At 66.1% G+C, this 53,445-nt stretch carries 39 protein-coding genes (1 of these 39 cut by a window edge); 21 read left to right on the top strand and 18 right to left on the bottom strand.

Translation table 11 applies throughout. The annotated features are described in order from the left end of the window. Nucleotides 1-667 precede the first annotated feature (667 nt). The 5 genes from HQ354_RS12265 to HQ354_RS12245 form a co-directional block, all read right to left on the bottom strand. The gene (locus HQ354_RS12265) at nt 668-1,081 is read right to left on the bottom strand and encodes a heat shock protein transcriptional repressor HspR (RefSeq protein ID WP_068425406.1); all 414 of its coding nucleotides are present in this window, start codon (nt 1,079-1,081) and stop codon (nt 668-670) included. Then, on the bottom strand, nt 1,081-2,259 hold the full coding sequence (dnaJ, locus tag HQ354_RS12260) for a molecular chaperone DnaJ (protein ID WP_068425409.1): 1,179 nt from the start codon (nt 2,257-2,259) through the stop codon (nt 1,081-1,083). Before dnaJ ends, HQ354_RS12265 begins: the two co-directional genes overlap by 1 nt. Before the next feature lie 31 nt (nt 2,260-2,290). Then, nucleotides 2,291-2,926, bottom strand: a complete 636-nt coding sequence (gene grpE, locus HQ354_RS12255) for a nucleotide exchange factor GrpE (protein WP_068425412.1) — start codon at nt 2,924-2,926, stop codon at nt 2,291-2,293. After that, nucleotides 2,923-4,767 carry a molecular chaperone DnaK gene (gene dnaK, locus HQ354_RS12250; protein WP_068425414.1) on the bottom strand — a complete coding sequence of 615 codons (1,845 nt, stop codon included), beginning with the start codon at nt 4,765-4,767 and terminating at the stop codon, nt 2,923-2,925. Before dnaK ends, grpE begins: the two co-directional genes overlap by 4 nt. 248 nt (nt 4,768-5,015) lie before the next feature. After that, nucleotides 5,016-5,513, bottom strand: a complete 498-nt coding sequence (locus HQ354_RS12245) for a hypothetical protein (RefSeq protein WP_068425416.1) — start codon at nt 5,511-5,513, stop codon at nt 5,016-5,018. 253 nt (nt 5,514-5,766) lie between these two features. Between HQ354_RS12245 and treS the strand changes: the two genes are divergently transcribed. Genes treS through HQ354_RS12230 form a run of 3 tightly spaced genes read left to right on the top strand, consistent with a single transcriptional unit; the run spans nt 5,767 to nt 9,515 of the window. Further along, nucleotides 5,767-7,947 (top strand): maltose alpha-D-glucosyltransferase, encoded by a 2,181-nt coding sequence (treS, locus tag HQ354_RS12240; RefSeq protein ID WP_068425418.1) that lies wholly within the window; start codon nt 5,767-5,769, stop codon nt 7,945-7,947. Nucleotides 7,948-7,964: 17 nt separating this feature from the next. Continuing rightward, nucleotides 7,965-8,501: a hypothetical protein gene (locus HQ354_RS12235; RefSeq protein ID WP_240930865.1), complete on the top strand. Its 537-nt coding sequence runs from the start codon at nt 7,965-7,967 to the stop codon at nt 8,499-8,501. 51 nt (nt 8,502-8,552) lie between these two features. After that, nucleotides 8,553-9,515 carry an ABC transporter substrate-binding protein gene (locus HQ354_RS12230; RefSeq protein ID WP_068425420.1) on the top strand — a complete coding sequence of 321 codons (963 nt, stop codon included), beginning with the start codon at nt 8,553-8,555 and terminating at the stop codon, nt 9,513-9,515. Between the two features lie 14 nt (nt 9,516-9,529). Here HQ354_RS12230 and HQ354_RS12225 read toward each other — a convergent pair whose 3' ends face one another. The 3 genes from HQ354_RS12225 to HQ354_RS12215 form a co-directional block, all read right to left on the bottom strand. Beyond that, nucleotides 9,530-10,978: a dynamin family protein gene (locus HQ354_RS12225; RefSeq protein ID WP_167675141.1), complete on the bottom strand. Its 1,449-nt coding sequence runs from the start codon at nt 10,976-10,978 to the stop codon at nt 9,530-9,532. Continuing rightward, nucleotides 10,975-12,789 carry a dynamin family protein gene (locus HQ354_RS12220; protein ID WP_167675143.1) on the bottom strand — a complete coding sequence of 605 codons (1,815 nt, stop codon included), beginning with the start codon at nt 12,787-12,789 and terminating at the stop codon, nt 10,975-10,977. Before HQ354_RS12220 ends, HQ354_RS12225 begins: the two co-directional genes overlap by 4 nt. 99 nt (nt 12,790-12,888) lie before the next feature. Beyond that, nucleotides 12,889-15,768 (bottom strand): IniB N-terminal domain-containing protein, encoded by a 2,880-nt coding sequence (locus HQ354_RS12215; protein WP_222634739.1) that lies wholly within the window; start codon nt 15,766-15,768, stop codon nt 12,889-12,891. 257 nt (nt 15,769-16,025) lie between these two features. On the opposite strand from HQ354_RS12215, the gene HQ354_RS12210 reads away from it, so the two are divergent. The 4 genes from HQ354_RS12210 (at nt 16,026) to HQ354_RS12195 (ending at nt 22,464) form a co-directional block, all read left to right on the top strand. Continuing rightward, complete coding sequence (locus tag HQ354_RS12210; protein WP_222634738.1) at nt 16,026-17,789, top strand: Hsp70 family protein; 1,764 nt, start codon at nt 16,026-16,028, stop codon at nt 17,787-17,789. Beyond that, nucleotides 17,789-19,876, top strand: a complete 2,088-nt coding sequence (locus HQ354_RS12205) for a LuxR C-terminal-related transcriptional regulator (RefSeq protein WP_222634737.1) — start codon at nt 17,789-17,791, stop codon at nt 19,874-19,876. Before HQ354_RS12210 ends, HQ354_RS12205 begins: the two co-directional genes overlap by 1 nt. 56 nt (nt 19,877-19,932) lie before the next feature. Next, complete coding sequence (locus tag HQ354_RS12200) at nt 19,933-21,057, top strand: hypothetical protein (protein WP_222634736.1); 1,125 nt, start codon at nt 19,933-19,935, stop codon at nt 21,055-21,057. Nucleotides 21,058-21,147: 90 nt separating this feature from the next. Next, entirely contained in the window at nt 21,148-22,464 is a 1,317-nt protein-coding gene (locus HQ354_RS12195; RefSeq protein ID WP_222634735.1) for a S1 family peptidase, read from the top strand. 474 nt (nt 22,465-22,938) lie between these two features. Here the strand turns inward: HQ354_RS12195 and HQ354_RS12190 are convergent, their stop codons facing one another. After that, nucleotides 22,939-23,607: an ammonium transporter gene (locus HQ354_RS12190; RefSeq protein ID WP_222634734.1), complete on the bottom strand. Its 669-nt coding sequence runs from the start codon at nt 23,605-23,607 to the stop codon at nt 22,939-22,941. Nucleotides 23,608-24,143: 536 nt separating this feature from the next. Between HQ354_RS12190 and HQ354_RS12185 the strand changes: the two genes are divergently transcribed. Further along, nucleotides 24,144-27,614 (top strand): (Fe-S)-binding protein, encoded by a 3,471-nt coding sequence (locus tag HQ354_RS12185; protein WP_222634733.1) that lies wholly within the window; start codon nt 24,144-24,146, stop codon nt 27,612-27,614. 171 nt (nt 27,615-27,785) lie between these two features. After that, nucleotides 27,786-28,727 carry a hypothetical protein gene (locus HQ354_RS12180; RefSeq protein ID WP_222634732.1) on the top strand — a complete coding sequence of 314 codons (942 nt, stop codon included), beginning with the start codon at nt 27,786-27,788 and terminating at the stop codon, nt 28,725-28,727. Between the two features lie 104 nt (nt 28,728-28,831). Here HQ354_RS12180 and HQ354_RS12175 read toward each other — a convergent pair whose 3' ends face one another. Further along, nucleotides 28,832-30,742, bottom strand: a complete 1,911-nt coding sequence (locus tag HQ354_RS12175) for a prolyl oligopeptidase family serine peptidase (protein ID WP_222634731.1) — start codon at nt 30,740-30,742, stop codon at nt 28,832-28,834. 11 nt (nt 30,743-30,753) lie between these two features. Next, on the bottom strand, nt 30,754-31,494 hold the full coding sequence (locus tag HQ354_RS12170; protein ID WP_222634730.1) for an SOS response-associated peptidase: 741 nt from the start codon (nt 31,492-31,494) through the stop codon (nt 30,754-30,756). Here HQ354_RS12170 and HQ354_RS12165 point away from each other — a divergent pair. Together HQ354_RS12165 and HQ354_RS12160 are read left to right on the top strand one after the other, a co-directional pair. Continuing rightward, nucleotides 31,493-32,830: a pyridoxal phosphate-dependent aminotransferase gene (locus HQ354_RS12165; protein ID WP_371828795.1), complete on the top strand. Its 1,338-nt coding sequence runs from the start codon at nt 31,493-31,495 to the stop codon at nt 32,828-32,830. The genes HQ354_RS12170 and HQ354_RS12165 overlap by 2 nt on opposite strands. A 257-nt stretch (nt 32,831-33,087) precedes the next feature. Beyond that, entirely contained in the window at nt 33,088-34,347 is a 1,260-nt protein-coding gene (locus HQ354_RS12160) for a YibE/F family protein (RefSeq protein ID WP_068425447.1), read from the top strand. A 43-nt stretch (nt 34,348-34,390) separates the two neighbouring features. Here HQ354_RS12160 and ald read toward each other — a convergent pair whose 3' ends face one another. Then, nucleotides 34,391-35,449: an alanine dehydrogenase gene (gene ald, locus HQ354_RS12155; protein ID WP_222634729.1), complete on the bottom strand. Its 1,059-nt coding sequence runs from the start codon at nt 35,447-35,449 to the stop codon at nt 34,391-34,393. A 98-nt stretch (nt 35,450-35,547) separates the two neighbouring features. Here ald and HQ354_RS12150 point away from each other — a divergent pair, with 98 nt between their 5' ends. Continuing rightward, nucleotides 35,548-36,078, top strand: a complete 531-nt coding sequence (locus tag HQ354_RS12150) for an Lrp/AsnC family transcriptional regulator (protein WP_068425454.1) — start codon at nt 35,548-35,550, stop codon at nt 36,076-36,078. A 2-nt stretch (nt 36,079-36,080) separates the two neighbouring features. Here HQ354_RS12150 and HQ354_RS12145 read toward each other — a convergent pair whose 3' ends face one another. Together HQ354_RS12145 and HQ354_RS12140 are read right to left on the bottom strand one after the other, a co-directional pair. Further along, nucleotides 36,081-37,739: an Hsp70 family protein gene (locus tag HQ354_RS12145; protein WP_222634728.1), complete on the bottom strand. Its 1,659-nt coding sequence runs from the start codon at nt 37,737-37,739 to the stop codon at nt 36,081-36,083. A gap of 109 nt (nt 37,740-37,848) precedes the next feature. Further along, a complete protein-coding gene (locus tag HQ354_RS12140) occupies nt 37,849-39,318 on the bottom strand; it encodes a sugar transferase (protein ID WP_261768693.1) in 1,470 nt (489 codons plus the stop codon). A gap of 454 nt (nt 39,319-39,772) precedes the next feature. On the opposite strand from HQ354_RS12140, the gene HQ354_RS12135 reads away from it, so the two are divergent. From HQ354_RS12135 to HQ354_RS12120, 4 genes are read left to right on the top strand one after another with little or no spacing between them, the layout of a single operon-like run. Then, nucleotides 39,773-41,074, top strand: a complete 1,302-nt coding sequence (locus HQ354_RS12135; protein WP_222634727.1) for a class I SAM-dependent methyltransferase — start codon at nt 39,773-39,775, stop codon at nt 41,072-41,074. A 1-nt stretch (nt 41,075) separates the two neighbouring features. Continuing rightward, entirely contained in the window at nt 41,076-41,894 is an 819-nt protein-coding gene (locus HQ354_RS12130) for a glucose-1-phosphate cytidylyltransferase (protein ID WP_068425469.1), read from the top strand. Then, entirely contained in the window at nt 41,891-42,541 is a 651-nt protein-coding gene (locus HQ354_RS12125) for a PIG-L deacetylase family protein (protein ID WP_068425472.1), read from the top strand. The genes HQ354_RS12130 and HQ354_RS12125 overlap by 4 nt, the downstream gene beginning before the upstream one ends. A gap of 3 nt (nt 42,542-42,544) precedes the next feature. Beyond that, nucleotides 42,545-43,576 (top strand): NAD(P)-dependent oxidoreductase, encoded by a 1,032-nt coding sequence (locus tag HQ354_RS12120; RefSeq protein ID WP_068425478.1) that lies wholly within the window; start codon nt 42,545-42,547, stop codon nt 43,574-43,576. A 24-nt stretch (nt 43,577-43,600) separates the two neighbouring features. Here HQ354_RS12120 and HQ354_RS12115 read toward each other — a convergent pair whose 3' ends face one another. Then, a complete protein-coding gene (locus HQ354_RS12115; protein WP_167675178.1) occupies nt 43,601-44,155 on the bottom strand; it encodes a dTDP-4-dehydrorhamnose 3,5-epimerase family protein in 555 nt (184 codons plus the stop codon). A gap of 53 nt (nt 44,156-44,208) precedes the next feature. Here HQ354_RS12115 and HQ354_RS12110 point away from each other — a divergent pair, with 53 nt between their 5' ends. Together HQ354_RS12110 and HQ354_RS12105 are read left to right on the top strand one after the other, a co-directional pair. Then, nucleotides 44,209-45,312 carry a class I SAM-dependent methyltransferase gene (locus tag HQ354_RS12110; RefSeq protein WP_167675180.1) on the top strand — a complete coding sequence of 368 codons (1,104 nt, stop codon included), beginning with the start codon at nt 44,209-44,211 and terminating at the stop codon, nt 45,310-45,312. Next, a complete protein-coding gene (locus HQ354_RS12105) occupies nt 45,309-46,673 on the top strand; it encodes a glutamate-1-semialdehyde 2,1-aminomutase (RefSeq protein WP_222634726.1) in 1,365 nt (454 codons plus the stop codon). Before HQ354_RS12110 ends, HQ354_RS12105 begins: the two co-directional genes overlap by 4 nt. Here the strand turns inward: HQ354_RS12105 and HQ354_RS25905 are convergent. Together HQ354_RS25905 and HQ354_RS12095 are read right to left on the bottom strand one after the other, a co-directional pair. Further along, nucleotides 46,612-48,027, bottom strand: a complete 1,416-nt coding sequence (locus HQ354_RS25905) for an O-antigen ligase (protein ID WP_222634725.1) — start codon at nt 48,025-48,027, stop codon at nt 46,612-46,614. The two genes, HQ354_RS12105 and HQ354_RS25905, sit on opposite strands and share 62 nt — an antisense overlap. Then, on the bottom strand, nt 48,024-49,331 hold the full coding sequence (locus HQ354_RS12095) for a hypothetical protein (protein ID WP_222634724.1): 1,308 nt from the start codon (nt 49,329-49,331) through the stop codon (nt 48,024-48,026). The genes HQ354_RS25905 and HQ354_RS12095 overlap by 4 nt, the downstream gene beginning before the upstream one ends. A gap of 116 nt (nt 49,332-49,447) precedes the next feature. On the opposite strand from HQ354_RS12095, the gene HQ354_RS12090 reads away from it, so the two are divergent. Together HQ354_RS12090 and HQ354_RS12085 are read left to right on the top strand one after the other, a co-directional pair. Continuing rightward, complete coding sequence (locus tag HQ354_RS12090; protein ID WP_157105287.1) at nt 49,448-50,155, top strand: hypothetical protein; 708 nt, start codon at nt 49,448-49,450, stop codon at nt 50,153-50,155. Continuing rightward, nucleotides 50,152-51,033 (top strand): WecB/TagA/CpsF family glycosyltransferase, encoded by an 882-nt coding sequence (locus tag HQ354_RS12085; RefSeq protein WP_068425499.1) that lies wholly within the window; start codon nt 50,152-50,154, stop codon nt 51,031-51,033. Before HQ354_RS12090 ends, HQ354_RS12085 begins: the two co-directional genes overlap by 4 nt. Here the strand turns inward: HQ354_RS12085 and HQ354_RS12080 are convergent. Beyond that, nucleotides 50,993-52,060 (bottom strand): glycosyltransferase family 4 protein, encoded by a 1,068-nt coding sequence (locus HQ354_RS12080; RefSeq protein ID WP_068426205.1) that lies wholly within the window; start codon nt 52,058-52,060, stop codon nt 50,993-50,995. The two genes, HQ354_RS12085 and HQ354_RS12080, sit on opposite strands and share 41 nt — an antisense overlap. A gap of 107 nt (nt 52,061-52,167) precedes the next feature. Here HQ354_RS12080 and HQ354_RS12075 point away from each other — a divergent pair, with 107 nt between their 5' ends. Continuing rightward, nucleotides 52,168-53,445: the 5' portion of a flippase gene (locus HQ354_RS12075; protein ID WP_240930866.1), read on the top strand. The gene runs 387 nt beyond the window's last position; 1,278 of the gene's 1,665 nt are visible here — the first part of the coding sequence; its start codon is at nt 52,168-52,170; its stop codon lies beyond the right edge, outside the window.

Raw genomic sequence — 53,445 nt, 5'->3', positions numbered from 1 at the left:
CCCGGCCAGACGGTCCCGATACATCCGAACCGCCCGCTCACGAGTCTCGGCATCGAACTTCCTTGGTGCACCCATACCTGCATTCTCCTGGTGAGATCACAGTCTCCACCAGTCCCAGGGCAGTTCAAGAGAACGAAACACCGCGCCCACCGCGCACCTTTCAGCGAACGCGCACGTTGCAACCTGCGCAGCAGCTGCAACGTGCGCAGCACGGGCAGAGAGAACGAAACACCGCGCCCACCGCGCACCTTTCAGCGAACGCGCACCTTGCAACCTGCGCAGCAGCTGCAACGTGCGCAGCACGGGCAGAGAGCGACACTCCGCGCCCACCGCGCAGGTTGCAGCGAACGCGCACCTTGCAACCTGCGCAGCGGCTGCAACGTGCGCAGCAAAGCAAAGAGAGCGAAACACCGCGCCTCACCGCGCACCTTGCAGCGAACGCGCACGTTGCAACCTGCGCAGCTGCTGCAACGTGCGCAGCACGGGCCGAGGGAGGGAAACCCCGCGCCCACCGCGCACCTTTCAGCAAACGCGCACGTTGCAACCTGCGCAGCAGCTGCAACGTGCGCAGCACGGGCCGAGAGAGCGAACCTCCGCGCCCACCGCGCACCTTTCAGCAAACGCGCACGTTGCAACCTGCGCAGCAGCTGCAACGTGCGCAGCAAAGTCAGCGCTGGTTGCGCGGCTTCCAGACGACGAGGGCGTTGCGCTGCACCGGGACGAGATCGCGTCGGTAGCCGGCGTGAACATCTGCCAACTCCTGCGCGAGCTCGGCTACCCGCGCCTGCAGTGCCTCGACCTGGTTGGTCAGCTCGATGATGCGCTTGATGCCCGCGAGGTTGACGCCTTCGTCCTGCGACAGCCGCTGAACTTCGCGAAGCAGCGCCACGTCTCGCGGCGAGTACCGTCGCCCACCGCCGTTGGTGCGGTGGGGTGTGACGAGCCCGAGCCGGTCGTAGGTACGCAACGTCTGCGCGTGCATGCCGGCGAGCTGTGCCGCGACGGAGATGACGAACACCTGCGCGTCGGGATCAGCGTGGCCGGGCCCCTGCGCGCCGGAGCCGGGAGGGGGAACCGTCATCATGCACCTGCCCACCCGGCCCGCGGGTCGAATCCGCTGGCCTTCTCTGCTTCCAGATAGGCATGCAAGGCTTCGGTGGCCGGATCGTCGAGCTTCTGCGGCACCGCGACCTTGACCGTGACCATCAGGTCACCGGGTGTTCCGGCCTTCTTCGGAACGCCGCGTCCACGCACACGCAGCACGCGGCCGTCGACCGTTCCCGGCGGAACCTTCACTCCGACGCGGCCGTCGAGCGTGGGGACGGACAGCGTCGTCCCGAGCACGAGCTCGCCGTAGCTGACCGGGACCGTGACCGTCAGGTCGTCGCCGGTGCGTCCGAAGACCTTGTCGGGCCGGACACGGACGGTGACGTACAAATCGCCCGACGGTGCTCCACGCAGCCCGGCTTCGCCCTGGCCTGCGAGGCGGATCTTCTGGCCGTCCGAAACTCCTGGTGGGACGCGCACGGTGATGGTGCGCGTGCGGTTCTGCACACCGGTTCCGCGGCAGTCGTCGCACGGGTCGTCGATGATCGAGCCGGTTCCGCGGCAGTCGTCGCACGGCTCGCTGAATCCGAACGCACCCTGGTTGCGGTTGACGACGCCGGCGCCGTTGCACCTCGGGCACACCCGCGGACTGGTTCCGGGCTTGGCCCCGCTGCCGTGACACGTGGTGCACGACGACGGGCTCGTGAGCCGCAGCGGAACGGTGACGCCCTGGGTGGCCTCGCGGAAACCGAGAGTCGTCTCGGTTTCGACGTCGCTGCCACGCCGCGGCCGATTGCTCGCGGTGCGTTGCTGGCCACCGCCGCGATTGAACAAACCACCGAACAGGTCGCCGATGCCGCCGTCACCGCCGCCTTGACCGAAGATGTCGCCGACGTCGAACGTCTGTCCGCCACCACCGAACCCGCCTGCGCCTGGATTGAACCCACCGCCACCGCCGCGACCGAAGCCGCCCGACGCGAACAGCCGTCGAGCTTCGTCGTATTCCTTGCGCTTGGCCGGGTCGGTCAGCACGGACTTGGCCTCGCTGACGGCCTTGAACCGCTGCTCGGCCTCGGCGTTGCCCGGGTTGGCGTCGGGATGGTTGTCCCTGGCCAACTTTCGGTACGCCTTGGTGATTTCTTCCGTGGTGGCGCTGGAGGAAACGCCCAGCTCCTTGTAGAAGTCCTTCTCGATCCACTCCCGCTGGCTCACCGGGCGTTTCCTCCTCTCGCTCTATTTCTTTTTACTTCTCCTCGGATGCATCGGCATCCGATTCCGCAGCTGTTGCCGGGACTTCGTCGACCACGCCCACCATCGCGGTACGCAGGACCTTGTCGCCGAGCTTGTAGCCCGGACGCATCAACGTCCCGATGACCGGATTGCTGCCGTCGCCCTCGTGGGAGACGGCCTCGTGGATCGCCGGGTCGAACGTGTCGCCGACGACACCGAACGTCGCGAGACCGATGTTGGTGAAGACACCGGCCAGCTTGTCGGCCACCGACTTCAGCGGACCCGTCTCCAGGTCGCCGTGCTGACGCGCGCGCTCGAGGTCGTCGAGAACGGGAAGCAGCTGCGATACGACGGACGCCTTGGCGTTGTCGATCACCGACTGCTTGTCCCGATCCGTACGACGGCGGTAGTTGGTGTACTCCGCCTGCAGACGCTGCAGATCCGCGGTGAGCTCTTCGACCTGCGTGTCACGCGGGTCCTGCTCGTCCTCCGCGATCGCTTCTTCCACCGAGCCGGGCTGCGGCGCAGCCGCGGTACCCGCCAAGGGTTCCGCTACTGCGTCGCCGTCCCGTGCTTCACCGGTCTCGCGATCCACCTTGCGCTTGTCGACATAGGTGACCGGTTCCTGCTCGGTGTTCTCCGAGCTCACTTCTTCTCCGAATCGTCGGCAGGCTCGTCCACGACCTCGGCGTCGACGACGCCGTCGTCGGCTGCCTGAGCGCCACCGTCGGCGCCGCCCTGCTCCTTGGCCTGAGCCTCGTAGATAGCGGTTCCGAGTGCCTGCGACTCGGTCGACAGCTTCTCGACGGCCGTCTTCACAGCCGCGATGTCACTACCGGCGAGAGCCGACTTGGCCTCTTCGATGGCCGTCTCGACGCGTCCCTTGAGCTCTGCGTCGACCTTGTCCTCGTTGTCCTTGACGAACTTCTCCGTCTGGTGGACGAGGGACTCGGCCTGGTTGCGGACCTCGGCCTCTTCGCGACGCGCCTTGTCCTCTTCTGCGTGCGCCTCGGCGTCCTTGACCATCCGGTCGATCTCTTCCTTGGACAAGCCGGAGCCGTCCTGGATCTTGATCGTGTTCTCCTTGCCGGTGCCCTTGTCCTTGGCCGTGACGTGCACGATGCCGTTGGCGTCGATGTCGAAGGTGACCTCGATCTGCGGCACCCCGCGCGGAGCCGGCGGCAGCTCGGTCAGCTCGAAGGAGCCGAGGAGCTTGTTGTGCGCGGCGATCTCACGCTCACCCTGGAAGACCTGGATCTGCACCGACGGCTGGTTGTCGTCAGCGGTGGTGAAGGTCTCGGATCGCTTCGTCGGGATGGTGGTGTTGCGCTCGATGAGCTTGGTCATCACGCCACCCTTGGTCTCGATGCCGAGGGACAGCGGCGTGACGTCGAGGAGCAGAACGTCCTTGACCTCACCCTTGAGTACGCCGGCCTGCAGAGCAGCTCCGACAGCCACGACCTCGTCCGGGTTGACGCCCTTGTTGGGCTCGCGTCCGCCGGAGAGTTCCTTGACGAGCTCGGAGACGGCGGGCATACGCGTCGAACCACCGACGAGCACGACGTGGTCGATGTCCTTGACGGCGATGCCGGAGTCCTTGACCACTGCCTGGAACGGCGCACGAGTGCGGTCGAGCAGGTCGGAGGTGATCTTCTGGAACTCGGAACGGCTGAGCTGCTCGTCGAGGAACAACGGGTTCTTGTCCGCGTCGACCGTGATGTACGGCAGGTTGATCGAGGTGCTCTGGCTGGAGGACAGTTCGATCTTGGCCTTCTCGGCAGCCTCACGCAGACGCTGCAGCGCCATCTTGTCCTTGGTCAGATCGATGCCGTTCTGAGCCTTGAACTTGTCGACGAGCCAGGTCACGATGCGCTCGTCCCAGTCGTCGCCACCGAGGTGGTTGTCGCCGGACGTCGCACGGACCTCGACGACACCGTCGCCGATTTCGAGCAGCGAGACGTCGAACGTGCCGCCACCGAGGTCGAAGACCAGAATGGTCTGCTCGCTGTCGCCCTTGTCCAGGCCGTATGCGAGAGCAGCCGCGGTGGGCTCGTTGACGATGCGCAGGACGTTGAGACCGGCGATCTGGCCGGCTTCCTTGGTTGCCTGACGCTGCGCGTCCTCGAAGTAGGCGGGCACGGTGATGACCGCGTCGGTGATCTCTTCGCCCAGGTAGGCCTCGGCGTCGCGCTTCAGCTTCTGCAGCGTGCGCGCGGAGATCTCCTGCGAGGTGTACTTCTTGTCGTCGATCGACGTCGTCCAGTCGGTGCCGATGTGGCGCTTGACGGAGCGAATCGTGCGGTCGACGTTGGTAACCGCCTGGTTCTTCGCGGGCTGGCCGACCAGCACTTCACCGTTCTTGGCGAAAGCGACGATCGACGGAGTGGTGCGTGACCCCTCGGAGTTGGCGACCACAACCGGCTCGCCGCCCTCGAGGACGGACACGACCGAGTTGGTGGTCCCGAGGTCGATACCGACCGCACGAGCCATAGTGTTTCCTCCTGTTTGTAGCTTGGTCTGATTCCTAGCTGAGCGAACCGCACTCAAGTCTGCCCCGACGGATTCGGATCCGTCAACTCGGACTTGAGCCTGGTCCACTCAAGGCTGTCGAAAGGCTCAACGGAGGGGTCGGCGCGTTTGTTCCCGCGGCTCACGAAAATTGTTCGACATGGCCCGACACAGCACTGCGCCGCGACGGGCATACCCGTCGCGGCGCAGATTCGGTGAAAGCTCGTAATCTAGGCGTCGGCCTCGTCGTCGACCTCGGGCGCGCAGTTGATGCTCAGCAGGCCGACGGCGATGTTGTTCGGGTACGCGGCGTCGAGCTGCGGGCTGAACGCTGCCGCACCGCCGGGACGCGAGACCCACTCGGTCAGCTCGCTCGGGACCGTGTAGGTCACCTTCTCGCCGGCCTCGATGACCTCCTCGTTGAAGACACCGGGCGCATCGGGGAACACGGCGAAGTTGGTGGCGACGTTCGCCGCGTCACCCTTGCCCACGTTCTCGACGTCGATCGTCAGAGCGGCGAACAGCCCCTCCTTGCCCTCGACAGGCACGCACTTGGTTCCGATGGCCACCGCGAGGTCGGGCGACTCCGGCATCGACGATCCGAACGGCGCGGGTGCGGGCGCCTCTTCTTCCTGAGCCGACGCAACGGGTGCCAGCGCGACCGCACCGACGGCGGCGGCGAAGACGGCCGTCGAGGCCATGACTGTGGTGCGGGCAAAGCGACGCATATGTGACTCCTGTGACTGAAGTGAAGGTTGTTGCGACTAACTATTACCTACATCAATCAGACATTCCACACCGAACGGTCTCGATTGGGTGACGCTTCAAGCACCGAACGTCACGGCTTACAACGATGTAATTCACCGCCGCAGAGCCTGTCTCGCAGTCAGGTTTCGCGGAATATCGGCGGGGGGATACGGAACACTGCGGCGCAGCCCGCGCGTACGTAGGGTCTAGAACAAAGCGAGGCTACGGAGGCACATGGATCCCGAAGTGCAGCACGAACCGAGCGAGATCACGTACGACGAGAAGTTCTATCCGGCACGACCCCGTCCGCTGCGCCCTTCCGTTCGCCGTGCCGACCGCAACGGCGCGCGGTCCCAGGACGGCGACCCGTCGGCGGACAATCCGCAGTACGTCGAATGGCTCACCGAGCAGTCGATGCTGCGCGACGCCACGCTGATCGCCGAGCAGCTGTCCGGCAAGGGCAGCATGTGGCAGAACCCGTACGCCGATCCGAACCCGCGCGGTGCCGTCGAACGTGCGCCCGTCTGGTTCACGGCCTACCCGATCTCGGTCATCAACGCCCCACGCACGAGCTTCCTCAGCACCCTCGGCGACGAGGCGCTGTGGCAGGCGTTCTCCGAAATCGGTATCACCGCAGTCCATACCGGGCCGGTGAAGGTCGCGGGCGGCATCCACGGCTGGCGTCCGACACCGTCCGTCGACGGTCACTTCGACCGCATCGGCATGCAGATCGACCCGGCCTTCGGCACCGAGGAAGAGTTCCGACGCCTGTGCGTCGTCGCAGCCGCGTACGACGGCATCGTCATCGACGACATCGTCCCCGGCCACACCGGTAAGGGTGCCGACTTCCGGCTCGCGGAGATGGCCGTCGCCGATTACCCGGGCATCTACCACATGGTGGAGATCGAACCGCAGGACTGGCATCTGCTCCCCCGCGTCCGCGCGGGCGCCGATTCACAGAACATCGACGCCGAAGCCGAGGCCAATCTCGCCCGCGCCGGCTACATCATCGGCCAGCTGCAGCGCGTCATCTTCTACGAGCTCGGCGTCAAGGAAACCAACTGGAGCGCAACAGCTCCCGTCGTCGGTGTCGATGGCGTCGAACGACGCTGGGTGTATCTGCACTACTTCAAGGCGGGGCAGCCGTCGATCAACTGGCTGGACCCGTCGTTCGCCGGAATGCGTCTGGTGATCGGCGACGCGTGCCACTCCATCGCCGATCTCGGAGCGGGCGCCCTGCGTCTCGACGCGAACGGGTTCCTGGGCGTCGAGCGTCGCGCCGAAGGACCGGGGTGGTCCGAGGGACATCCGTTGTCCGAGGCCGCGAATCATCTGATCGCGAGTGTCGTACGCAAGATGGGCGGGTTCACGTTCCAGGAGTTGAACCTGACGATCGACGACATCAAGGCGATGGGCGCCAACGGCGCCGACCTGTCGTACGACTTCATCAACCGGCCCGCGTACCACCACGCACTCGTCATGGGAAACACCGAATTCCTGCGGCTGACAATGTCGTTGGCCCGCGACCACGGCGTCGACCCGGCATCTCTGGTGCACGCGCTGCAGAACCACGACGAGCTCACCTTCGAGCTGATTCACTTCGCGACGCTGCATGCCGAGGACGAGTTCCACTATTGCGGCGAGGTCGTCAAGGGTTCCGACCTGGGCGACCAGATCCGCGCGGAGCTCACCGACCGTCTGACCGGCCGATGGGCGCCGTACAACCGAACGTTCACGACCAACGGAATCGCTTGCACCACAGCTAGTGTCATCACGGCGTCGCTCGGGATCAGAGACCTCGACCGGATGGACGAATCCGACATCGAGACCGTCAAGACGGCACATCTGATGCTCGCGATGTACAACGCGCTGCAGCCCGGCGTGTTCGCACTGTCCGGTTGGGACCTGCTCGGAATTCTGCCGGTCGACGCGGACGACGTGGCCGAGCTCATCCGTGAGGGCGACACCCGCTGGCTGAACCGCGGGGCGCACGACCTGATGGGCAGCTATCCCGAAGCCGAACGATCGGAATCCGGAATGCCGCGCGGCAGAAGCCTGTACGGCACGCTTCCCGAGCAGTTGAAGGACCACAACTCGTTCGCCCGTCGTCTGGCCCGAATCATCGAGCTACGCAACAGGTACGGCATCGCCACTGCGCAACAGCTCGACGTGCCGACGGTGTCTCACAAGGGCCTGCTCGTGCTGGTCCACTGCCTGAATCAAGGCGTCATCCAGGCGACCGTCATCAACTTCTCGTCGGACGAGGTCGTCGCCACCATTCAGTCCAAACATCTGACGGCAGGTGCGACGGTCTACGACATGTTCGACGACTCCGAAGTCGCTGTGGTCGACGAGCTGAACAGTTTCCCGATGACGCTCGCGCCGTACCAGGGGGTGCCGGTCATCCTGCGGTGACCCTAGGATTGGTCAGCGTGAACGAAGAGCGAGAATCCGAGTTTCGTCGACCGCCGGCACGCCCGGAATTCTCCGTCGCTCCGTTGCGTCCACACACCGAACCGACCGGGCCGACGCCCGCGCTGCGAATCGCACTGTGGGCGTGGGCTGCGGTGGCCGTCGTGTTGGTCGGGATCGCAGCCGTCGTCGCCCTCGAGTACGACGACGTGCGCGCCGCTCTTGCGGTCTCGGTGCAGGACGCCGGGGCCGGCGCCACGTCGCCCGAGGTCGCGGACACGGTGACGGCAACCCTGCTCGGCAGCGGCGCCGTAGCGCTGGTACTGCTTCTGCTCGCGGCGCTCGGTCTGTCGATGGCCGCCGCCAAGCGGGTCGCGTCGGGAATTCTTCTCCTCGTCGTCGGACTCACTACGGTCGGTGCGTGCGTCCTGTTCTGGTCGTTCATGTCCGACGCGGGGTCCATCGCATCGGGCGTGCTGCAGTGGGGTCCGTTGGTGGGTGCGGGCTTCGCCGCAATCGCGTCGGTCGCCGCGGCTATCGGTATGGCCCGGAAGTGATCTTCGCCGCCCGGGATGCGTTCAACAGCTAAGGGTTGCTTTACTTAAGTCATGAATTCGATCCCGACTCGACGTCTCATGGCTCTGACCAGCACGGCGTCGGTTCTCTTACTTGTCACTGCCTGTAGTTCCTCGGAAGCGTCCGAGGAACAGGCGACACCGGGTACGCATTCGGTCTCGACGCAGTTCGGCACGATCGACGTTCCCGACGAGATCGAATCCGTCGTCGTCATCGACGGGCGCCGCGACCTCGACATCGCACTCGCGTTCGATCTTCCGATCGTCGGCATGCCGGTCGAAACCGAAGCTCCGCCGGAGATTCCGGGCGCCCTCACCGCACCCACCGAAGCGCTTCTCGCCGACGGGGTTCCGGAGCTGTATCCGCGGAATGTCGTCGACGTCGAGTCCATCGCACGCGTCGCCCCCGACCTGATCATCGGTCGTGACGAGGTCGTCGAGGAGATCTACGACCAGCTGAGCACCGTCGCACCGGTTCTGCCCGTCGGTTCCACCGGTTCCGGTGTCACGTGGCAGCAGGACGTCCAGGCCGTCGGCGACGCGTTGAACCTGCAGGACGACGCGCAGAAGATCATCGCCGAGTACGACGCACGGGTCGGCGAGATCAAGGCCACCCACGCCGACGCCATCGCGAACACCGTCGTGTTGCCCGTCAGCACATCCGACGAAGGGGGCATCTCCGTCGGACGCGAGCGTGTTCCGTCCATCGCACTCGTGGACATCGGTGCGCGCTTCGGAAGTGCATGGGATGCAGCGACTCCCGAGGTGGAGTACGGGCCCGAGAACATCACGGCGGCCGGCGACGCCGACGCGATCATCGCCGCCATCACCACGGACGAGGACCTGCGCGCGATGAACGCCAACGCACTCTGGACGTCCCTGCCCGCGGTAGCGAACGGCCGCATCGTCCGTACCGACAAGTTCACCAACGACGGCGGACCGTTGACCGCATTGTGGACGCTCGACCTGGTCGAGCAGTTGTACGCACCCGAGTAGGAGCTACGTCCGGATCAGCGCGTGCCTGCGACGATGCCCTCCGCGCTGCGCGCGGCCACGGCGCAGGCACGCGCAGTGAAGGGATCGAGCAGCGGATGCTCGGACATCCTGCGCCACTTCTGCACTGCGGTGAGCGCAGCGTCGCGTATCCCGCTGTCCGCGTCCATACCCAACCGCGCCGCGGGACTTATCCCGTAGCCGCCGATGAGGCGTTGCAACTCGGCGAGGTCGCCTTCCGGAAGCTTCGGCGCCTGCGAGCGCATCCTGCCGAGCAGGCGCAACTCCTGAAAACCGTGCACGTCGGCCAACATCCGGCCTGCTTCGGCACGGAAAACCCCGGACTGCGGGATCGGCCGCGCTTCCAGGATGCGTTGCAGCGCAACGAGAGCCGAGTGAAGCTTCAGCTGGTCGGCACGCTGGCCGAACTGGACGTCGATGACCGAACGCAGTTCGTTCAACCCACTACGCTCGACGAGTTCCGCTGCGAGCGTCGGTGAATCGTGCACACCGAGCTTGATCAGCGTGATCGCCATGCGAATTCCGAACAACCCGAAGCGGTCGACGATGGACGCACGCAGATCCGCGTCCACCGGCAGCAATCCCGGACGGGAGAACCGGTCGGCGGACAGCATGGCGAGCTGCAGGTCGGCGTCGGGCACCTGGGCAAGCGTCTCGAAGGCGGCGAACTCGTTCTGCCGCAACGTCTCTGCCGCCAACGCGAGCAGGCCTGCCACCGGAACGACAGCCTGGCACAGCCCGGTCGCCTCCAACTCGGCGGCGAAGCGCGACGCCACCTCTTTGGCGGACATCATCGCGTCCATGCGGCCCGCGCCTACCTCGTCGGCACGGGACACGACGCCCACGACACCGAGCGGGCCGGACTCGCCGCCGACGTGTGCGCCGATCTGGCCAAGGAACGACACGTCCGTCGCATTCAGCGTCCGTAGCAGATACACCACCGCGTCCGCGCCCGACGACGCGTTCTCCGGTGTCAGCATCGACAGCGTCCTCGCCGACACGTCGCGGGACAGCGACGACGTCCCCGGGGTGTCGATGATGGTGGTGTGGTGCAACGTTCGCGCCGGCCATTCGACGTCGAGGCGATCCACCTGCGACGCCGTCAGGGAACCGAGGTCGAACGTCAGCCTTCCGTCGCGACGCTGCACCGGCACGTGTGCGGAGCGGTCACCGTCGTACCAGGCCGTCACGGTCGGCGACGGGCCGCTGCGGTACCACGTCACGACCTTGGTGCATTCGGTCGCGTCGGTCGGCGCTATGTCCTGTCCGACAAGCGAATTGAGCAGAGTCGACTTGCCCGCCTTCAACGACCCCGCCAGCGCGACGCGTAACGGCTGGTCCAGCCGGTCGAGACATTCCGTCAGTGCTGCGGCCGCATAGGTGTCGATGGAGTAGGCGCTGCGTGCCGCGGCGATGAGGGTGCGAGCGTCGGCGAGAGCGGTCACCGGACGGAATCACCTGCCGGTACGAGAGCCGACGCGCGTTCGTTCAGTTCTGCGACGACCTTCATGTCCCGATCCAATTGCGCGATGCGCGTCGTCCGTTCGGTGGTTTCGACGTTCGCGGCCTCCTGGGCGGCCTTCAGCGAATCGTTGAGCGATCGAAGAGTCTGCTCGGCGATCGACGTGAAGTGGTCGCGCAGGACGCGCTGGATCTGCCGCAGTCGGTCCTTGGACTCCTTGCCGACCTGGAAGCTGACGTCGTCGGTGAATCGGCGGATCGCCATCTTGGCCTCGGCACGCCTGCTCTTGATCCGATTTTCCTTGTCCTCCTTGTACGCCTTCGTGCCCAGCAGCACTCCGGCGCCGATGGAGATCGGGTTGAGCAGGCTGAGCCCGACGAACGTCGTGATGAGACCGAACATCAGGATGCCGCCGTACGACCCGCGCATACCGACGAGCACCTTCTGCGTGATACCGGTCTTGCCGGTCTCCAGATCCGCAAGCGACGCAACGGGATCGAGCACGTTCTCGAGGTCGCCGAGGTCCAGATCGGGTAGCGCGACGGCTCCCGCTGCCGCGAAGTGTTCCGCGACGAGCTCGGACAACCACAGTGCACGCTCGTGCGCCCACACGAAGTTGTCGCCGACGGATGCGGCGATCTGCTCCTCGAGCCATTCCCCCAGCTCGACCCAATCGGATCCGGGATCGCCTTCGTCGACGGTCTCCTCTGCTTCGCGCGTCACCCGGCGCAGGCGGTCGCGCAGGTCGTGGTCGATGTCCGACGCGAGGTCGGCGATACCGTCGCTCAGCGTCTGTTGCCACTGCGACGTCTTCTTGTGCAGTTCCTCGGCGGCGGCCTTGGCCCGCTGCAGTCCGGCGACGGCTGCCGCGGCGCGCTCCGGATCTCGCAGTGCCGCAAGCTCACTGCCCATGGCGAGCGTGAGATGTTCGGTGACGGAACGGACGTCGAGCGACACAGCGGAACGCGTCGTGGCATCGGCCGTCGACACGACCTGGTCGCGCAAGAACGCGTAGAGATCTGGGAAGCCCGATTCGGCGCCCAGCTCCTCGTCGTTCAACCGCAGTGCATGTGAACGCAGCAGCGACGACAGCGGGATCATGGGAACGTCGAGCCCCTCACGCTGCAGATGCCCGCGATTGGCCTCGACGATCTGACGCCAGTGCGGATACAGGTCGGTCTTGGTGATCAACACGGCGACGGACGGGCACAGGCCGAGAACCTGTCGGAGGAAGGCGGTTTCGGGTTCGGTGAACTCACGACTTGCATCCGACACGACCAGTACCGCGTCGGCCGACGGGATCAGGCCGAGAGTTGCTGCGGCATGTGGATTTCCGTGACCTCCGACGCCGGGCGTATCGACGAGAACGAGGCCGTCCGCGAGAAGCGGACTCGGAACGTTCACCTCGAGACGCAGCACCTCACGCCCCTCGGCACGTGGACTCGCGGGCGTGACGGTCTGCAGTTCCTCGAGAGGGAGGTCGACGCGTATCGGGTCGTTACCCGGGTCGGCCAGAACCAGTTGCGCGCTGGGCTGTTCCGCGTTCTGCACGATCGTCGGGATCGCCGTCGTCTCGTCGTCGCCGACCGAGCAGACCTCCAGATTCAGCAGCGAGTTCACGAACTGGCTTTTTCCCTGTTTCAGGGGTCCTACGACGACTATTCGTCTTCTGGGGTCGAGCACTCGATCGCGTGCGAGTTCCATACGCGAGACGAGATCGGACCGTCCGACCGTCTGCGCCACTGCCGCAGTGCGATCGAGCAGATCGGCCAGCTGCTTCGCTTGCCCGTCCATAGCCTTCTTTCGGATACACGTGTGTTTGAACGAGACTCTAACGACGAAGAGGCCCCGCGCGCACTATGCGGGGCCTCTTCGTCGTTACATGTCAGGGTGTCACGGGTTCAGCAGGTCCGTGTTGTGGTCGACCGCGACGTCGGTGACGGACGCGGCAGTGCTGTCGATGTCGCCGTGCAGGCTGCTGTCACCCGACAATGCCGAGCTTGCGCTGCCGAAGACATCGGAGTCGACCGACGACCAGGCGCTGCTCGACGCGGCCCCGTCGAACGAGCCCGACAGCGAACCGGACGTGCTCGCGGCGCCGTCGGCGAATCCGCCGATGCCGGAGGAGATTCCACCTGCGAGTCCGCCGACTGCGTCGGCACCGCCGCCGATTCCGCCCGCGATTTGACCTGCCACGTCGGATCCGGCGTCGACGCCACCGGCCAGTCCGCCTGCGACGTCGCCCGCCACGTTTCCGGCGGCAGAGCCTGCGGCTTCTGCACCGCCGGTGACTGCGCCGGCGACGCCTGCGCCTGCTGTCGCACCTGCGTCGACTCCGGCACCGAGTCCGGTGGTCAGGCCGCCGCCGAGGTCACCGGCGACCGAGCCACCGAGGTCGGCAGCGCCGTCGACCGCACCAGCCAAGCCACCGCCAAGACCAGCAGCCGCATCGACACCCGCACCGACAGTTCCATCCACCGCACCAGCCAGACCACCGCCAAGACCAGCAGCCGCATCGACACCCGCACCGACAGTTCCATCCACCGCACCAGCCAGGCCACCGCCCAGACCGGCAGCCGCGTCCACACCCGCACCGACAGTTCCATCCACCGCACCAGCCAGGCCACCGCCCAGACCAGCAGCCGCGTCCACACCCGCACCGACAGTTCCATCCACCGCACCAGCCAAGCCACCGCCAAGACCAGCAGCCGCGTCCACACCCGCACCGACGGTTCCGCCGAGAGCGCCACCGAGGCCGGTGGTGAGTCCGCCGCCGAGACCTGCGAGTCCGCCGGTCAGGCCTGCACCTGCGTTGCCGACGGCGGCGAGGCCACCGTCCAGTCCGCCTGCGAGGCCACCTGCGACGCCGCCGACGGTTCCGAGTCCCAGATCACCGGAACCCGTGAGGTCGCCGGCCGCACCGAGGGCCGCGTCGAGAGCTCCGGTGAGCGCGCCGCCGAGCTCTGCGCCGCCACCGAGGGCCGTACCGAGGTCGAGCGACGTACCGAGATCGAGTGCACCGCTGGTGTCCAGGACGGTGTCCAGGGCTGCGCCGAGGCCTGCGCCCGCTTCGCCGCCCACACCGAATGCTGCGCCGAGCACGCCTTCGAGGTCGGTGGCTGCACCGACGTCGACGCCTGCAGTCGCGTCGAGTGCGGAGCCGAGAGCCGCGGTCAGGCTGCCGATCGCGCTGGTGTCTAGGTCGAGTGCGGTGCCGAGTGCACCGGAGACGATGCCGCCGAGGTCGGCGCCGGTCACTCCGGTGAGGTCCAGGTCGGCGAGGGCACCCGCGTCGAGCACTGCGCCGAGCGAGGACCCGATCGTCGACGCGAGGCCGCCTTCGGTCGCGAAGACGCTCTCGAGTGCGCCGCCGAGGCCCGAGGCCACGTCGAGGTCGACGCCACCCGCCAGGTCGCCTGCTGCACCGAGGGCTGCGTCGAGTGCACCTGTCAGTGCGCCACCGAGCGCTCCGCCTGCACCGAGAGCCGTACCGAGGTCGAGTGCACCGGTCGTGTCGAGCACGGCGTCGAGAGCTGCGCCGAGGCCTGCTCCCGCTTCGCCGCCCAGTCCGAACGCGCCGCCGAGGATGCTTTCGAGATTGCCACCGAGACCTGCGCCCAATGCGCCGTCGATCGCCGTGCCGAGCGAACCGGTCAGGTCACCGATGACACCTGCGTCGAGATCCAGCGCGGTTCCGAGCGTGCCTGCGACGATGGCACCGAGGTCGGCGCCGACGAGGCCACCGAGGTCCAGATCGGCCAGGACGCCTGCGTCGAGGACGGCACCGAGGGCGCCGCCGAGGGCAGTTCCGAGGCCACCCTGCAGAGCCAGAACGCTTTCGAGACCACCCGCAAGACCGCCGGCCAGGCCTCCCGCGAGACCGCCGCCTGCGCTGATCGCGGCGTCGAGGGCCGAGCCGAGTCCTGCTGCGACACCGCCGCCGAGGCCGAGGCCCGCGGTCAGTGCGGTTCCGAGGTCACCGGCGAGATCGATTCCGCCGAGGCCGATCACGGCACCGAAGGCGTCGCCGAGTGCTGCGCCGAGGTCGGCACCGATGGTTCCGCCGACACCGAAGACCGATTCGAGGGCGCCGCTCAGTGCACCGTCGACGCCGGCGAGAGCGCCGAGGTCGATGCCGCCCACAGCTCCGAGGGCCGCGTCGAGAGCGCCGTTCAGTCCTGCCGTCACGTCGGCACCGAGGTCGAGTCCGCCGCCGATGAGGCCGGTCAGTGCGCCGCCGAGATCCGCTGCGCCACCGAGGTCGATCGATCCGCCCGCGCCGATGATCGCCTCGAGTGCGGCGCCGAATGCTGCGCCGAGCTCGGCACCGATCTGGCCACCGACGGCCAGTGCCGCGCTGAGAGCTGCACCGATGGACGCTGCGATGTCGCCCGCGAGGTCGATGTCACCGCCGAGTCCGCCTCCGATTCCACCGCCGATGATTCCGCCGCCTGCAAGGCCACCGCCGACGACGGCTCCTGCGGTCAGGCCGAGGCCGGTCGACAGTCCGCCGCCGATCGCGGCACCGCCGGCGAGACCGCCCTCGATGCCACCCGACGCGCCTGCGCCGACGATCGCGGCCAACTGCGATCCGGCGCCGGCGAAGAGGCCGGACTCGGCGACCATCGGTGCGACCGCGACGATGTCCGCGTGGCAGACGTCGCCGAGCCCGGCCGCGGCGAGAGCAGCCTCGGGGTTGGCGCAGTACGCGGCAGCTGCCTCGTCGTCGCGCAGCAGGCTGAGGATGAAGTCGAGTACTGCGTTGGTGGCCATGTCCTGGCTCCTTCTGGAATCGGTGATTCGTGGTTGATCACAAAGCTATGGACCCCAGCGGGTTCGGCCAACGGGCCCCAGCCCCCTATTCACGAAGCTTCTCCCAGGGGTGTCGCATTAGGGGATCTCGGAGCTATAGGGGATTTCCCCGCCAACCATCCGTGAGCAGCTGTGAAGCGTAACGAAAGATGCCATGCTTTCGACATCAACGACAGCGCCGCTCGGCGCTGGCACCTCGAGAAGTCGGAGACGCAGAAATGAGCGCAGGGCTCGGCATAAGGATCGGAACGATCACCTCGGTGGCCGTCCGCAGCGATTCCCACGACCCGCACGCGCCCCGCGACTACGCGACCGACGAGGCCATGCCCACCGTCACCAAGAAGTCCGCGCTCGATCTGCGCCCCGGTGCCGCACCCAGCCTCGCGAACACAGGGGAGCGTAGCCCGCGGCACCTGCTGAGCGGCTTCGCAGATCGCGTCGGCGACCCTGTTCCGCTCATCGACGACGACGGCCGTTCGCACCAGGCCGAGGATCTGTTCGCCACGGCCGCGCGTGTTCTCGTCGCCGAGGTGAGCGCGGGGGCGGAATCCGACGCGGCCGTCGTTCTCACCCATCCCGATCGTTGGTCCGGCTACACCGTCGACACCCTGCGCGACGCGCTGGGACGTGCGGGCGTTCCCGACGCGACCCTCGTCACCGACTCGGTCTCCTCGATGCGGTGGCTCGAGAGCATGCGCGGCGCGTCGGGCGACGGACTCGTCGTCGTCTACGACCTCGGCGCGTCGTCGCTCGACGTGACGTTGATGCGAACCGGCGTCGAGCAGGGCGCCCTCGGCCCCGGCGTGCACTCCACCGACTTCGGCGGCGCGCAGTTCGACCACCTGATCACGCAGTACGTGCTCGAAACCGTCTCGAGCAGCCATTCTTTCGATTTCGATCCGTTCGATCCCGATACCGTCGGTGCTCTCGTCGAACTGCGCGCCCGCTGCGGCGAGGCCAAGGAGCAGCTGTCCTACGAGACCGCGACGACGCTGTCGGTCGACCTGCCCGGATTCAGCGCCGAGACGCGTCTGGTTCGCGACGAGGTCGAAGACCTGCTGCGCCGGCCGATTCTCGACTCGATCGAACTGGTCCGGGAAACGTTGCACACGACGGGTCTCGACATCTCCGACGTGACGCAGGTTCTCCTGATCGGTGGCAGCTCGAGCATTCCACTCGTCGCCGAACTGATCTCCTCGGAGCTGCGAGTACCGGTCGTCACCGGTCCGCACCCGGACCGCATCCCGGCCATCGGAGCCGCACTGTTCGGCGCGGAGATCGCCGCCGCGAGCGTCGCCGAGGCACCCACGGCGGCAGCCGTCGCAGTCACCCGGCCCGCGCCTCGTCCCGCGCCGGTGATGTCGACGGCAGCTGCCGACGAGGGCCGCATGTCGGGCCGCAAGCGCGCGGGTATCGTCGTCGCTTCGGTTGCGGCACTTGCCGTTCTGGCCGGCGGCGGACTCTCCCTCGGTACCGCGCTCACCTCGAACGACGCGCCGGCCGATGCAGCGGTCGTCAGTACCACGACCCCGTCGACGACGACGGCGCCCGGAACCACCGCAGCGACCGTCGCCGACTCGAACGGGACGGCCACGACGTCGAACGGCCTGCCCGCCCCGACCGTCGCAGCCGACGGAACGCTCATCCCGGCGCCGGGCACCGTGATCGCGCCCGACGGCACCGTCGTCGCCGATCCGGCAGCTCCCGCGGCAACCGGAACACCGGGTGCGCCCGCGCCGAACGTCGCCGTTCCCGACGTCTCCGTCCCGAGCGTGTCCGTTCCGAGCCCGCAGGCACCGACGTACACAGCACCCACCTACACCCCGCCGACCTACAACGGTCCGACGCTCGGTGACGTGGGTACCGGCGTCGGCGGAGCCGTCAGCGATCTCGGCACCGGCGTCGGAGGCCTGACCGGCGGCGTCGTCGACGGTCTCGGCAACGTCGTCGGCGGAGTTACCGGACCTCTGCTCGGCAACTGATGTCGCTGACGAAGCCGGCGATTGCCGCACGGGCAGCGGAACGAGGTCGACCGATCTCGGGCGCTCTCGCCAGTACCGTCCTGACGGTGACCGGCGGGTGTCCGACGACGGTGGACATCGCGATCGACGCTGCGCGACAAGCTGATTCGGACGAATCCGTCACCCGAGTCGTCGCGGACGCCGTGTACGAGCATCAGGTTCGACAGCTTCGTGACCTCGACAGCTCCGAGCAGGACGTCGTCGCCCTTGTGCACTTCGGCATCGGTCACGACGTCGAGGTGTTGACCGAACTGTCCGATGGCTCCGACGCCGCGTCCGTTCTCGAGCAGGCGCTCGCGTCGGGTGTGCTGGCCGCAGGTCCGCTGCCGGGCGTCGACCGGGCGTTGCGTGAAGTTCTCGGCGCTCGACGACTCTCGGCCGTGCTCACGACGCTGCTCGAGTTCCGGCTGAAGACCGAGACTCTCGACGCGTCCACCGCACTGACGTTGTCGCGCAACGGGATACAGCACCCCTCATTGGCCCGATTCCTCGCCGCTGCCGCGGACGCCGCCGAGCCGGACGACGCCGCGCTCCTCTATGCGGGCGCCGTCGACGCCGGGGCTGATCCGCTGCCGGTGGCCGCGCGCCGAGCCGAGGCGTCGGCCGCGCTCGGCGACTTCGATGCGGCCGAGCAGTTGTGCGACACCGTGCTCGAGAACAGCACGTCGGTCGATGTCGACGACCTACGCAGAGCGGTCAGGGTGTCCGCCACCGTCGCCGCCGAACGCGGGATGACAGCACGAAGCGTTCAGCTGTTCGAGTGGCTCGGACCCGAACGACTCGGCGCCGACGCCGATCTCGCGCGAACGGTGTCACTCGTCGGCGGCGTTCTCCCTGCGTCTGACACAGACAAGCCGTCAGCGCCACCGACGTCGGCGACCGCCGCCGTGGCCCTGTTGGCGACGGGCCTCGAGCAAAGCGTCGCAGCCCGGTCGACCGCCGACGTCGTCGCCGCGACGAACACGTTGATGCGGTCGGTGTCGTTGTCCCGAACCAGCATTCGCCGCGTCGCGCCCGAGAACGCCGCGTCGACGTCGGTGCTGTTCGCTCTGCATTCGGGTGACCTGGCGAGAGCGGAGTCGATCGCCGCGCGCGCCGCGGACCAGCTGCCCCCTCGCCACCCCGCTGCCACCCGAATCGCGTTGCTGCGCATCTGGACTGCGATGCTCGCCGGGGACACCCAGTCGGCGGCCTCCGGGCTCGACGCAGTGAAGATCCCCGCGTCGCACACGCGCAGTCTGTTCTTCGCGCACGCACTCCGCGTCGGCCTCGCGCGACGCTCGGGCGACGCGGGCGCGCTGCTGCGGGCGTGGGACGACGCACAGGACGTCGTCGCCGCCTACGCGGCAGATCTGCTCTCACTACTCCCGGTCGGTGAATTGTGGCTTGCGGCAGTACGACTGGGTAGACCGGAGGCAGTGTCGCATCTCGTCGCGCAAGCCCAGCTCGTCGTCGAGATGTTGGACGAGCCGCCCGCATGGTCGTCGGCGCTGCATTGGTACGGCGTTCAGGCGGCGATCCTCGCCGAGAATCCACCCGCGCTCGTCCCGCACGCCAAAGTACTTGCGGCCGCAGCCGAATCGAACCGCTACAGCGCGGCGCTGGCAGGTGCTGGCCGTGCGTGGCTGGCCGTACTTCAGGGGCACCCCGATGTTGCGGACGTCGAATCCGCGGCACGCTCGTTGGCGGGCGTCGGATTGTCATGGGACGGGGCGCGTCTCGCCAGCGAAGCAGCGTTACGCGTCGAGGACACGCGGGTCGCGACGGCACTCCTGCAGATCGCCCGATCGCTACGCCAACCCGTCGCGGCGCCTACCGCAACGACGGTGGAACCCAAGGGGTCTCTCAGCGCACGCGAAGCGGAGGTCGCCGAACTCCTCGTCCTCGGTATCACCTACCGCGAGGCCGGCAGCAGGCTCTACATCTCGGCGAAGACCGTCGAACATCATGTTGCACGCATTCGCCGACGGCTCGGCGCCGGCTCGCGCTCGGAACTGTTGTCGATGCTGCGTGCCATGGGATACGGGTCGAGCGGCGCCGAGGTGTAACTCCCGGGCCCCCGAATACGACATCCCGGGCAGTGAGGTGCGCCGTACGGTTCGCCATGGTCCGACCCGAGGTCAAAGCTGAGATGTACAACCGGCACGCGCAGCCCGCGCACAGTTCGTCCACCGGCGAAACACTTCCCGACGTGGGCCTGTTCATCGACGACGACCGAGCCATCGCCGCGGTGTCCCACCCGCTGCGTTCGGACCCGTCGCTGCACGTTGCGTCACTGCATCCGACGGTGCTGTTCGTGCATGCCGACGGCTCTGCCTCTCTGGGCGGCACCGACGACGCCGACGCGACCGAATTCACCGGTTTCGTCTCCGACACCGACGACCGCGGCGGATTCAGCGCCTCGGACCTCACTGCGATGACGATGTTGTGCCTGTTGAGCGACGTCGCGGGCCCGACGAACAACGGAGTCGACGCCCTCGCCGCAGCGGCGACCTACCCAGCCACCTGGACTGCCGAACACATCGGATCCGTGCGGGAGTCCATGAACCATCACGGCCTCGGGCACGTCGCGCTCGTGTCGGAAGCCGAAGCACTGCGAGCGTGGTCGGAAAGCACCTTGTCGACGTGGGCCGGATCGGATTCCGGTATCGCCGCCGCGCGCGGTGCCGCAGCGCTAGCGGGTGCGTATCCCGTCGACGCGGTGACCGAGAGAATCCCGGTGGCCGGAGGGCGTCGAACGTCGTCGCGCACTCCTCTTCTTCTTGCTGCCGGCTTCGCTGCCGTGCTCACGCTCGCAGCCGGGGTCACGGCGTTGGCATTGCGCGGGTCGGATTCGACGGTCGTTCCGACGATCGACAGCGCCGACGTCGCCGCACCTACGACAACCGTCTCTTCGCCTGCCCCGCAGATCCCGTTCCCGACGGTCGTTCCCATCGTCGAACCCGAAGCGCCGGCGATGCTGGTCCCGACGGTCGAGGTCACCACACCTCCCGAAACGACGCCTCCGGCCGTCGAAGAGCCAATCGCGACGCGGCCGGCGGCTGACGCAACGACCACCACTCCCGACGTCACCACTCCGGACCGTCCCGAGAAGGAGCCGTCGACGCCTGAGGTTCCGGAGGAGGACCAGTCGGAAGAAGTCGACGAAGGCGACGGCAGCACCGTGCCAACCGCGACGCCTGACACGGGTCAATCGATTCAGACGCCGGATACTCCTGCCTTCGGCTAGCTCCCCCGCACGCTGACCTGCGTCGGTGCCGGCTGCACACACTCATGCCCTAAGGTGGGGCGCTGACACCAGACCCGATGAAGGGATTTCATGCGTAACACGGGGGCACTGCGCGCCGCAGTGATCGGTTCATCGGCGTTGTTGTTCTTCGCTGCTTTCTCCACTCCTGCCTCGGCTGCCCCCGAGGGAACCGTCGTGCAGGGTTCCGCGGATCAGCTTCCGCAGGAACTCGCCGACGCGGTGATCCGCGATCTGAAGATTTCGCCGCAGGAGTACTTGGACCGCGCTGCACGCGCGCAGGAATTGTCGACGTACGCATCCGATTTCCGCGCCTCGCGTCCCGGTGATTTCGCGGGCGCCTGGATCGGGGAGGACGGTCAGGCCGTGGTCGCCGTGACGTCGCAGGACGCTGCGCGTGCCGTCGCGAAAGACGGATTCGGCACCGAGCAGCGCCCCGTGTCGGCGGACGGTCTCGAACAGTCGCTGGGCGAACTGAACAAGTGGGTGGCGTCGCTGCCTCGTGAGGTCTCGAGTCAGATCAACGGAACCTCGATCGACTTCCTGGACAACCGAGTCGTCATCGACATCGCGAACAGCGACATCGGACGCGCGCTCAATCTCCCGACTCTGCTGGCGAATCTGAAGGTCAATCTGTCTCCCGGCGGACAGCAGCCGGCCGACCCGTCGCCGATGGGTGGAGACACCTACATCACGACGCCTGCTCCCATCGCGGAGGTGCCGACCACCGACATCAGCATCTGCTCGTTCGGGTTCAATGCTGTCGACGGTTCCGGCAACCCGGTCAATCTGAGTGCGGGACATTGCAATCCGAATGCGGAGACAGGTGCAGGCGGCGCCCCGGTGTACTTGCCGAACCCTGCTGACGTACACAACAGCACGCAGATCGGCTCGTTCCAGCGTTCGAGCCTCGGCACGGGCAATGCGCTCGACTGGTCGGTCATCTCGTTGAACGACAAGGCAGTTCAGTCCGGGCTCGACCGCCCGACCGTGCGCGGCGCCAACGGCAGCACGGTGACCATCACGGGCACCGCCGATCCCGTTGTGGGAGCACCGGTGTGCAAATCCGGTCAGTCGTCGTCGTTCACGTGCGGTGTCATCGCCGCCGACCGCGTCGAGACACAGCTGTTCATGGACGACGGCACCAGCCGTACCGTCCGCGGATTCGCCAGTACCGCATGCACCCTGTCCGGTGACAGTGGTGGCGCGATCGTGACGGGCACGCTCGCTCTCGGCGTCACCAGTGGCTCGAACAGCGGTGGTGCGCCGAACTGCACCGAAGCCAACATCACGCTCGCCCACTTCGGTGGCACTGCAAGCCTGGGCATTCCGGTCAACGCCATCGCAGCGGAAACCGGTACGACGGTGCGGACCGCTCCGGTCGACTAGTCCACTTCGCTCGGCTAGTCCAATTTGCTCGACGATGGGCCATCGCAGCACGTGCTGCGGTGGCCCATTTTTCTGTCTGCGTGCGGTTTGCTGTGGCAGACGCTCACCGTTTCGTCAGACGCACGCCTGTTCGCTGACCATTCGCCGCGCGGTTGGCGAATCGGCGAGCGTCTACGGCTGGATTGTCGACACAGACTGCAGAAACCGGCAATTCGGTTCGTGCGCCATATAATTCGTTTCGCACACTACGAGCTCGACCCCTCGAATATCCCCGACGAACTCGTCGCCGAACAGATACGGAATCACATGCTTGGACTGCTTGGAGTTGCGTTCGACCTCATCGGCTACGCCGTGACCATCATCGCCGAAGGAATCAAACTCTCCTCCCCCGGCACGTTCAACTGAACTGCCCCGCACACAACTCAGGCCCGTCACCACGGAGGTGACGGGCCTGAGATTGTTCGTACTGGTCGATCAGTTCGCGAACTTCGTGGTTCCCGGGGGAGCCAGAAGCGTGTTGATCAGGTCGATGCCTGCGATGACGAGGGTCGGACCGCCGGCAACGATGGTGCCGATAACACCACCAGCGCCTGCTGCAATCGGAATGGTAATAACTCCACCAGCGCCGAGCAGCGGCAGGCCGGCGAGGAAACCAATTCCCGCCCCGATGATCGTGCCGGTCAATCCGCCGATAGCGGTTGCGAGCCCCAGCTGGGACGCGAACGTCTGCTGAGCCTTCAAGTTCTCATCGGGCGATGCAACCGGCGTCGCGCCGAGGGACTTCGAGTTGGCCGACGCCTTGCTCAGATCGAGCTGCGGGACCAGGCGGAGCGTCTTGCCGTCGTTGTCGACGTTCTGCTCGTACGGGAAGTTGAGGCCACCGAGGTTGAAGGACAAAGGCAGGGTCACGACGACCTTGTCGGCCTGGTCGAGAACGTCGACCGTCTTGCCGTCGTCGGCGACCTTGAAGACACCGGCGTCGATCGTCGTGACGATCGTGCGGTCCTGCTGCTCGACCGTGTAGTTGATGTCGTCCGACTGAGCGGGAGCGTCGGTGGCCGGGTCTGCATAGGCAGTTCCGCTGGCGAGTCCCATCGCGGAGGCAACGAATGCCGCCGTAACGACCAGTTTGCTGAGTTTCATGTCGAGATTGTTCCGTTTCTATGCAGGAGCCTGGCTGTACTGATCTTGAGGGGGGCCCGTCGACGCAGAAACACCCTGACTTGAATCCGCGAATATGTCGGTGCTGCAGCAGCATAACGTACAAGTCGGACCGCGCGTTATCGTCTCGCCACCTTCCCGAGTCCGTTTCTTTGCAAAGGCCCTGCAAAGCACAGGAAAATGCCAGCGCATGGTTTCGATGCCCCCAATTTCAGGGGCAAACGTGACCCGTTCGAGACCGAGTGGTGAACGCAATGAACGCAACTTAGGTCTGCCTTCCGATTCACCCTGTCGGAGCCTGGGAATAACGTGAGCCGTCGGACGCTACCTACTGACCGGTTCAGCCCACCGCGACGAAGGTCGATCCGTAGAACTACCTGCACCGCTCTCGCCGGGCGGTGCGAAGTTACTCGTCAGTATGCTGAAGTTGTTACTGATGGGTAACTTGGCTACGCTTAGGCTGATGGGGCTGACCCGAGGTGGCTCTCCTTGCTGCCGATGAACGAAAGGCCGCTTACATGAACGCCCTGACGATCACGTTGGGCACGGTCGGTGCGCTGTTGAGTCTCGTGTGTTGGTACGCGTTCATTCGCGGCGCACTGCGGATGTTCAACATCGTCCGACTCGGCCAACCTGCTCCGGACCGCTGGCGTCCGATCGTCCCCCGCTTCAAGCAGATGGTCGTCGAGTTCCTCGCTCACACCAAGATGGTCAAGTTCCGGACCGTCGGTTGGGCGCACTGGCTCGTCATGATCGGCTTCATGCTGGGCGCGGTCGTGTGGTTCGAGGCCTACGGCCAGACGTTCAACCCCGAGTTCCACTGGCCACTCGTGGGCAACACTGCGGTCTACCACTTCCTGGACGAGATCCTCGGACTCGGCACTGTCATCGGTATCACGACGCTGATCATCATTCGTCAGCTGAACCACCCGCGTAAGCCCGAGCGTCAGTCGCGCTTCGCCGGGTCACGCTTCCAGGCCGCCTACTTCGTGGAAGCCGTCGTCCTCATCGAGGGTCTCGGCATGATCTTCGTGAAGGCAGGCAAGATCGCCACCTACGGTCACGCCAATGCGTGGACCGATTTCTTCACGATGAACCTCGCGAAGCTGCTTCCCGCCAGCCCCAACATGGTTGCGGTCTTCGCATTCATCAAGCTGATGTCCGGCATGATCTGGCTCTACATCGTCGGCACTCGCATCAACTGGGGTGTCGCGTGGCACCGCTTCACGGCGTTCCCCAACATCTACTTCAAGCGCATGGACGACGGCACCGTGGCTCTCGGCCCGGCCAAGCCGATGATGTCCGGCGGCAAGGTCCTCGAGATGGAGGAAGCCGACCCCGACGTCGACGCGTTCGGCGCGGGCAAGATCGAGGACTTCAGCTGGAAGGGCTGGCTCGACTTCACCACCTGCACCGAGTGTGGCCGCTGCCAGTCGCAGTGCCCCGCGTGGAACACCGGCAAGCCGCTGTCTCCGAAGCTGCTCATCATGTCGCTGCGCGACCACAGCCACGCCAAGGCGCCGTACCTCCTCGCCGGTGGCAAGAAGGATCTCGGCGGTGACGAGGTGGGTCTCGTCGACGCCGACGGTAACCCGGATCAGGCGAAGCTCGACCGGATCCCGCAGGCTGCGCGCGACGAAGCCGATCGCAAGCTCGTCGCCGACGCCGTCGAGGGCGGCATCATCGATCCCGAGGTTCTGTGGAGCTGCACCACGTGTGGCGCATGCGTCGAGCAGTGCCCGGTGGACATCGAGCACGTCGACCACATCATCGACATGCGTCGTTACCAGGTCCTCATCGAGTCGGAGTTCCCGACCGAGTTGGCGGGCCTGTTCAAGAACCTCGAGAACAAGGGCAACCCCTGGGGCCAGAACTCGAAGGACCGTCTCAACTGGATCAACGAGATGGACTTCGACATCCCGGTCTTCGGACAGGACGCCGACTCGTTCCAGGATTACGAGTACCTCTTCTGGGTCGGCTGCGCCGGCGCCTACGAGGACCGCGCAAAGAAGACCACGAAGGCCGTCGCCGAGCTGCTCGCGACCGCGGGCGTGAAGTTCATGGTGCTCGGCGCCGACGAGACCTGCACCGGTGACTCGGCTCGCCGCGCCGGCAACGAGTTCCTGTTCCAGCAGCTCGCGATGCAGAACATCGAAACGCTCAACACCGTGTTCGACGGCGTCTCACGCGAGAAGCGGAAGATCGTCGTCACCTGTGCGCACTGCTTCAACGCTCTCGGTAACGAGTACCCGCAGGTCGGCGGCGACTACGAGGTGGTTCACCACACGCAGCTGCTCAACCGTCTCGTGCGGCAGAAGAAGCTCATCCCGGTCGCCTCGGTCAGCCAGGACATCACCTACCACGACCCGTGCTACCTGGGCCGTCACAACAAGGTGTACGACGCTCCCCGCGAGCTGATGGCCGCGTCCGGCTCCAACCTGAAGGAAATGCCGCGTCACGGTGAGCGGTCCATGTGCTGTGGTGCCGGTGGTGCCCGCATGTGGATGGAAGAGAACATCGGCAAGCGCATCAACATCGACCGGGTCGACGAGGCGCTCGAGACCAACCCCAAGAAGATCGCCACGGGCTGCCCGTTCTGCCGCGTCATGCTCACCGACGGTGTCACGGCACGTCAGGAAGGCGGCGCACACGAAGGCGTCGAGGTCGTCGACGTCGCGCAGCTGATGCTCGAGTCGATCACCCGCGTCGACTCGTCGGTCCTCAGCGAGAACGTCAAGGTCGTTCCCCGCGAGCTCACCCCGGAAGAGAAGCTCGAGTCCGAGAAGATCGCGGAGGTCGAGGAGAAGGGCCGCGTCGAGGAGGTCGAGGTCGCTGCCGAGGGTGTCGATCCCGAGGAAGCCACCGAGAAGGCACAGCCCGCCAAGGCGGCAGGCGGACTGAAGATGAAGGGCCTCGCGAAGGCACCGGGAGCCAAGGCGCCCGGGGCGAAGGCGCCAGGAGCGAAGTCCGAGAACGCCGACGGTGACACTGCGGCCGACGCGTCGAAGCCCAAGGGTCTCGGTCTTGCCGGCGGCGCGAAGGCTCCCGGCGGCAAGGGTCTTCAGGTCAAGGGCAAGGCACCGGGCGCGAAGTCTGCGGCACCGAAGCCTGCCGAACCCGCAGCAGCAGAGTCGACGGCCGACGCGACGTCGGAGACACCTGCCGAAGCGACGGAGACGAAGCCGACCGTCAAGCCCAAGGGTCTTGCCGTGAAGTCGGGCTTCAAGAAGCCGGGCGCCAAGGCACCCGGCAAGCCTGCGGCAGCTGCGGCGCCGACGGCCGAGGCAACCCCGGCACCGAAGGCCGATACAGCCGATGCGCCCGCAGACGCTCCGGCCGAGTCGACCGATACGTCGGCCACGCCTGCGTCCGAGTCGATGCCGACGGTCAAGCCCAAGGGTCTCGCCGTGAAGTCCGGCTTCAAGAAGCCAGGCGCCAAGGCACCCGGGAAGCCTGCCGCAGCACCTGCGCCCGCGGCGGAACCTGAGCCCGCGGCAGGACCACAGGCTCCCGCCGAGGCCACATCGGAAGCCCCAGCGAATGTGCCTACCGAGGCGAGCGCACCGGAGTCAGCTGCTACCGAGGCGAGCGCACCGGAGTCAGCTGCACCCGAGGCAACGACGTCGGCACCGGCTCAGGAGTCGAAGCCGACTGTCAAGGCCAAGGGTCTCGCAGTGAAGTCGGGGTACAAGAAGCCAGGCGCCAAGGCACCCGGCAAGCCTGCAGCAGCCCCGGCACCCTCCGAGCCTGCCGCGGAACCGGCCGAACCGGCTGCTCCGACCCAGCCGACCCAGGAAGCGGAGGCACCTGCCGAATCCGAGCCGACCACCCCGGCTCAGGAGACGAACGCGCCGGAGTCGACGGCAACGGAGACGACGCCGGAAGCACCTGCCGAGACGTCGAACGGGGATGCTCCGGCTCCCCCGACTGCGAAGCCCGGTGGACTCGGCTTCCGTGCCGGAGCGAAGGCACCCGGTCGACGGAAGTAATCTGGCACCTTTTTCACCGACTTCGCCCCCGCGCTCGCGTCAGAGCTCGGGGGCGAAGTCGTCAACGGGGGTGCTTGGTCCGCGATCGCCGAGTTATCCACAGGCACATACTTTGTCCACATTTTTCGAATCGGTCTTGTTCGACGCTGAATCCGACGCCACTATTCGCTCATGACTCGCATCGTCTCCCGATCCGACGCCCTTGCCCGCGGATTCTCCGACGCCGAACTGCAGCGGTACTGCCGCACCAAAGCGTGGCGTCGGCTCCGCCCCGGAAAGTTCGTCAGCCGAAGCGAATTCGACACACTGTCCGCGACTGAGAAGCACAGGGTCATCGCGGAAGCTGTGTACAGTTCGGCGACCGCAGACGATACAGTCGTCAGCCACGTCAGCGCTGCGGTGTTCCACGGCCTCGACGTCGAAGCATCCGATCTTCGACGAGTTCACCTCACCCGCAACCGAATCGGCGGTAGCCGGAAGAGCAAGCTACGCATCGTGCACGCGGCGGCGTACTCTCCATCCGAAGTCACGCTTGTCGACGGTGTACGAGTCACGACGCTTGCCCGCACGATCGCGGACATCGGCCGGTCCTTGACCTTCGAGAACGCGGTCTGCCTTGCAGATCTCGCCGCACGCAGAAAGAAGCTCACGCGGGACCAGGTTCTCGCAGTGCTCGATGCATGCCCGACCCATCCCGACAACAGGAAAGCGCGTCGGGTAGCGAATTTCATGGACGGTAGGGCCGAGAGTGGCGGCGAATCGCTCTGCCGCATCGTGCTGCACGAGTTGGGTTACGCCCCAAGACTTCAGGTAGGTCTTGCCGACGCGGACGGAGAATTCGCTCGGGTCGACTTCTACCTCGACGACATCTTCACCGTCGTCGAGTTCGACGGCCGCATCAAGTACGGCCGACTCGTGCCCGAGGGGCAGACACCGTCCGACGTCGCATGGAAGGAGAAGCGACGCGAGGACCGAATCCGTTCGGGCGGTGCACAGGTGGTGCGCCTGACGTACGACGACCTGCAGCACCCCGAACGGATCGCACGCAGCATTCGCGCCGCCGCAGACCGCGCGAGGAAGTCCCCGCCGCCGACGCTGACGATCGGTCGATAGCTGGCACCTCCCTTGCAGAGCTGGCATGCCGAATTGCGTCCGAGCAGAGAGGCGAGCTCGACAACAGCGGTGCTAGCTGCCCCGCAGCTCCCGACCTCCCCCGGTCACGGCCTCCACAGCTCGAGTTCGGGAATTCCCGGCGGGGTGAATCCGAGCACCTGACCGTAGAACGACAACTCGGATTCGCGTGCGTTCACCTGTGTTTCGAGCTTGCGGAAACCGTGCGACTCCCCCTCGTACGCGAGGTACGCGTGCGGAATTCCCTTGCGTACCATCGCGTCACGGAAACGCTCGGCCTGTGACGGTGGCACGATCGGGTCCGACAGCCCCTGCAGCAGCAGCACCGGGCACGACAAACCGTCGACGTTGTTGACCGGCGCCCGAGTCCGGTACAGGTCGATCGCCTCGGGCAGCGGACCGATCAGCCCGTCGATGTACCGGGATTCGAAGTCGTGCGTCTCGGCGACGAACAGTTCCAGTTCTGCAACGCCGTAGTACGAAGCGCCACAAGCGAATACGTTCGACGACGTCAAGGCCGCCAATACCGTCCACCCGCCGGCGGAACCGCCTTCGATGGCCAATCGTGCAGGGTCGGCAAGGCCCGCGTCGGCAAGACCACGAACGGCGGCGACGGTGTCCTCGACGTCGACGATCCCCCACTGTCCACGGAGCCGGTTGCGGTACTCGCGGCCGTACCCACTCGACCCGCCGTAGTTGACGTCGATGACTCCGATTCCGCGGCTGGTGAAGTAGGCGAAGACCGGGTTCAGTGCGGGAGCGACGTGCGCTGTCGGGCCACCGTGCACGAAAGCGACGTACGGCGGCAACTCCCCGTCCAGCCCTTCGTACTCGGGGTTGCGTGGCGCGTAGACGATGGCGTGCACTTCGCGCTCGGGGCCCTGGAAAGTTCTGGCTTCCCCCTGCGGGAGGTACTCGGCGTCGGGAATCGTTTCGATGCTCGACCGAATGTCGGTGACTTCTCGCGTGGAGAGGTCGAGCTGCCGCAGACCGCCCGGGCTCTGTGCACCACCGGCTTTGAGCAGTACGAGCGAACCGCGACGGCCACCCAGCGACACCGACGTCAGCGGCCCGAGGTCGATGTCGTCCATCGCGCCGGTGGCGGGATCGAGAACGCCGAGCGTCTCGGTGCCGACAGTGCGGACGGTGAGCAGCTTTCCGTCGTCGAGAATCGAGTACCAGCGCGCACCGAGTTGCCACAGCGGCGCGCCGAAGTCCGCCTCGGCCGGGTACAACGGCGTGACGTCGCCGCCGAGCGCGACCGTGTAGAGGTTCCACCATCCGGTGCGGTCGCTGACGACGTACAGCGACGTCTCGTCGATCCACTCCGGCTGGAGCACCGATTCCTCGGTGCCGCCGAGCACGGTCTCCCACGTCCCGGTCGCCAGATCCGCGACGCGCAATTCCGTTCCGTCCCACGGCATCTGCGGATGGTTCCACGCAATCCAGGCAAGCTTGCTGCCGTCGGGAGACAGACGCGGGTACGCCAGGAAGTCGGAGCCGGAGACTAACGATCGAATTCCTGTGCCGTTCAATGCGATTGCGCAGATGTCTCGGCGGATCTCGCCGCCCTCGTGGGTCTCACGTACCGCGAAGACCTCGTCGCCGACGACCGACAGTTCGGCGAACCTGACCGACGCCGCGGTGTCCGGCTTGTCGGTCAACGGAACCGGCGTCTCGCCTGGCACGGCGAGGTAGACGCGCTGATCGGAGAACTCCGAGAACACGATTCGGCCGTCGTCGGTGGCGGCCCATGCGCCGCCGCCGTACTCGTGCACGCGAGTGCGCGCGTTGAACGGCTCGGGGAGCAGCGACTCGACGCGGCCGTCGGTGTAGCGACAGATGGTCGTGCGACCGTTCTCGGTGGGACGCATCTCCGACCACCAGATCTGGTCGCCGACGAAGCGCCCACTCTCCACCGGATGTCCGCTGGCCGACAGGTCGGTCGCGGAAATGGGAGACGGCCAGGATCCGAAGGGCAGCGCGGTACGAGTCACGTCGACCAGTATTACCCGACCGGTGTCAACAATTCCGGGCTGTTGTTCCTGACGCTGTTGACGGCCGTGCTGACCTCGTAGGGGACCAGCCTGGGTTCGGGGATGGCCGCGAGCATCTCCTGCACCGAATCCAGATCGGTGATGGCCGGATTCAGCCAGTCGGACCGCATGTTCTCGGGGACGATGACGGGCGACCGATCGTGGATGTGCCCGAGTGCGTCCGCGGCAGGAGAAGTCAACACCGTCACCGACCACAGCCAGCGATCGGGATCGTCCTCGGGTTTGGCCGGATCGCGCCACAGCTCGTACAGGCCTGCCATCGCCAGTACGCGGGCAGGAGTGGAGCCTGCGGAACGACCGTCAGCTTCAGCGTGGAGAAAGTACGGGACCTTCTGGCCGTCGCGCTTCTCCCACTCGTAGTAGCCGTCGGCCGGGACGATGCAGCGGCGACGGGCGGCCGCCTTCTTGAACGACGGCTTCTCGGTGATCGTCTCGGACCTCGCGTTGATCAGGCGGCTGCCGATCTTGGCGTCCTTTGCCCACGACGGGATCAGGCCCCACCTCACCGACCGGAGTTGGCGGACGGCGTCGGCCTCGGGTTCGTCCTTGGGTGCCCGCTCGAGAACCGTCCTCACCGTCTGCGTGGGCGCGACGTTGTACGCCGGCGGAAGCTCGTCGCCGACCGTCTCGGCGATGTCGAAGACCGCACGCAGATCACTGTCTGTCTGGGTACTGGCATACCGTCCGCACATGCGACCGATTGTCGCACCGAGCACCGACATCGGCACCCAGGTGGACTGGCAGCGCAGAATGCACACCTGGCACGATGGGGTCGTGAGCCATCCGCACCAGAGCCACCAGCCGCGTATTCACCGCCCGCTGCAGCAGTCCACCAAGCTGCAGAACGTTCTCTACGAGATCCGGGGTCCGGTACACGCGCACGCGGCGAGGCTGGAGGCCGAGGGACACCGCATCCTCAAGCTCAACATCGGCAATCCTGCGCCGTTCGGTTTCGAGGCGCCCGACGTCATCATGCGTGACATGATCGCCGCGCTGCCGTACGCGCAGGGCTATTCGGAGTCCAAGGGCATCCTGTCGGCCCGTCGTGCGATCGTCACCCGGTACGAGCTCGAGCCGGGATTCCCCGAGCTGGATGTCGACGACGTCTACCTCGGCAACGGCGTCTCCGAGCTCATCACGATGACGATGCAGGCGCTGCTCGATGACGGGGACGAGGTGCTCATTCCGGCACCCGACTATCCGCTGTGGACGGCGATGACGACGCTGTCCGGCGGCAAGGCCGTGCACTACTTGTGCGACGAGGACAACGACTGGAACCCCGACCTCGCCGACATCGAATCGAAGATCACCCCGCGCACCAAGGCGCTGCTGGTCATCAATCCGAACAATCCGACGGGTGCGGTCTACTCGACCGAGGTGCTGCAGGGCATCGTCGACCTGGCACGACGCCACCAGCTACTTCTGCTCGCCGACGAGATCTACGACCGAATCCTGTACGACGACGCCAAGCACACCTCGCTCGCGAGCCTCGCTCCCGACCTGCTGTGCCTGACGTACAACGGGCTGTCGAAGGCGTATCGGGTCGCGGGTTACCGAGCCGGATGGCTCGCGATCACAGGGCCCAAGGAACACGCGGCCGGGTTCATCGAGGGCATCGACCTGTTGGCGTCGACACGCCTGTGCCCGAACGTGCCTGCACAGCACGCCATTCAGGTCGCGCTCGGCGGTCACCAGAGCATCGAGGATCTGATTCTTCCCGGCGGCCGCCTGCTCGAGCAGCGCGACGTGGCGTGGGAGAAGCTCAACGAGATTCCTGGCGTCTCGTGTGTGAAGCCCCGTGGCGCGCTGTACGCGTTCCCGCGTCTCGATCCCGAAGTGCACGAGATTCACGACGACGAACGGCTCGTGCAGGATCTGCTTCTGCAGGAGAAGATCCTCGTCGTGCAGGGCACCGGGTTCAACTGGCCGGGCCACGATCACGTTCGCATCGTGACACTCCCGTGGGCGCGGGACCTTTCCGTCGCCATCGAACGCTTCGGTAACTTCCTCGCGTCGTACACGCAATAGCGTCGGAAAAGAGTTCGTCGCGCGTTCACGTCGTCGGGAATCGGTGGAGAATCCACCGAAGTGGTTGAAAGTGATGCAAAAAACATACCTCGATCGGCCCCAAACCGACGCGAAGTCTGTAGATTAGCGGGCGGCACTTCGTGTGCCCGAGCACTGGTCGTATCCCATCCCCCCCGGGACGATCAGGAAGGTGGCGGGGGACGCCCCCCCTGCTCCCCGCCACCGCGCTCCTCATCCCGGCACCTACTCTTGCACCTGTGGAGTCACACGGTCACGGACACGGGCATTCCGACGCCCCGGCGCCTCTCACCCCTCTCGCAGCCCGCATCGTCGTAGGACTTCTCGTCGCGATCGGTCTCGCCGTCGTCGCGGGTGCGATCGTGCTGTGGCCGTCCGAGCAGCACGTCGACATTCCGCTTCCGTTTCAGACGTCCGGCGGCGGCGCTGTCACCACCGAGGCCGGGACCGTCGTCTCGCAGGACATCGGCGCGTGCGGTAGCGCGTCGGCCGGTCGCGTCTTCACCGGCAATCCGACGCCGCCCGTCAGCGCCGGCTACGACTGTCAGCGAAGCATCGTCGCCATCGAATCGGGGCCGAACGCCGGCACGAAGACTCTGCTCGAAATCGTCCCGGGGCCAGGGCAACCCGATCTCCGCACCGGTGAGAGCATCCGGCTCGTCCGTCAGACCGACCCGAGCGGTACGACGCAGTACTCGTTCAACGACTTCTCGCGAGGCCTTCCACTTGCATTGATCGTCGCTGTCTTCGCGGTCGTGATCTGCATCGTCGCCCGGTGGCGTGGTTTCCGTGCGCTGATCGGTCTGATCATCGCGTTCGCCGTGCTCGTGGTGTTCATGCTGCCCGCGCTTCTCGACGGCGCTCCTGCCATTCCGGTCGCCCTCGTCGCGGGGTCGATCATTCTGTACGCCGTGCTGTATCTGGCGCACGGAGTGAATCTTCGGACGTCGTCCGCACTGCTCGGAACCTTGACGTCGATGGCGCTCGCAGCCGTTCTGTCCTACGTCGCCATCCGCATGACCCACCTGACCGGTCTGTCGGAGGAACAGAACACCGACGTGCAGGCCTACATCCAACACGTCAGCATCACCGGCCTGCTGCTCGCGGGTTTCATCATCGGATCGCTCGGCGTGCTCAACGACGTCACGATCACCCAGGCGTCGGCCGCGTTCGAAATCGCCGGGGCCGATTCGACGACGACGCGACGCCACATCTTCTCGTCGGCGATGCGCGTGGGCCGCGACCACATCGCGAGCACGGTGTACACACTCGTGCTGGCCTATGCCGGTGGCGCACTGCCGCTGCTGCTGCTGTTCTCGGTCGCAGGCAGATCCATTCAGGATGTGCTGACGGGTGACGCCGTGGCCATCGAGATCGTTCGATCCTCGGTGGGCGGCATCTCGCTCGCGCTGTCCGTACCCCTCACGACGGCCATCGCGGCTCTTCTCGCGCGACCCGGCGGCGTTCCGACGAAGAAGTCCGGGCGGCATTCCAAATAGTGCCGCTGCGCGGCCGTGCGTGGATAGTTGGCCCAGAGGCCGACTATCCGCGCACGGGTGGCGCAGCCGCAATCAACCCCGCCTTCAAACCGGGATCGGCGGCGGTCGCGGCTTCCCACCCCTTGTCGGCCAGGGCGACGACGTACGGCAACGTCGCGTTCGTCAGCGCGTAGGTCGAGGTGTGCGGCACCGCGCCCGGCATGTTCGCGACGCAGTAGAACACCGACTCGTGGACGCGGTACGTCGGGTCGTCATGCGTCGTCGGAACCGAGTCCTCGAAGCATCCGCCTTGGTCGATCGCGATGTCGACGAGTACCGAACCCGGCTTCATACGCTGAACGAGGCTGTTGGACACCAACTTCGGCGCCTTCGCCCCGGGCACCAGCACGGCACCGATCACCATGTCCGCACCGAGTACGGCCTGCTCGAGCTCGAGCGCATTGGAGACGACGGTCTTCACCGACCCGTGGTACGCGTCGTCGATCGCTCGAAGCGCCTTTACATTCAGGTCGAGGACGGTGACGTCGGCGTGCATACCGTGCGCGATCGCGACCGCATTCCGCCCCGCAACGCCTGCGCCGATGACGACGACGTGTGCTGGCCGGACTCCCGGCACACCGCCCATCAGAACGCCGCGCCCACCGCCGCTGGCCATCATGTGATACGCCCCGACCTGGGGCGCGAGACGACCGGCAACCTCGCTCATCGGCGCCAACAGAGGTAGCGACCCGTCGGGTGCGGTGACGGTTTCGTACGCGATGGCCGTCGTCCCCGACGCCGACAGCGCGTCCGCGCAGGCCTTCGACGCGGCGAGATGGAGGTACGTGAACAACACTTGATCCGCACGTAGTCGCGAATACTCTTCTGCTACAGGTTCTTTGACCTTGACGAGCAGATCCGCCTCGGCCCAGACGTCGTTCGCATCGACGAGAATCTGCGCACCCGCGGCCTTGTAGTCGGTGTCCGAGAACGACGAACCCACGCCCGCCTCGGACTCGATGACCACGTCGTGTCCATGCGAGATCAGTTCGTGCACGCCTGCCGGAGTGACCGCCACCCGGTATTCGTGGTTCTTGATCTCGCGCGGAATTCCGATCTTCATTGCCGCCTCCAGAGCAGGGGTCCGATGGATGTCCCCACTATGAATTATCGGGAGAAATACCCACAACAGGTGTGAACATAATTCTGTAGAGTGACGACATGGCGGCAGATAATTCGGATTCAGCACGTTCGGGCTCGGCCGGATCGAACGATGTTCGACGCGCACCGCTCGACGCGATCGACCACATCCTCATCGACGAACTACGTCGCGACGCCCGCATGCCCAACAATGCTCTTGCCGCCGCGGCCGGTATCGCGCCGTCCACCGCACTCGGCCGCGTCCGGTCACTCGTCGAACGCGGCGTCATCCGAGGCTTTCACGCGGAGATCGATCCCGACGCGCTCGGGCAAGGCATCCAGGCGATGATCTCGGTGCGCCTACAGGCCGACGCCCGACGACGCATCAGCGAGTTCGGCGAGCAGATCGCTGCGCTGCCGGAGACATCGAACATCTACTTCATCGCAGGCGCCGACGACTTTCTCATCCACGTGGCGACCGTCGACACCGTCGCACTGCGGCACTTCGTCGTCGACAACCTCAGTGCGCACCCCGCCGTCGCGGCGACCGAGACGATCCTGATCTTCGAACACATTCGGCCGCGCGGACAACGCACGCCCGTCACGGACTGATTCTAAGGAGCAGGCGGGAACAGCGGCGGTAGCACCGGCAGCGTGAAGTCCGGCAGACCCGGAATCAACGGTGCAGGTGGAGCCGGTGCAGGTGCCGGTTGCTGCGGCGACTGCTGAGTCGGTGCCTCCTGCGTCGGCGCCGGCTGGGTGACTGCGTCCGACGTGTCCGGAACCACCTGAGGCGCGGGTGCAGGTGCAGACTCCTCCACGGTCGTCGTGGGGGCCGGGGCCGGCGGCGGAGGAAGCACGACCGGCACCTCCGACGTCGCTGCCGGGGCCGATGTCGTCGGGGCCGGGGCAGACGTCGCAGCCGGAGCTTCGGTCTGCGTGTTCGTCACCGACGTCTGGACCACCGGAGCGTCGTTCTGCTGGGTGAACAGGAACGCACCTGCGGCGACGACGGCCGCGGCCGCGACTCCCGCGACCGACCATCCACGGACGAGGCGACGCTTGCGTTCCTCGTCGTTCTCGCCGTCGGAGTCGTCGAAGTCGGCGTCGAGCCAGTAGACGTTGGAGAGCGCGAAGTGCGGGGACTTCGCGGGAGCCGAGCTCGTCTCGGGCACAGGCTCCGGTGCCACGGGAGCCCGACGCGTCGGCGGCTCGTCGGACACCGCGGGCACCTGCTGCGTGACGGGCATCGATCCCTGGAGTCGCGGAAGATCTTCTCGCGCAATGGAAATGGTGGGTGTCGCGTCCGTGGGCCGCGGTGATCGCTGCGGCGCGCCTTCACGCGGAGCACGCACGGGTATCGGACGCGCCGGAGGCCGAGGCCGTTCGACGGCGGGTGCGGCCGTCGACCTCGCCGACAGCGCGGCGCCGCGGGCAGCGACCGACTCCGGCTCGTTCGGGGTGATCGCGGGCAGATCCAGCGATCGTCCGACGCGCTCGCGAACGAGCGGAATGCGCGAACCTCCACCGATGAGCACGACGGCGTCGATGGGCACGTGCGCGCTGATGAGCACGTCGCGCGCGAACTCGATCGACCTGTCCACGGTGTCGCCGATGAGCGACTCGAAGCTGTCACGCGAGAGCAGGATCATTCCGCTCGCGTCGGGCAGGCACACGGCGTCGTTGCTCGACAACCGTTCCTTCGCGACACGGCATCGCCGTTCGAACAGCTCGATGTCGGCGTCGTCGCTCGGCTTGCCCAGCCTGTCGAGCTGGTTGTCCCGGAGAACGTCGTCGAACAGGTCGCCGCTGAACTCGGTGCTACGACTCGACGCGACGACCCGGCGAGCCCTCAGGTCGACGACGCTGACGTTCAGGCCGGAGCTTCCGAGGTCGTACAGCGCGACCGTCGAGTGCCCCGCTGCTTCACCGCTCGCGACGAGGTACTCGATGACCGCCTCGACCTCGTGGATGAGGGAGTAGTTCTGCAGGTGCTGGTTCTCGAGCGCGCGATGCAGAGTGTCGGCCTGCCGCGCGTCGCGATAGGCGACGCCGGTGCTCAGATGCGGTTCCGACTCCGCCGCGACCGCGCTGATCGACTCGGCGGCCAGGTACTCGACTTCGTCGTCGACGGTGTCGATGACCTGGTTCTTGAAGAACAACGGCTGCGGCGGGTCCGACGGAACCACGCGTGTCGCGACGGCCGCACCACCACGCGGCAGCGCCATACGTACGGCGTGGGCACCCATGGACACCCCCAGCAACACAGTCATGCAAAGACCCTCGTTCGTGTCCGGCGGGGCATGCTCGAATCGCCCCGATTGCGTCACACGCTACCTGGGACGGCCGAGGGTCGTGTACTACACCTGATCGATCGCCTGGTCAGTAGGCTCCTTCGCGTCTCGTGACAGCGCGAACCGTGCGGGCGATGATCACCAGATCCTGGCTCATCGACCAGTTCTCGACATACGACAGATCGAGCCGAACCGATTCCTCCCACGACAGATCGGACCGGCCGCTGACCTGCCACAATCCGGTGACACCCGGCTTGACCAGAAGGCGTCGTCGAACGTCGATGTCGTAGCCGTCGACCTCGCGGCGCAGCGGCGGCCTCGGGCCCACCACACTCATATCGCGCTTCAGCACGTTGAAGAACTGCGGAAGCTCGTCGAGGCTGAGGCGTCGGATGATCTTGCCGACGCGGGTGACGCGCGGGTCGTCCTTCATCTTGAACAGGACGCCGCCGTCGGAGTCGTTCCGCCCGAGCAGCGCCTCGAGGTGGGCTTCGGCGTCGACGACCATGCTGCGGAACTTGATCATCTCGAACGGTGTGCCGTCGAGGCCCATGCGTTCGGATCGATGGAACACCGGACCCGGGCTGGTGCATTTGACGGCGACGGCGATGGCCAGCATCACCGGCGCAGCGACCACGAGCGCGGTGAGCGCGAAGACCACGTCGAATGCGTTCTTGGTGAACTTCGCCGCCCCGTCGTACTGCGGCTTCTCGACGGTGATGAGCGGAATGTCCGCGGCGGGGCGCATCACGAGGCGCGAGCCCGAGATGTCCATGACGCCGGGTGCCACGACGAGGTCGATGTCGTGGGGTTCGAGCGCCCACAACAACTTGCGGATACCGACGGGCCCCAGATGTTCGGTGGCGGTGACTGCGACGGTGTCCGCGCCGCATGCGCGCACCGCATCGAGAACCGAGTCCTCGTTGCCGAGCAACGGGACCGATCGACCATGCACCGTCAGGAATTCAGGCGCACCGGCGGCGTCGGGGGCGCAGTAGCCGAGGACGCGATATCCCGACGTCCGATCGCGTTCCAGCGACCGGATCAAGCCGGTGGCGGCACTGGGAGACCCGACCACGAGAAGGGACGTCGTCGACGTTCCCCGTGCACGCTCGTGCGCGAGCCGTTTACGCCACGCGCGACGCGTGACGAGGAGACCGGCGGTGCCCAGCGGGAACGCGATCGCGAGATAGCCCCGAGCGACGTCCATCTGAAACAACAGGCTTCCGATCGCGAGCAGCCCGAACAACCGGAACGACGTGGTCAGAACGAGCCGGTACTCGTCGGGGCCCGAACCCACGATGCGCGGAGACCTGCTGCGAAACGCTGCCAGGGCGATGAGCCACGCGACGATCAGGCCCACGGTGACGGGCAGATAGCCGGAGTCCGTGTCCGCGCCGAAGCGACCGAAGTGGGCGAAGGTCACGGACAGAACGACGACCAGCGTGTCACTGACGACCAGTCTGTGCGAGTAGCGCTTCTGCCACTCTGCGCGGGACTGGCCGCTGAGGCTTCCTGGAACCGACGGGGCTCGGAGCTCCCTGTCGATGCTGGTCAAGTGGTCGCCTTCCGTCGTGATCGTCCCTATGACCGGTCGACGCGTTCGTGGCCGGCCGGCGTGGGCGTGGGCCGCCCGACGCGACTTGATTTCCCGGCACAACGAGCAACGGACCGCCCCCGACGCGGCCGCTGCACCGCGTCGAGCGGTGCGATCGCCAGGCTAACAGAAAATCCTACTTCAGGTTTGTTTCTACGCATCCAATCCGGTTCTACAGCGGTTTCTCGACGCGATGGAGGACAACCGCTCCGGTCGAAGCGTCCGATTTCGTGCAAAACAGACCGTTCGACTATATTGTCGGGAGATAGCAAGCATCGGTACTGCGATCCGGGGTCGTCGCATGCCAACGGTCACCACACGGTTCGGTGCGGCTCGCTCCGCGCCTGGCGGTGGTGCCGGACGTACCGACGAAACCGACTCGACTCGCGTCGAGTCCGCGTGAAAGTAGCTCTGCATGAATCTGACACACCCGGAAGCCGATTCGACCGTGGCGGACGTCGAGAGCGCCGCTGCGTGCAGGCTGTGCGGCAACACCGAATTGCTCAGTGTTCTCGACCTCGGGGCAACCCCACCGTGCGAGAAGTTCCTCACCGCACACGAGCTGGACGACCCGGAGCCTACTTACCCGCTGCATCTACGCCTGTGCGAGCGCTGCTTGCTTCTGCAGATTCCCGGCCTGATCACTCCAGAGGACACGTTCGTCGAGTACGCCTATTTCTCGTCGTACTCCACTAGTTGGGTCGAGCACGCGCGCACGTTCGTCGCCGCTGCGACCGACCGCCTGGCTCTCGACGCGTCGTCGTTCGTCGTCGAGGTGGCCAGCAACGACGGTTATCTGCTTCAGCACGTCGTCGAGCGCGGTATCCCCTGCCTGGGCATCGAACCGTCCGTCAACGTCGGTCGTGCAGCAGTCGACCGAGGGGTACCGACGTTGACGGCCTTTCTCACCGAGGAGTCGGCGCAGCAGGTGCGCGACGAGCACGGGCCCGCCGATCTGGTGGTCGCCAACAACGTGTACGCGCACATCCCCGACCTTCTGGGCTTCACGCGGGCCTTGCGCACTCTGCTGGCCGACGACGGCACGGTCAGCATCGAGGTCCATCACGCGATGGAATTGGTGACGCACGCCCAGTTCGACACCATCTATCACGAACACTTCCAGTACTACACGGTGCTCGCCGCGCGAAATGCGTTGGCCACGGCCAATTTACAGCTCGTCGACGTCGAACGCCTCGGAACACACGGCGGTTCGATCCGGTTGTGGGCCAGACCGTCGGAAGCAGGTGCGACGCCGTCCGCCGCCGTCGAGGAGATCATCGCCGTCGAACGCGCTGCGGGCCTCCATGAACCGTCCGGATACCTCGATCTGCAGTCCCGTTCCGAAGCGGTCCGGCAGAACCTTCTCTCCTTCCTGCTGGACTGCAAGAAGGACGGGCTGTCCGTCGTCGGCTACGGCGCACCGGGCAAGGGCAACACCCTTCTCAACTTCTGCGGCATCCGCCCCGACCTGCTCGCCTACACGGTGGACCGAAACCCGTACAAGCACGGCAGGTTCACGCCCGGCACGCGCATCCCGATCCATCACCCCGACCGCATCGCGGTCGACCGGCCCGACGTGGTCCTCGTTCTGCCCTGGAATCTCGAAACCGAGATCAGCGCACAACTCGACTACGTGCGCGAGTGGGGTGGTCGGATCGTCTATCCACTGCCCACACTGCACGAATCCCGCACGTCCGCAACGAAGGAGGAGAACTGAGATGAAGGTCGTACTTTTCTGTGGCGGATACGGGATGCGTATGCGCAACGACGGTGGAGACACTCTGCCCAAGCCGATGCAGCTGGTCGGACCGCGCCCGCTGGTGTGGCACGTCATGCGGTACTACGCGCACTACGGACACAAGGAGTTCATCCTGTGCCTCGGGTACGGCGGCGAGCACATCAAGCAGTACTTCCTGAACTACAAGGAGACCGAGTCCAACGACTTCGTCATGCGCGGTGACACCGTCGAGCTCCTGGACTCCGACATCGCCGACTGGACCATCACGTTCGTCGACACCGGGCTCGAATCCCCCATCGGTGAGCGTCTGCGCCGCGTCCGCAAGTACGTCGGCGGTGACGAGTACTTCCTCGCCAACTACGCGGACACGCTGACCGACGCGCCGATCGACAAGATGATCGCGCGCACGGTCGATTCCGGTTCCGCCGCTTCGCTTCTCGCAGTGCCGCCGCAGTCGTCGTTCCACTGCATCGACGTCGCTCCGGGTGGCGCCGTCAAGCAGATCACGCCGGTGAGCGAATTCCCGATCTGGGAGAACGGCGGATACTTCACCCTGTCCCAGGAAGTGTTCGATCTGATTCCTCCGAACGGCGATCTCGTCGAGGATGCATGCGGCACGCTGGCAGGAGAGGGTCGACTTCTCGCCTACCAGCACAACGGTTTCTGGAAACCCGCCGACACGTTCAAGGAGCGCGCCGAGCTGGATGCGAACTACTACAAGGGTATTCGCCCATGGATGGTGTGGGAGAAAGATCCCGAGACCGAGCCCGCCCCGTTCGGACTGGTCGCCGTTCCGTGAAGTCCTTCGCCTCCGGCTCGATCCGCGAGATAGCGCTGCTCGCCGCGCACTGCGACGACATCGCCATCGGAGCGGGCGGCACCCTGCTGACGATCGCTCGGGCCAACCCCGGCCTCACGGTGCATGCGCTCGTCCTCACCGGCGGCGGTGGGGCACGCGAGGTCGAGGAGAAGACGGCGCTGGCTGCGTTTCTTCCCGGTGCCGACGTGCGGCTCACCGTCACCGACATTCCCGACGGCCGGTCCCCCGCGCACTGGGATGCCGCGAAGGACACGGTGGCGGCGTTCCGACGCACGTGCGAGCCGGACGTGGTGTTCGCACCCCAGAAGAACGACGCTCACCAGGATCATCGCCAGTTGGCGACGCTCGCGCCGACGGAGTTCCGCGATCACATGATCCTCGGCTACGAAATTCTCAAATGGGAATCCGATCTGCCGACTCCCTCTCTGTATCACCCGATCTCGGACGAGATCGCACGCGAGAAGGTCGAACTCCTGCACGCGTCGTACCCGTCGCAGACCGACAAGGACTGGTTCGACGCCGACGCCTTCCTCGGCCTGTGCCGCATACGCGGAGTGCAATGCAAGTCTCGCTACGCCGAAGCATTCGTCGTAGAGAAAACCGTCATCGATTTCGTAGGAGCTTGACTGATGCGAGTACTGGTCACCGGACATCAAGGCTACCTGGGCACGGTCATGGTTCCCGCGCTCGTCGAGGCCGGGCACACCGTCACCGGATTGGACTCGGGACTGTTCGCGGATTCGATTCTCGGACGGCCAGTTCAGGACCCGGAGACCCTCGCAGTCGACCTACGCGACGTGACGGCCGAGCAGTTGGCCGGAATCGACGCGGTCGTCCACCTCGCTGCGCTGTCGAACGACCCGCTCGGCGCCCTCGCTCCCGAGATCACCTACGACATCAACCATTTCGCCTCAGTCCGCCTTGCGCGTCTGGCGAAGGAAGCGGGTGTGTCCCGGTTCCTGTACGCGTCGACCTGCTCGGTCTACGGCTCCGCCGGCGAGGACCTGGTGTCGGAGAGCGCGCCCCTCAAGCCGCTGACCCCGTACGCCGAGAGCAAGGTGCGCGTCGAGGACGACGTCGCAGCCCTGGCAGACGACAGCTTCAGTCCCGTATTCCTCCGCAATGCAACGGCATTCGGGTTCTCGCCGCGACTGCGCGCCGACATCGTGCTCAACAACCTCGTGGGCCACGCTGTCCTGTCGGGCGAGGTCCTGGTGTTGTCCGACGGCACCCCGTGGCGTCCGCTCGTCCACGCCCAGGACATCGCGTCGGCATTCGTGGAGGCACTCGCCGCCCCGGTGGACCGCATCCACACCCGCGCCTTCAACGTCGGCATCGAGTCGAACAACGTGACCGTCGCCGACATCGCGGACGCCGTCGTGCGTACCGTTCCGGGTTCCACGCTGAACATCACGGGTGAGCACGGAGCCGATCCACGGTCGTACCGCGTCGACTTCTCCGCGATTCGCGAGGCGCTTCCCGGATACCAGGCGCGGTGGAGTGTGCTCGACGGGGCGGAGGAGCTCTACCGCGAGTACACCGCCGCCGGTCTCACACGCGAGAACTTCGACAACCAGTTCACCCGCCTGAAGAAGCTGAAGGCCCTGCAGGATGCCGGTCGTATCGACGAATCGATGCGATTCGTTCGAGCGAAAGTCTGACCGGCCGTGCCCCCTTCGCTTCGGTCAGAGCCGTTCGATTGCATCCTTCCACGTGCCTGCGGTGCGGTCACGGTCGCTGACGGCCGTCGGTTCGAGCGGCCACTCGATGGCCAGGGTGGCGTCGTCGTACGCGACACCGATGTCCTCGCTCGGGTCGTGCGGTCGGTCGATGCGATAGCAGACGTCCGCCGTCTCGGTGAGCGCCTGGAAGCCGTGCAGCAGGCCAGGAGGAATGTACAGGTGCGCGTGAGTGTCGTCGTCCAGACGGAACGTACGCACCTCACCGAAGGTGGGGGAACCGGGCCTGGCGTCGACGATCACGTCGAGCACCGCGCCGTGCGCGCATCGAACGAGCTTCGCCTCACCTCGGCCGAGTCGTCCGTGCATCCCTCGGATCGTTCCCCGCACGGAACGCGACTGGGAGTCCTGCGTGAAACTCGTCGACGATACTTCGGTGCCGGCAACGTGCGCGTCGAAGATCTCGGTGTCGAAAGTCCTTGTGAAGAAACCGCGTTGGTCTCGGAACGGTTGGGGGACGAACAGCAGAACGCCCTCGATGTCACTGGAGTCGACTCGCATGCGTCGATCATGAACGATTTCGCGCGCCGAGTCACGTCGATGGCGAGAATTCGATGACCGGCCGTCGCTGCCGCGGGTGCGGTTCCGATCAGCTCGATATCGTCCTGGACCTGCACTCCGTGCCCGCCGCGGACCAGTTTCCCCAAAATGCGAGCGCCGGTTCCGACGACGCGCGCCACCCGCTCGCAATGGTGTTGTGCGGCAGGTGCGCACTGGCCCAGTTGGCCGACGACGACACCGTCGCCGACGAACCACGCGGGATCGAACCCCAGGCTCTGACGGATCAGGCCGCGGAGGCCGTTGCAGTGGTTGCCGGTTCGGGATGGCTGCGCGGCAGTACCGTTCGCGAGTTCGGCAGCCCGCACGGCGGAACGTGGCTCCCTCTGTTGTCGGACCGCGGCGTCGACGAGGTGGCGCCCGGGCAACGGGCGGACGTCGTGCTCGATTGCTTCGGCATCATGCACGAACCCGACCAGGCCGACGCGTTCGCCGTGCGCGCAGCGTCTTTGGCCGAGGACGGAGTGCTGCTGATCCAGTTCCACACGCTGTCTGCGATCGTGCGAGAAGGGCAATGGAACGCGTTGCGCCACGGACACTTCGCGTACTACTCGCTGACGTCGCTGACGCACCTGCTCGCGGGCGTCGGCCTCGTCGCGAGGTCCGCGTGGACGTTCGAGCTGTACGGCGGCACCATCCTGCTGGCAGCCACCCGAACCGGCGTTCCCGACGCGTCGGTCCGCGAGATTCTGGATGTTGAGCGTGCAGCGGGTATCGACGACGCGGAAACCGTCGGCGCGCTGCACAGTGCCGCGGAGACAGACCGGACGATGCTGCACGATTCGCTCGTCGAGCTGAAGAGTGCGGGCAAGGTCGTGTTCGCGTACGGTGCCGCATCCCGCGCGGTCGCGCTGTTCGCGATGGCAGGGTTGACGCGGTCGCTGCTTGCCGGCGTCGCCGACGCGTCCCCGTCGAAGCAGGGTCGACGCATGCCCGGCACCGACATTCCGATCATCTCTCCCGCGGAACTGGTTGCGGCACAGCCCGACGTCGTGTTGCTGACGCTGCCCGACCTGCTCGGCGAACTCGACGCGTCGATTCCCGAGCTGCGCGGGCGATGGTGGCTGCACGGCACCGACATACGGGAGGGCACTCGATGAACGTCAGCGAATCGCCGTCATTGCACAGTCATCGCGGATTCGCGAAATCGATTGCGGCTCAGTCGCGTCTGCACGACGTCATCCCCGGCGGCGCGCACACGTATGCACGCGGCGCCGACCAGTACCCCGACGACATGGCCCCGGTTCTCGAATCGGGATCGGCTGCACACGTGTGGGATCTCGACGGCAACTGCTACGTCGAATACGGCATGGGTCTTCGCTCGGTCACCCTGGGGCACGCGTACCCGCCCGTCGTCGACGCCGTCACCGAGGCCGCGCGCCGGGGCCACAACTTCAGCAGGCCCACGGTGCTGGAAGCCGAGGTGGCCGAGTCGTTCCTGGATCTGGTGCCGACTGCAGAGATGGTCAAGTTCGGCAAGAACGGATCCGACGCGACCTCGGCCGGCGTCAAACTTGCTCGCGCGCACACCGGCAGGGACTTCGTCGCGGTGTGCCGTCAGCCGTTCTTCTCCACCGACGACTGGTTCATCGGTACGACCGAGATGAATGCAGGCATCCCGTCGGCGTATCGCGATCTGACGCTGCCGTTCTCGTACAACGACCTCGATTCGCTGCGTGCGCTCTTCGACGCACATCCGGGACGGATCGCGTGCGTGGTCATGGAGGCCGCGACGGGTACCGCAGAACCCGAACCGGGTTTCCTCGAGGGCGTCCGTGCACTGTGCGACGACGAAGGCGCACTGCTGCTGTTCGACGAGATCATCACCGGGTTCCGCTGGGCCACCGGCGGCGCCCAGTCGGTGTACGGCGTCACGCCGGATCTGTCGTCGTGGGGGAAGGCGATGGGCAACGGGTTCGCCGTGTCCGCCCTGGCAGGCAAGCGAGAGTACATGGAGCGCGGCGGTTTACGCACCGACCTGCCGCGTGCGTTCCTGATGTCGACGACGTACGGACCCGAGACAACGTCACTCGCCGCGATGAAGGCGGTGTTCCAGACCTATCGCGATCAGGACCCCGTGGCCGTGATGGAGGCGAGGGGCACCGCACTCGCCGACGGCGTCAACGACGCTGCCGGCCGTGCCGGACTGTCGGACTACCTGCAGGTCATCGGACGGCCGTCGTGCGAGGTGTTTGTCACCCGCGACGCCGATGGTGTTCCGTCGCAGGCATATCGGACCCTGTTCCTCCAGGAATTGTTGACGTGTGGCGTTCTCGGACAGTCGTTCGTGATCTCGGCGGCGCACACCGAGGCCGACGTCGACCACACGATCGCGGCATGCGAGGCCGCAATGGTCGCCTACAGCAAAGCAATCGAGGCCGGTACCACCGACGGTCTGCTCATCGGACGGCCTGTGGCTCCGGCTCTTCGGTCGCTGGCCGATCCGCGTCGGGCGTGGTGATCGGACCGAAAGCCTCGTTGCGGTCCTCGGCGCGGACGATGTGGAACGCCGAGCCGGCGAGCGCCATGAAGATCCACATGAGCAGCCAGATCTGGGCGAATCCGGAGATGTCGAGGATGATCGCGATCACGGCGACGGCAGCGATGGCGGCCGCGATGCCCCGGGTCAGCTCGAACATGCCTGCGTCGGCGCGATTCCCGGATCGTGCGGCTCGCTGCGAGAACCGTCGTGACGCGACAAGTGCGGCGCCGAATCCAGCTCCGAGCAACAGAACGAACGCGAGCACGCCGATCACGCCGGCCTCCATGAGCCTGCCGAGATACTGGTTGTCCAGGACGGGATAGCCGCGCGCGGAGTACGTCGCGGTGCCTTCCCCGAACCACAGGTGGTCGGAGAAGTGCTCGAGCACGTAGGCGCGGCCGCGGTCACGAGACTGCAGTGAGGAGTCGGTACCGCTCGTCGCGAAGATCTGCACGAACGCGTTGAGCAGCTTCGAGTCGGTCACGTAGGCGACGACCAACGGGACGCCGACGATGCCGACGAGCGCCAGTACGCGTCGCACCGGCCATGTCCACGCCATGAACAGCACCGCCACACCGAGGCCGACGACGGCCGAGCGAGACAACGTCAACGCTGCCCCACCGACGAGGACGACCGCGAGTGCCGCCCAGTGCCACGACCGACGTCCCTGCGCGCGTGCGGAATACACGACACCCAGCGCGATCGGTACGAGTACCGTCAGAATCGCGCTGAGTTCCAGCGGGTGACCGGCGCTTCCTTGCGGACGAGCGAAGCCTTCCCGCATGAGCGCTTCGCTGAGGACCGAGCCGTGGTCTTTCAGCAGCGGCGGCTTCAGCATCGCCGCGAGGTCCATTCCGGTGCCGTACTGGATGATTCCGAACGTCGCGCTGATCGCGCCGCCGATGACCAGACCCTTCGCGACCCATTCCAGGGCCTCGCGTGTCCGGATGACCGTGACGATGAAGAAGAACACGCTGACGAGCGCGAACTCGGTGATCAAGTTGGTCTGCGAACTCGCCAGCACCGCAGGCTCCGTCGGCTTCGAGGCGAGCGACGCGAACGACAGGAGGCTGGCCACGGCGTACAGAACGACTGCAGCGGAAAGGATTCCGAGCTCGGCCCGCGACCGCTGGCCGACGATACGCGTCAGCACCCACAGGAGGCCGCACCCGAAGAAGACCAGCGACGCCGGGCTGAAGCCGAGGGCGCCGGGAACGGTGAACGACTGCCGCATACCGAGCAGCAGCACCGAACCCATGACGACGACGGCAGCGCCGATCGGTATCGCGTGCGCACCGAACCGGATCTGCCGTCCCGGAAGGTCGACGGTCACCGCCGCGGACCGCCTCCGCTGATCGACGACCGCGGGTAGTCGTGATGACCCGACCGAATCGGCACGTGCACACGCTCCTCGACACCGTAGTAGTCGTCGATCTCGTGCTCGATCTCACGAACCGGTGTCGTCGTGCGCGCCGGAAAACCATCGGTCGAGTCCGTCTGCCGCTGTTCGCCGACCCTCGGATCTCGGGGAGTCGACACGTTGAACGGATCGAAATCTTGGTAGCTCGACGAGTCCGGCGGCTTCGGCGCGGCCGTCGAATGAACACGTCCGGGAGGCCTGACCGACACACGGTCTCGCTGAGGCTTGGCGTCGTCGGACGTCGACTCGGTCTTCCTCGGTTCGTTCTTGGCCGGCTCGGCGGCCGTGGCACTACCGAACGCCGACCAGGCATCGACCTGAGCGGGGAACGCCGCGGTGTCCGCGTCGTCGGCCTCGGTTTCACGCGACTCGGCGACGACCGAGACCGTCGGTTCGTCGACTTCGGACGCGTCGTCGATCGATTCGGATCGAACCGGCTGGGCCGGAGCGGGTTCCGCGACACGCCGAGGGTTGTGAGCCGTCACAGACTTCGATGCGCTGACGACCGTTGCGCGACGCGCAGGTGTCTCGGGCGCCGTCGCCTCGGGGATCGTCTCGTCGGCCACCGGAACCGCGGACTGCGCCTCGCGTTTCGGCTTGCGGCGGTCGAGGATCGTGCCGACGGTGACGATGCCGAGCAGTCCGACGACGAGCACCGCCAACGCGTACGAGCCCGCGGCCTTGAGGGGACTGGCCGCGACGAGTGCTCCCGGCTCGGGCATGACGGCGGCCGTGATGGACGCTTCGGTATTGGGTCGCACACCCGTCTGTACCTGCAGTTGCGCGAGCGCAGTGGACGAATAGTCGAGCAACGCCTGGGCGCCCGCCTGCGCCGCTTCCGGGGTGGGTCCGCTGGTGGTGATCATCAGCTGAGGCGACAGACGCAGCGCGGAAGCGGTGTCTCCGAGCGTCGACGTGACGGTGTATTCGCCGGAGGCGCCGGCCTCTTCGACGAGCGCCACCGCGGCGGGCGACTGCAGCAACGTGGCCGCGACGGCCGCGAGCTGCCCCATGTTGTCGTTCAGGTTGACGAAGGGGTTCAGCTTGGCGTCGATATCGCCTGCTCCGGGCGGATAGACCACCGCCACCGCCGAGGACTCGTACGTGTCGGTCGACGACATGACTCCGTACGTGCCGGCCGCGACGGCACACAGCAGTACGACGAGACATGCCACTTTGCGGCGGAGCGTGGCTCTCACCAATTCGTCGACGTTCACATCTCTGCTTTCGATCGTGATTGTGGAATGTTACAGCTCCATTGATACCAGTCCGAGACGGTATTTGCCTCTCAAACCGGATATGCAGTAGTGCGACTGGTCTGTATCCTGTGTGCATGACCGTTAACCACGCCCAAAACATACCTTTGGTCGGGTATCAACAGTCGGGGATCCGTTCACACGCCGCGCACACGGGAGAGATCGATCGAAAAGCACTGACTCGCAGGTTCGGTACCAGCACTTTCAGCCTTCGCGTCCCTCGGTTCGGAGACTTCGAACGGTGGCGCGCGACGCGCATCGACCACTCCCGTTTCCTGGCCCCGGCTTTCGGTGAGGCCGGTCGCACCTGGGCCGAGTTGAACACACCGGCCGCCTGGATCGAGAAGTACGTGACCGACCGTCGGTTGTCACGACGAGGACTTTCTTTTCCCCACCTCTTGTTCGAATCGTCACACACCGACGCCGCCGGTCCGCGGGTTGCCGGTGAGGTGAACATCTCCCGCGTCGACGGCCTGTCGCAGGCCGGAGAACTGAGTGTGTGGTGCACGCCCAGTGTCCATCAGTCCGAAGTCACGGGCTGGGCAGGACACGTCGTCGTACTGGAGGCCTTCACTCGCGCGAATCCGTTGCGCTGGGTCATTGCCCCCGTCGCTGTCGACAACCCCCGTCCGGCAAAGGGTTTGGGCCTGGCCGGATTCGAGAAGACCGCCAGGCTGCGACGGCAACGGAACTACGACGGCAGCCCCACCGACCACAACCTGTGGGTGTGCGAGAACACCTCGCGTAACCGGATCCGCCTCCAAGAACTGATGGAGAACGCATGAGCATCGACAGATACGACGACGACCGCAACGGATCCACGGTCCGCCTGGTGGCGGGCGGCACCCCGGTGGAGTTGTGCACGTTCGACGAGGTCGTCGAGGCGGTGACCCGTCGTTTGGCGGACCCCGGCCACATCCCACTCGCCCTGGGGTCGGTCAACCTCGATCACATTCACCACTTTCGCCCGATGCCCCACTCGGTCGACCACATCGACACCGAGCGCGACGACCTGGCATGGGCGTTCCTCGCCGACGGCGCGCCGATCGTCAATCAAGCGGAGAAGTTGACCGGACGCTCGTGGTCGCGGGTGACCGGATCCGACCTGCTGCCCGCCATCGTCGACATGGCGTCGGCCGAGGGTCGTACCGTCGGCATCCTGGGCGGTACCTCCCGCATGCACGAGCGTCTGCGGTTCGTGTTGCGCCGCAGCCACCCCGATCTGAACGTCGCCGGCTTCTGGTCGCCGTCGGCGGGAGAACTCGCCGATCCGGCACAGTCGTCGCGTATCGCCGCGCAGATCTCGGCTGCCGGCGTCGACATTCTGGTCGTCGGGCTCGGCAAGCCACGCCAGGAGCAGTGGATCGACACGTACGGTCTCGCAACGGGAGCCCGGCTGCTTCTCGCGTTCGGAGCTGCAGCCGACTTCCTCGCCGGCGAGTCACAGCGCGCACCTCGGTTCTTCCAGGAGAACGGTCTCGAATGGTTCTACCGGCTGGTCACCGAGCCGAGACGTCTGTCACGTCGCTATCTTCTCGAGGGCCCGCGTGCTTTGATGCAGCTTCGACACGCACACATCGAGGTAGTCGACGACTCGCCCCTCTTCCGCCGGGCCGACGTCGCTACACCGACCGAACGATCTGCGCTAGGTGGTATGCCATGACGCTCGACGTGAACTGCGAACGCACCCGGGCCGCCGCGGCATGACCCATCGCCGCGGCCCGATCCGGGTCGGCGAGCAGTCGAGCGATGGCATCGGCCAGAGCATCGACGTCGCCACCCGGGACGAGCACGCCGGTCACGCCGTCCTCGACGTAATCGCTCATCCCGGGATTGTCGGTGACGACGACCGGCCGTCCACTCGCCATCGCTTCGAGCACCACCGTCAGCCCCGACCCGGAGATGGTCGGTCGGAGCGCGAGCGCGACGACGCTCGCGCGCTGGTACAGATTTCGCATCCGGCCGTCGAGGCGTTCGGTGTGCACGGTGCCGAGGTGCTCCGGCACGTCGACGGGCAGCCCGGTGGCCAGTTCGAGGAACGCCTCGGGCACCGAACGCCGGACGGTGGCTACCGCGTCGACGAGCAGGGCGTGATCACGGAAACGGTCCTCGCCTGCACTCATGATGCGTCCGGGCACAGGTGGTTCGGTCTGGACACCGTAGAAATCGGCATCGATTCCGAGAGGCACGAAGTGAAGTCTTTCTTTCTCGACGCCCCATTCGTGGTGCAGCGTGTCGAGAACGGGACGGCTCTGCGACCACAACGCCGGAGTCTTCGCGAGGGCGTGCGCGAACAGTCCGTTCCACTTCGGGTACGGCGCGGATCTGTGTGTGATCCAACCGATGCCGGACACGACGGGCGCGTATCTGCGCGACGTCTCGGCGAGCAGCGCCGCCGGAATGCCGGTGCGCTCGTCGTAACACAGCACGGCGTCGGTCTTGTTTCTCGTGTAGTTCTTGCGCTCCCCCAGTGCTTCGACGAGCTCGAGCCCGTCCACTCGATATCTCACGGACGCACCGACTCTGGATCGCGCGCGTCCGAGTTCCGCAGTGCCGAACGTGGTCTCGATACCGTTCTCGGCCAGTTTGTGCAGACCGTACGGGGTTGCGTCCGGAACTTCCCCCGCGTCGTAACGACGACGCCATTGCGTAGCCGACAGCATCCCCGCCAGCGGAACATGAGCCCGCATGCTCGAAACGTCCTCTCCCCGAAAGTGGACTCGATCGACCATCCCGCCACAGTAGTCTCTGCGTTCGATTGCGGTGCGGCGCGATCGGTTCTGAAACGGGTGACGGCATGAAACTCGCCTATCACCTTCCGGAGGCCACGGCGCACCGTGACCCGTCGAAGCGTGCGCAGGAAATGGCCGCACGAGAGGCATTCTGGCAGTTTCCGGAGCAATCCACCATACGATTCGACCGAATAGTCGACACTGCTCCCGCTCCGCAGCCGAGTCCGCCCGAGAGCAGCGACGACGAGGTGTCGACCGGAAAGATCGCGCAGGCCTTCGGAACACAGCTGATCTTCCGTGTCGTCGGAATGATCGCTTCGGTCTTCACCGTCGCCATCACGACCCGCCATCTCGGCCCGACGTCGTACGGCCACTTGACGACGGCCATCGTGTTCGTCGGTCTGTGGACGAGTTTCACCGAACTCGGAATCGGCTCGGTGATCGTGCGACGCGTGACGTCCGGCAAAGGTGACCTGCAACGACTGATACGCATCAACACCGGTCTGTCGTTGGTGTACTGCGTCCCACTGTCATTGATCACCATGGCGTCGGGTCTGTTGATCTACCAGGGCGACGCCGAAGTACGCGCGATGCTGATCATCATGTCGACGACGCTGACGGTGTCGACCGTATTGACCTGCGTCCAACCGATTTTCGTCACGAAGGTGAACTTCACCGCGGTGGCGGTGTCGGACCTCGTGGGACGTATCGCATCGCTGGCCGCGACGCTCGTGATGATCCAGATCGATGCTCCCCTGGTGTGGTTCGCGTCCGCGCAGGTGGTTCCTCTCGTCGTGCAACTCGTCGTCCAGTTCTGGGCCGCGGGCAAGATGATTCCGTTCTGGCCGATCTTCTCGTGGCGGGAGAGTCTCGGTCTCGTCGTCGAAAGCCTCCCGCAGACGGGTGTCCTGATCATCGGCGTGCTGTACTGGCGCACCGACGCGGTCCTGCTCAGTCTGTTGAGCACCCCTGCCCAGGTCGGTGTCTACGGCCTCGCGTACACGGTCGCCTTCACGACGTCGGTCATCTCGCAATTCTTCCTGTCGTCGACGCTGTCGTCGATGACACGAAAGTTCGCCGTCGACAAGAAGGGCTTCGCCGATTTCGTCGAGCGCAGCGTCGAAACCCTGTCGCTCGTGGCACTTCCGATCGGTCTGGTCGGAATCATGCTGGCGGGCCCGATCGTCGCGACCATGGGGTCGGACGAATTCGTGTCCGACGGACGGCCGACCCTGGCTCTGCTCTTCTGCGCGGTAGCGGTCACCTTCATGAACGGCGTCCTCAGTCAGGCGTTGTTCGCGGCGCACGATCAGGTGTTCCTGTTGCGGCTCAACGTCGTCAAC

Source organism: Rhodococcus sp. BP-261 (genome assembly GCF_019835205.1).
GTDB classification, from domain to species: domain Bacteria; phylum Actinomycetota; class Actinomycetes; order Mycobacteriales; family Mycobacteriaceae; genus Rhodococcoides; species Rhodococcoides kyotonensis_B.
The sequence above is the reverse complement of the archived record's forward strand: the minus strand, read 5'-3'. Positions and strand labels throughout refer to the sequence as shown.

Bases quoted from the DNA above. Each gene is read 5' to 3' on its own strand.
- ald (WP_222634729.1), bottom strand. From the start codon at position 35,449: ATGAAGATCGGAATTCCGCGCGAGATCAAGAACCACGAATACCGGGTG.
- HQ354_RS12145 (WP_222634728.1), bottom strand. From the start codon at position 37,739: ATGACTGTGTTGCTGGGGGTGTCCATGGGTGCCCACGCCGTACGTATG.
- HQ354_RS12185 (WP_222634733.1), top strand. From the start codon at position 24,144: ATGAACGCCCTGACGATCACGTTGGGCACGGTCGGTGCGCTGTTGAGT.
- HQ354_RS12115 (WP_167675178.1), bottom strand. From the start codon at position 44,155: ATGCGAGTCGACTCCAGTGACATCGAGGGCGTTCTGCTGTTCGTCCCC.
- HQ354_RS12220 (WP_167675143.1), bottom strand. From the start codon at position 12,789: ATGGACGGGCAAGCGAAGCAGCTGGCCGATCTGCTCGATCGCACTGCG.
- HQ354_RS12210 (WP_222634738.1), top strand. From the start codon at position 16,026: ATGAGCGCAGGGCTCGGCATAAGGATCGGAACGATCACCTCGGTGGCC.
- HQ354_RS12110 (WP_167675180.1), top strand. From the start codon at position 44,209: ATGACCGGCCGTCGCTGCCGCGGGTGCGGTTCCGATCAGCTCGATATC.
- HQ354_RS12205 (WP_222634737.1), top strand. From the start codon at position 17,789: ATGTCGCTGACGAAGCCGGCGATTGCCGCACGGGCAGCGGAACGAGGT.
- HQ354_RS12195 (WP_222634735.1), top strand. From the start codon at position 21,148: ATGCGTAACACGGGGGCACTGCGCGCCGCAGTGATCGGTTCATCGGCG.
- HQ354_RS12215 (WP_222634739.1), bottom strand. From the start codon at position 15,768: ATGGCCACCAACGCAGTACTCGACTTCATCCTCAGCCTGCTGCGCGAC.
- HQ354_RS12190 (WP_222634734.1), bottom strand. From the start codon at position 23,607: ATGAAACTCAGCAAACTGGTCGTTACGGCGGCATTCGTTGCCTCCGCG.
- HQ354_RS12265 (WP_068425406.1), bottom strand. From the start codon at position 1,081: ATGACGGTTCCCCCTCCCGGCTCCGGCGCGCAGGGGCCCGGCCACGCT.
- HQ354_RS12130 (WP_068425469.1), top strand. From the start codon at position 41,076: ATGAAGGTCGTACTTTTCTGTGGCGGATACGGGATGCGTATGCGCAAC.
- dnaK (WP_068425414.1), bottom strand. From the start codon at position 4,767: ATGGCTCGTGCGGTCGGTATCGACCTCGGGACCACCAACTCGGTCGTG.
- treS (WP_068425418.1), top strand. From the start codon at position 5,767: ATGGATCCCGAAGTGCAGCACGAACCGAGCGAGATCACGTACGACGAG.
- HQ354_RS12080 (WP_068426205.1), bottom strand. From the start codon at position 52,060: ATGCGGGCTCATGTTCCGCTGGCGGGGATGCTGTCGGCTACGCAATGG.
- HQ354_RS12165 (WP_371828795.1), top strand. From the start codon at position 31,493: ATGCGACCGATTGTCGCACCGAGCACCGACATCGGCACCCAGGTGGAC.
- HQ354_RS12230 (WP_068425420.1), top strand. From the start codon at position 8,553: ATGAATTCGATCCCGACTCGACGTCTCATGGCTCTGACCAGCACGGCG.
- HQ354_RS12150 (WP_068425454.1), top strand. From the start codon at position 35,548: ATGGCGGCAGATAATTCGGATTCAGCACGTTCGGGCTCGGCCGGATCG.
- HQ354_RS12170 (WP_222634730.1), bottom strand. From the start codon at position 31,494: ATGTGCGGACGGTATGCCAGTACCCAGACAGACAGTGATCTGCGTGCG.
- HQ354_RS12090 (WP_157105287.1), top strand. From the start codon at position 49,448: ATGACCGTTAACCACGCCCAAAACATACCTTTGGTCGGGTATCAACAG.
- HQ354_RS12085 (WP_068425499.1), top strand. From the start codon at position 50,152: ATGAGCATCGACAGATACGACGACGACCGCAACGGATCCACGGTCCGC.
- HQ354_RS12120 (WP_068425478.1), top strand. From the start codon at position 42,545: ATGCGAGTACTGGTCACCGGACATCAAGGCTACCTGGGCACGGTCATG.
- HQ354_RS12135 (WP_222634727.1), top strand. From the start codon at position 39,773: ATGAATCTGACACACCCGGAAGCCGATTCGACCGTGGCGGACGTCGAG.
- HQ354_RS12245 (WP_068425416.1), bottom strand. From the start codon at position 5,513: ATGCGTCGCTTTGCCCGCACCACAGTCATGGCCTCGACGGCCGTCTTC.
- HQ354_RS12105 (WP_222634726.1), top strand. From the start codon at position 45,309: ATGAACGTCAGCGAATCGCCGTCATTGCACAGTCATCGCGGATTCGCG.
- HQ354_RS12180 (WP_222634732.1), top strand. From the start codon at position 27,786: ATGACTCGCATCGTCTCCCGATCCGACGCCCTTGCCCGCGGATTCTCC.
- HQ354_RS12200 (WP_222634736.1), top strand. From the start codon at position 19,933: ATGGTCCGACCCGAGGTCAAAGCTGAGATGTACAACCGGCACGCGCAG.